Source organism: Kitasatospora sp. NPDC032121 (assembly GCF_055580145.1).
On sequence record NZ_JBVILX010000008.1, the window covers coordinates 130918 to 187202 of the forward strand.

At 72.6% G+C, this 56285-nt stretch carries 51 protein-coding genes and 2 pseudogenes (1 of these 53 running past the window's edge); 31 read left to right on the plus strand and 22 right to left on the minus strand.

The window, feature by feature from the left end; genetic code table 11:
* Nucleotides 1-132: 132 nt before the first annotated feature.
* Together ACZ5OX_RS21580 and ACZ5OX_RS21585 are read right to left on the minus strand one after the other, a co-directional pair.
* Nucleotides 133-858, minus strand: a complete 726-nt coding sequence (locus ACZ5OX_RS21580; protein WP_465632070.1) for a LuxR C-terminal-related transcriptional regulator — start codon at nt 856-858, stop codon at nt 133-135.
* Between the two features lie 320 nt (nt 859-1178).
* Nucleotides 1179-1841: a DUF3000 domain-containing protein gene (locus ACZ5OX_RS21585; RefSeq protein WP_465632072.1), complete on the minus strand. Its 663-nt coding sequence runs from the start codon at nt 1839-1841 to the stop codon at nt 1179-1181.
* 236 nt (nt 1842-2077) lie between these two features.
* On the opposite strand from ACZ5OX_RS21585, the gene hemE reads away from it, so the two are divergent.
* Nucleotides 2078-3091 carry a uroporphyrinogen decarboxylase gene (gene hemE, locus ACZ5OX_RS21590; protein WP_465632349.1) on the plus strand — a complete coding sequence of 338 codons (1014 nt, stop codon included), beginning with the start codon at nt 2078-2080 and terminating at the stop codon, nt 3089-3091.
* 35 nt (nt 3092-3126) lie between these two features.
* On the opposite strand, the gene ACZ5OX_RS21595 is transcribed toward hemE, so the two are convergent.
* Nucleotides 3127-3567: a 2-thiouracil desulfurase family protein gene (locus ACZ5OX_RS21595; RefSeq protein ID WP_402405508.1), complete on the minus strand. Its 441-nt coding sequence runs from the start codon at nt 3565-3567 to the stop codon at nt 3127-3129.
* 92 nt (nt 3568-3659) lie between these two features.
* Between ACZ5OX_RS21595 and ACZ5OX_RS21600 the strand changes: the two are divergent.
* The 3 genes and pseudogenes from ACZ5OX_RS21600 to hemQ all read left to right on the plus strand — a co-directional run.
* Nucleotides 3660-3845 (plus strand): annotated as a pseudogene (locus ACZ5OX_RS21600) (Uma2 family endonuclease); the annotation flags it as partial.
* 34 nt (nt 3846-3879) lie between these two features.
* Nucleotides 3880-5310 (plus strand): protoporphyrinogen oxidase, encoded by a 1431-nt coding sequence (hemG, locus tag ACZ5OX_RS21605; protein ID WP_465632074.1) that lies wholly within the window; start codon nt 3880-3882, stop codon nt 5308-5310.
* Nucleotides 5307-6032, plus strand: a complete 726-nt coding sequence (gene hemQ, locus ACZ5OX_RS21610) for a hydrogen peroxide-dependent heme synthase (protein ID WP_402405512.1) — start codon at nt 5307-5309, stop codon at nt 6030-6032. Before hemG ends, hemQ begins: the two co-directional genes overlap by 4 nt.
* On the opposite strand, the gene ACZ5OX_RS21615 is transcribed toward hemQ, so the two are convergent.
* From ACZ5OX_RS21615 to ACZ5OX_RS21630, 4 genes and pseudogenes are all read right to left on the minus strand, one after another.
* The gene (locus ACZ5OX_RS21615; RefSeq protein WP_465632076.1) at nt 5983-6645 is read right to left on the minus strand and encodes a hypothetical protein; all 663 of its coding nucleotides are present in this window, start codon (nt 6643-6645) and stop codon (nt 5983-5985) included. The genes hemQ and ACZ5OX_RS21615 overlap by 50 nt on opposite strands.
* 61 nt (nt 6646-6706) lie before the next feature.
* Nucleotides 6707-7489 (minus strand): TIGR04222 domain-containing membrane protein, encoded by a 783-nt coding sequence (locus ACZ5OX_RS21620; RefSeq protein ID WP_465632078.1) that lies wholly within the window; start codon nt 7487-7489, stop codon nt 6707-6709.
* Between the two features lie 113 nt (nt 7490-7602).
* Nucleotides 7603-8670: a TIGR04222 domain-containing membrane protein gene (locus ACZ5OX_RS21625; RefSeq protein WP_465632080.1), complete on the minus strand. Its 1068-nt coding sequence runs from the start codon at nt 8668-8670 to the stop codon at nt 7603-7605.
* 30 nt (nt 8671-8700) lie between these two features.
* Nucleotides 8701-10007 (minus strand): annotated as a pseudogene (locus tag ACZ5OX_RS21630) (MbnB/TglH/ChrH family RiPP precursor modification enzyme).
* Between the two features lie 372 nt (nt 10008-10379).
* Between ACZ5OX_RS21630 and ACZ5OX_RS21635 the strand changes: the two are divergent.
* The 7 genes from ACZ5OX_RS21635 (at nt 10380) to ACZ5OX_RS21665 (ending at nt 17137) form a co-directional block, all read left to right on the plus strand.
* Nucleotides 10380-11345 (plus strand): GNAT family N-acetyltransferase, encoded by a 966-nt coding sequence (locus ACZ5OX_RS21635; protein ID WP_465632081.1) that lies wholly within the window; start codon nt 10380-10382, stop codon nt 11343-11345.
* A 151-nt stretch (nt 11346-11496) separates the two neighbouring features.
* Nucleotides 11497-12507, plus strand: a complete 1011-nt coding sequence (locus tag ACZ5OX_RS21640) for an MBL fold metallo-hydrolase (RefSeq protein ID WP_465632083.1) — start codon at nt 11497-11499, stop codon at nt 12505-12507.
* A gap of 72 nt (nt 12508-12579) precedes the next feature.
* The gene (locus ACZ5OX_RS21645; RefSeq protein ID WP_465632085.1) at nt 12580-14532 is read left to right on the plus strand and encodes an ATP-binding protein; all 1953 of its coding nucleotides are present in this window, start codon (nt 12580-12582) and stop codon (nt 14530-14532) included.
* On the plus strand, nt 14529-14960 hold the full coding sequence (locus ACZ5OX_RS21650) for a roadblock/LC7 domain-containing protein (protein WP_392878565.1): 432 nt from the start codon (nt 14529-14531) through the stop codon (nt 14958-14960). Before ACZ5OX_RS21645 ends, ACZ5OX_RS21650 begins: the two co-directional genes overlap by 4 nt.
* Nucleotides 14957-15310, plus strand: a complete 354-nt coding sequence (locus ACZ5OX_RS21655) for a DUF742 domain-containing protein (protein ID WP_465632087.1) — start codon at nt 14957-14959, stop codon at nt 15308-15310. The genes ACZ5OX_RS21650 and ACZ5OX_RS21655 overlap by 4 nt, the downstream gene beginning before the upstream one ends.
* Before the next feature lie 70 nt (nt 15311-15380).
* Nucleotides 15381-15947, plus strand: a complete 567-nt coding sequence (locus ACZ5OX_RS21660; protein ID WP_449789418.1) for a GTP-binding protein — start codon at nt 15381-15383, stop codon at nt 15945-15947.
* Nucleotides 15944-17137: a cytochrome P450 gene (locus ACZ5OX_RS21665; protein WP_465632089.1), complete on the plus strand. Its 1194-nt coding sequence runs from the start codon at nt 15944-15946 to the stop codon at nt 17135-17137. The genes ACZ5OX_RS21660 and ACZ5OX_RS21665 overlap by 4 nt, the downstream gene beginning before the upstream one ends.
* A gap of 48 nt (nt 17138-17185) precedes the next feature.
* Here ACZ5OX_RS21665 and msrB read toward each other — a convergent pair whose 3' ends face one another.
* The 4 genes from msrB to ACZ5OX_RS21685 all read right to left on the minus strand — a co-directional run bounded on the left by msrB (nt 17186) and on the right by ACZ5OX_RS21685 (nt 20478).
* Nucleotides 17186-17590, minus strand: coding sequence for a peptide-methionine (R)-S-oxide reductase MsrB (gene msrB / locus ACZ5OX_RS21670; protein WP_392878559.1), 405 nt, complete (start codon nt 17588-17590; stop codon nt 17186-17188).
* Between the two features lie 41 nt (nt 17591-17631).
* A complete protein-coding gene (murC, locus tag ACZ5OX_RS21675) occupies nt 17632-19062 on the minus strand; it encodes a UDP-N-acetylmuramate--L-alanine ligase (protein ID WP_449789318.1) in 1431 nt (476 codons plus the stop codon).
* Between the two features lie 111 nt (nt 19063-19173).
* Nucleotides 19174-19635: an indole-3-glycerol phosphate synthase gene (locus ACZ5OX_RS21680; protein WP_449789319.1), complete on the minus strand. Its 462-nt coding sequence runs from the start codon at nt 19633-19635 to the stop codon at nt 19174-19176.
* A 57-nt stretch (nt 19636-19692) separates the two neighbouring features.
* The gene (locus ACZ5OX_RS21685) at nt 19693-20478 is read right to left on the minus strand and encodes a pyrimidine reductase family protein (RefSeq protein WP_465632091.1); all 786 of its coding nucleotides are present in this window, start codon (nt 20476-20478) and stop codon (nt 19693-19695) included.
* A 148-nt stretch (nt 20479-20626) separates the two neighbouring features.
* Between ACZ5OX_RS21685 and zapE the strand changes: the two genes are divergently transcribed.
* From zapE to ACZ5OX_RS21705, 4 genes are all read left to right on the plus strand, one after another.
* On the plus strand, nt 20627-21670 hold the full coding sequence (gene zapE, locus ACZ5OX_RS21690) for a cell division protein ZapE (protein ID WP_465632351.1): 1044 nt from the start codon (nt 20627-20629) through the stop codon (nt 21668-21670).
* Nucleotides 21671-21707: 37 nt separating this feature from the next.
* Nucleotides 21708-23798 carry an excinuclease ABC subunit UvrB gene (gene uvrB / locus ACZ5OX_RS21695; protein WP_465632093.1) on the plus strand — a complete coding sequence of 697 codons (2091 nt, stop codon included), beginning with the start codon at nt 21708-21710 and terminating at the stop codon, nt 23796-23798.
* 266 nt (nt 23799-24064) lie between these two features.
* Complete coding sequence (locus ACZ5OX_RS21700; RefSeq protein WP_392878548.1) at nt 24065-24643, plus strand: TerD family protein; 579 nt, start codon at nt 24065-24067, stop codon at nt 24641-24643.
* 200 nt (nt 24644-24843) lie between these two features.
* On the plus strand, nt 24844-25824 hold the full coding sequence (locus tag ACZ5OX_RS21705) for a TerC family protein (RefSeq protein ID WP_465632095.1): 981 nt from the start codon (nt 24844-24846) through the stop codon (nt 25822-25824).
* Between the two features lie 84 nt (nt 25825-25908).
* On the opposite strand, the gene ACZ5OX_RS21710 is transcribed toward ACZ5OX_RS21705, so the two are convergent.
* Nucleotides 25909-26562, minus strand: a complete 654-nt coding sequence (locus ACZ5OX_RS21710) for an MBL fold metallo-hydrolase (protein WP_465632097.1) — start codon at nt 26560-26562, stop codon at nt 25909-25911.
* A 45-nt stretch (nt 26563-26607) separates the two neighbouring features.
* The gene (locus tag ACZ5OX_RS21715; RefSeq protein WP_465632099.1) at nt 26608-27360 is read right to left on the minus strand and encodes a maleylpyruvate isomerase family mycothiol-dependent enzyme; all 753 of its coding nucleotides are present in this window, start codon (nt 27358-27360) and stop codon (nt 26608-26610) included.
* A gap of 269 nt (nt 27361-27629) precedes the next feature.
* On the opposite strand from ACZ5OX_RS21715, the gene uvrA reads away from it, so the two are divergent.
* The 11 genes from uvrA to ACZ5OX_RS21770 all read left to right on the plus strand — a co-directional run bounded on the left by uvrA (nt 27630) and on the right by ACZ5OX_RS21770 (nt 40718).
* Complete coding sequence (gene uvrA, locus ACZ5OX_RS21720) at nt 27630-30542, plus strand: excinuclease ABC subunit UvrA (RefSeq protein WP_465632101.1); 2913 nt, start codon at nt 27630-27632, stop codon at nt 30540-30542.
* Between the two features lie 126 nt (nt 30543-30668).
* Entirely contained in the window at nt 30669-31106 is a 438-nt protein-coding gene (locus ACZ5OX_RS21725) for a Rieske (2Fe-2S) protein (RefSeq protein WP_402405544.1), read from the plus strand.
* Nucleotides 31107-31190: 84 nt separating this feature from the next.
* Nucleotides 31191-33242, plus strand: a complete 2052-nt coding sequence (uvrC, locus tag ACZ5OX_RS21730) for an excinuclease ABC subunit UvrC (protein WP_449807618.1) — start codon at nt 31191-31193, stop codon at nt 33240-33242.
* A gap of 118 nt (nt 33243-33360) precedes the next feature.
* Nucleotides 33361-34245: an RNase adapter RapZ gene (gene rapZ, locus ACZ5OX_RS21735; RefSeq protein ID WP_380455137.1), complete on the plus strand. Its 885-nt coding sequence runs from the start codon at nt 33361-33363 to the stop codon at nt 34243-34245.
* A gap of 63 nt (nt 34246-34308) precedes the next feature.
* Nucleotides 34309-35406 (plus strand): gluconeogenesis factor YvcK family protein, encoded by a 1098-nt coding sequence (locus tag ACZ5OX_RS21740; protein WP_449789420.1) that lies wholly within the window; start codon nt 34309-34311, stop codon nt 35404-35406.
* Nucleotides 35397-36377, plus strand: coding sequence for a DNA-binding protein WhiA (whiA, locus tag ACZ5OX_RS21745; protein WP_360340925.1), 981 nt, complete (start codon nt 35397-35399; stop codon nt 36375-36377). The genes ACZ5OX_RS21740 and whiA overlap by 10 nt, the downstream gene beginning before the upstream one ends.
* 359 nt (nt 36378-36736) lie before the next feature.
* Nucleotides 36737-37744 (plus strand): type I glyceraldehyde-3-phosphate dehydrogenase, encoded by a 1008-nt coding sequence (gene gap, locus ACZ5OX_RS21750; RefSeq protein ID WP_449789328.1) that lies wholly within the window; start codon nt 36737-36739, stop codon nt 37742-37744.
* 154 nt (nt 37745-37898) lie between these two features.
* Complete coding sequence (locus ACZ5OX_RS21755; protein WP_465632104.1) at nt 37899-39110, plus strand: phosphoglycerate kinase; 1212 nt, start codon at nt 37899-37901, stop codon at nt 39108-39110.
* A 5-nt stretch (nt 39111-39115) separates the two neighbouring features.
* Nucleotides 39116-39901 carry a triose-phosphate isomerase gene (gene tpiA / locus ACZ5OX_RS21760; protein WP_449789330.1) on the plus strand — a complete coding sequence of 262 codons (786 nt, stop codon included), beginning with the start codon at nt 39116-39118 and terminating at the stop codon, nt 39899-39901.
* Nucleotides 39902-39988: 87 nt separating this feature from the next.
* Nucleotides 39989-40225 carry a preprotein translocase subunit SecG gene (secG, locus tag ACZ5OX_RS21765; protein WP_449789331.1) on the plus strand — a complete coding sequence of 79 codons (237 nt, stop codon included), beginning with the start codon at nt 39989-39991 and terminating at the stop codon, nt 40223-40225.
* A 205-nt stretch (nt 40226-40430) separates the two neighbouring features.
* Nucleotides 40431-40718 carry an RNA polymerase-binding protein RbpA gene (locus ACZ5OX_RS21770; RefSeq protein ID WP_223245297.1) on the plus strand — a complete coding sequence of 96 codons (288 nt, stop codon included), beginning with the start codon at nt 40431-40433 and terminating at the stop codon, nt 40716-40718.
* 88 nt (nt 40719-40806) lie between these two features.
* Here the strand turns inward: ACZ5OX_RS21770 and pgl are convergent, their stop codons facing one another.
* The 5 genes from pgl to tkt all read right to left on the minus strand — a co-directional run bounded on the left by pgl (nt 40807) and on the right by tkt (nt 47647).
* Nucleotides 40807-41595 (minus strand): 6-phosphogluconolactonase, encoded by a 789-nt coding sequence (gene pgl / locus ACZ5OX_RS21775; RefSeq protein WP_402405552.1) that lies wholly within the window; start codon nt 41593-41595, stop codon nt 40807-40809.
* The gene (opcA, locus tag ACZ5OX_RS21780) at nt 41592-42701 is read right to left on the minus strand and encodes a glucose-6-phosphate dehydrogenase assembly protein OpcA (RefSeq protein WP_465632107.1); all 1110 of its coding nucleotides are present in this window, start codon (nt 42699-42701) and stop codon (nt 41592-41594) included. Before opcA ends, pgl begins: the two co-directional genes overlap by 4 nt.
* Entirely contained in the window at nt 42698-44254 is a 1557-nt protein-coding gene (zwf, locus tag ACZ5OX_RS21785) for a glucose-6-phosphate dehydrogenase (protein ID WP_449789421.1), read from the minus strand. Before zwf ends, opcA begins: the two co-directional genes overlap by 4 nt.
* A gap of 61 nt (nt 44255-44315) precedes the next feature.
* Nucleotides 44316-45458: a transaldolase gene (gene tal, locus ACZ5OX_RS21790; protein ID WP_465632109.1), complete on the minus strand. Its 1143-nt coding sequence runs from the start codon at nt 45456-45458 to the stop codon at nt 44316-44318.
* 89 nt (nt 45459-45547) lie between these two features.
* Entirely contained in the window at nt 45548-47647 is a 2100-nt protein-coding gene (gene tkt / locus ACZ5OX_RS21795; RefSeq protein WP_465632111.1) for a transketolase, read from the minus strand.
* Between the two features lie 474 nt (nt 47648-48121).
* Here tkt and ACZ5OX_RS21800 point away from each other — a divergent pair, with 474 nt between their 5' ends.
* Entirely contained in the window at nt 48122-49069 is a 948-nt protein-coding gene (locus ACZ5OX_RS21800; RefSeq protein ID WP_465632113.1) for a heme o synthase, read from the plus strand.
* Between the two features lie 50 nt (nt 49070-49119).
* On the opposite strand, the gene ACZ5OX_RS21805 is transcribed toward ACZ5OX_RS21800, so the two are convergent.
* Entirely contained in the window at nt 49120-49761 is a 642-nt protein-coding gene (locus tag ACZ5OX_RS21805) for a DUF2461 domain-containing protein (protein WP_465632115.1), read from the minus strand.
* A gap of 72 nt (nt 49762-49833) precedes the next feature.
* Here ACZ5OX_RS21805 and ACZ5OX_RS21810 point away from each other — a divergent pair, with 72 nt between their 5' ends.
* A complete protein-coding gene (locus tag ACZ5OX_RS21810; protein ID WP_465632117.1) occupies nt 49834-50160 on the plus strand; it encodes a hypothetical protein in 327 nt (108 codons plus the stop codon).
* A gap of 69 nt (nt 50161-50229) precedes the next feature.
* Here the strand turns inward: ACZ5OX_RS21810 and ACZ5OX_RS21815 are convergent, their stop codons facing one another.
* Complete coding sequence (locus ACZ5OX_RS21815; protein ID WP_465632119.1) at nt 50230-51210, minus strand: COX15/CtaA family protein; 981 nt, start codon at nt 51208-51210, stop codon at nt 50230-50232.
* 233 nt (nt 51211-51443) lie between these two features.
* Between ACZ5OX_RS21815 and ACZ5OX_RS21820 the strand changes: the two genes are divergently transcribed.
* Both ACZ5OX_RS21820 and ACZ5OX_RS21825 read left to right on the plus strand, forming a co-directional pair.
* On the plus strand, nt 51444-52769 hold the full coding sequence (locus ACZ5OX_RS21820; RefSeq protein WP_465632121.1) for a choice-of-anchor A family protein: 1326 nt from the start codon (nt 51444-51446) through the stop codon (nt 52767-52769).
* Between the two features lie 321 nt (nt 52770-53090).
* On the plus strand, nt 53091-53768 hold the full coding sequence (locus tag ACZ5OX_RS21825; RefSeq protein ID WP_465632123.1) for an LAETG motif-containing sortase-dependent surface protein: 678 nt from the start codon (nt 53091-53093) through the stop codon (nt 53766-53768).
* A gap of 76 nt (nt 53769-53844) precedes the next feature.
* On the opposite strand, the gene ACZ5OX_RS21830 is transcribed toward ACZ5OX_RS21825, so the two are convergent.
* Both ACZ5OX_RS21830 and ACZ5OX_RS21835 read right to left on the minus strand, forming a co-directional pair.
* Nucleotides 53845-54621, minus strand: coding sequence for an ABC transporter permease (locus ACZ5OX_RS21830; RefSeq protein ID WP_392878851.1), 777 nt, complete (start codon nt 54619-54621; stop codon nt 53845-53847).
* Nucleotides 54622-54641: 20 nt separating this feature from the next.
* Nucleotides 54642-55568: an ABC transporter ATP-binding protein gene (locus ACZ5OX_RS21835; protein WP_465632125.1), complete on the minus strand. Its 927-nt coding sequence runs from the start codon at nt 55566-55568 to the stop codon at nt 54642-54644.
* Nucleotides 55569-55731: 163 nt separating this feature from the next.
* Between ACZ5OX_RS21835 and ACZ5OX_RS21840 the strand changes: the two genes are divergently transcribed.
* On the plus strand, nt 55732-56285 hold the 5' portion of the coding sequence (locus tag ACZ5OX_RS21840) for a helix-turn-helix transcriptional regulator (RefSeq protein WP_465632127.1). It continues 289 nt past the right edge of the window; the window shows 554 of its 843 coding nt (coding positions 1-554); it begins with the start codon at nt 55732-55734; its stop codon lies off the right edge, out of view.

The following is a 56285-nucleotide window of genomic DNA, read 5'->3' on the forward strand; positions in this document are numbered from 1 at the left end:
GGGGGGGTGTGGTCCACCCACCCTGGGGGAAGGGGGAAGGAGAAACAACAGGAGAAGGGGGGAAAACCCCGGCGGAGGAACGGGAAAGCCCCCCCCCCCCCCCCCCCCCCGCAGCGGTCCGGAGCGCTCGGCTCAGTGGATGATGCCGGTGCGCAGCGCGACCGCGACCATGCCGGCGCGGTCGCCGGTGCCCAGCTTCCGGGCGATCCGGGCGAGGTGGCTCTTGACGGTGAGCGCCGACAGGCCCATCGCCACGCCGATCGCCTTGTTGGACTGCCCCTCGGCGACCAGCCGCAGCACCTCGACCTCGCGGCCGGAGAGCTCGCGGTAGGCGGCCTGCTGTGCGCCCGGCGCGCCCGGCGCACCCGGTGCTCCGGGGGCGCCCGGAGCACCGCCCGAGCCAGGCATGCCCGGCATCCCGGGGCGGCGCATCCGGCCGGCCAGCCCGGCGGCACCGAGCGGCAGGCCCGGGCGGCCGGGCATCGCGACGTTCGTCCGGGTACCGGTCACCACGTAGCCCTTGACGCCGCCGGCCAGCGCGCTGCGGACCGCGCCGATGTCGTCGGCGGCGGACAGCGCCAGGCCGTTGGGCCAGCCCGCGGCGCGGGTCTCGGCGAGGATGGTCAGTCCGGAGCCGTCGGGAAGGTGCACGTCGGCGACGCAGATGTCGCGTGGTGTGGAGACCCTGGGGCGGGCCTCGGCGATCGACGACACCTCGATCACGTCCCGGACGCCGAGTGCCCACAGGTGGCGGGTGACGGTGTTACGGACGCGGGGATCGGCGATGACCACCATGGCGGTGGGCTTGGTCGGCCGGTAGGCGACCACGTTTGCGGGGTGCTCAAGAAGGACCGACACCAGGCCTCCTGCGGGGAGTGGCGGACGGAACCCCGATGGGGGCGGTCGGAGTGTTCCGCGTTCGGAAAGGGTCACAGTCTGCTTCGGCAGCAACCGCGCCCGGCTTTAGCGAAAGATCACGATCTAGTGAGTAACAATACGGACAAATCGCGCAAACGATTGATGCGACATGCCCGCGATTCGCACAAAATCGATCAGATTCGATGCCGATCGGTCGGTATCGACCGGTGAATTGACGCAGAGCGGGTCCGAAGTCACACTCCGTCAGCCCTGGGGGTGGCGTCCGGCCCCGGAGCGGCGTCGGAGCCCCGCACCACCCGTCAGTGCGACCGGGGGCGTCGCCGGGCGGGCATCGGGACCACCCCACCGAGTGAAGGAACCTCGGCGGGCCCCTGCGGGGAGGGGGCGGCCGGCGGCAGGCCGGCGCTGATGCACAGCAGGTCGCCCCAGGCCGCCAGGTGCCGCTCGAAGCGGCCGTCGGCCGGCGTCCAGGAGGCCCGGATCTCGACCTCGGTCGAGGAGGGGCGGTCCGCCAGAGCGCCGAAGTACTGGGAGGACGCCAGGGTCACCGTGCCGGACGGCTCCGCGTAACCGGCTCCGTGCGCCTGCAGGGCGTCCAGCAGCCAGGCCCAGCCGACCTCGGAGAGCATCGGGTCGCCGGCCATCTCCGGCTCCAGCTCGGCCCGGGTCATCGTGACCACCCGGAACTCCCCGTTCCAGGCCTCCTGCCCGGCCGGGTCGTACAGCAGCACCAGTCGGCCGTCCGCCAGCTCCTCGCCGTCAACCTCGACCGAGGCGGTCACCGCGAAGGAGTACGGGGCCAGCCGGCGCGGCGCCGGCGCGGGGGAGAGCTGCACCTCGGGTCGCAGCCGGGCCCCGTCCAGGGCCGCCACCGCCGCCCTGAACTCGCTCGGCGCCCCCTCGCGACCCGCTCCGCCACCTGCTCCGCCACCCTGCGCGGGGTGCCCTCCGACCGCTGCCATGTCCCGAAGACTAGGTCGAAGAACAGGGTTATCGCCGCAACTTCTCTCCCAGCGGCGTGCCGGAACGGCAAACCCGGACAGATCTTGGAGGAACCGACGAGACCGACCGGGGAACCGGGCGCCGCACGCGTGCGAAGATTTGACGCGTGAGCGAGACTACGGCAGACACCACGGCGGCCACCCACGACGGCCCGAGCACCCCCGGGCGCCGCGGCGCCGCGTACGACTCCGCGTTCCTGCGCGCCTGCCGGCACGAGCCCGTGCCGCACACCCCGGTGTGGTTCATGCGCCAGGCCGGCCGCTCGCTGCCCGAGTACCTGAAGGTCCGCGAGGGCATCCCCATGCTGGAGTCCTGCATGCGGCCCGAGCTGGTCAAGGAGATCACCCTCCAGCCGGTGCGCCGGCACAAGGTGGACGCGGCGATCTTCTTCAGCGACATCGTGGTGCCGCTCAAGGCCGTCGGCATCGACGTCGACATCAAGCCCGGCATCGGCCCGGTCATCGCCGACCCGATCCGCACCTTCGAGGACCTGAAGCGGCTGCGCCCGCTGGAGCCGGACGACGTCCCCTACATCACCGAGGCCGTCGGCCTGCTGGTGGACGAACTCGGCGGGACCCCGCTGATCGGCTTCGCCGGAGCGCCGTACACGCTGGCCAGCTACCTGATCGAGGGCGGCCCGTCCAAGAACCACGAGAACACCAAGGCCATGATGTACGGGCAGCCCGAGCTGTGGGCCGCCCTGGTGGACCGGCTCGCCGACATCACCTCGGCCTTCCTCAAGGTGCAGATCGAGGCCGGCGCCTCGGCGGTCCAGCTGTTCGACTCCTGGGTCGGCGCGCTCGCGCCGGACGACTACCGCCGCTCGGTGATGCCGTCCAGCGCCAAGGTCTTCGACGCCGTCGCCGAGTACGGCGTGCCGCGGATCCACTTCGGCGTCGGCACCGGCGAACTGCTCGGCCTGATGGGCCAGGCCGGCGCCGACATCGTGGGCGTCGACTGGCGGGTGCCGCTGAACGTCGCCGCCGAGCGAGTCGGCCAGGGCAAGGGCCTCCAGGGCAACCTCGACCCGGCCGTGCTGTTCGCGCCCACCAAGGTCGTGGAGACCAAGGCCCGCGAGGTGCTGCACGCCGCCCAGGCGCTCGGCACCAGCGGCCACATCTTCAACCTCGGCCACGGCGTGCTGCCGTCCATGGACCCGGACGCGCTCAGCCGCCTCGTCGCCTTCGTCCACGAGGCCAGCGCCCGCTGACCTCCCGGTGGCGGGCCTCCGGGGCCGGAGGCCCGCTACCCGGCCGTGACCTCGATCCCGGCCCGGCGCAGCAGCGCCGCCGTCACGCCGTCACCGGGGCGCAGCTCCCCGGTGAACGTCCCGTCGTACACCTGCCCGCAGCCGCAGGACGGGCTGCGCGCCATCAGCACCGCCCGCCGGGCCCCCGCCTCCTCGGCGGCGGCCAGCGCCGCCCGGGCTCCGGCCAGGAACTCCGCGGTGCAGTCCGCCCCGGTCGCGTCCACCACCCGGGCCCGCCCGTCCAGCACGTCCGCGCCGTCCCCGCCCACGATCTCCGCCGGCGGCCGCGGCGTCGGCAACCCGCCCGCCCCCTCCGGGCACACCACCACGGCCCGCCCCTCCTCGACCAGGCGCACGGCGCCCTCGGAGGTCTTCGCCCGCCCGTCGTACCGGCAGGGAATCCCGGCCAGACACGCACTCACCATGATCGGTTCCATGCGAATCAGCCTACGGGACACGGCATTTCCGATGCTTTGACCCCATGGGCGAGCTTCCGGAACGGATGTACCCGCCGCGCGCCGAGGACTGGTACGCCGAGGCGGGCATCCCGCACTACCGGATCGTCGAGGAGGAAGGCGACGGTCGGTCGGCCGTGCACGTCCACGAACCGGACCAGGCGACCGCTTCGTACGCGCCCGCCGGGATCTTCCGCGGCAGACTCGAACGCCCGGTGCCGTTCCCGATCGCGATCGACCTCGGGCGGGCAGCGGATTGAGGCATCCGCGTAAAGACCTGCGAGACTGCGGAGCATGTCGCAAGCACGGGTCGTCGTCGTCGGTGGTGGGATCGCGGGGCTGGCCGCGGCCGCGTTCCTGAGCGGGGCCGCCGGGGGGCCGGCGAGGGCGCGGGTGACGCTGCTGGAGGCGTCCGGGCGGGTCGGCGGGAAGCTGTGGGGCGGGGAGGTCGGCGGGGTCCGGGTGGACCTCGGGGCCGAATCGGTGCTGGCCCGGCGGCCGGAGGCGGTGGAGCTGGCGCGGGCGGTCGGGCTCGGCGGGGAACTGGAGCCGCCGACCACCGCGAAGGCCGCGATCTGGACCCGCGGCGCGCTGCGTCCGCTGCCCGGTGGGCAGGTGATGGGCGTCCCCGGTGACCTGGAGGCGCTGGCCGCCTCCGGGGTGCTGACCGACGAGGGGCTGGAGCGGGCCCGGCACGAGCGGCCCGGCGAGGTCGGCGAGGACGTCGCGATCGGCCGCTACGTCGCCGACCGGCTGGGCCAGGAGGTGGTGGACCGGCTGGTCGAGCCGCTGCTCGGCGGCGTCTACGCCGGCCGCGCCGACGAGATCTCGCTGCGCGCCGCCGTACCGCAGCTGCTGTCGATCGCCCGCGGTGGCGGCTCGCTGGTCGACGGGGTGCACGAGCTGGCCTCCCGGCCGAAGGTGGTCGGCACCCCGGTGTTCCAGGGCCTGCGCGGCGGCCTCGGCACGCTGCCCGGCGCGGTCGCCGCGGCCTGCGTCGAGGCGGGCGTGGACCTGCGCACCGACGCCCCGGTGGACGAGCTGCGCCGCACCCCCGACGGCTGGCGGGTGGTGACCGGCGGCGAGGTGCTGCACGCGGACGCCGTGGTGCTGGCCGTCCCGGCCCCCGCCGCGGCCCGGCTGCTGCGCGAGGACGCCCCGGCGGCCGCCACCGAGCTGGACGCCGTCGAGTACGCGGGCATGGCCCTGGTGACCCTGGCCTTCCGCCGCGCCGACCTGGCCGAACCGCCGAGCGGCAGCGGCTTCCTGGTGCCGCCGGTGGACGGGCGCCGGATCAAGGCGTCGACCTTCTCCTCCAACAAGTGGGGGTGGCTGGAGCGCTCCGCGCCGGACGCGTTCCTGCTGCGCACCTCGCTGGGCCGGTACCGCGAGGACGAGGCGCTGGGGCTGCCGGACGAGGAGCTGGTGGCGCGGTCGCTGGCGGACCTGGAGGAGGCGATCGGGCTGACCGCCCGGCCGTACGACACCTTCGTGTCCCGCTTCTCGGCCGGGCTGCCGCAGTACCCGGTGGGGCATCTGGACCGGGTGGCCCGGATGCGGGCCGCGGCGGGGCGGGTGGGCGCGCTGGCGCTGTGCGGCGCCGCGTACGACGGGGTGGGCATTCCGGCGTGCATCGGATCGGCGGCCGCCGCCGCGGCGCTCGTCGACAGACTGTTGACCCCGGAGACCGGGGCAGGTTCCACGGAGAGGACAATGGACGCATGACTGAGAGTGTTGAGCGGGAGCCGGAGCAGCAGCCCGAGAAGAAGAAGGCGCGCGACCTGAACCAGGTCATCCGCTACACCATGTGGTCGGTGTTCAAGCTCAAGGGCGCCCTGCCCGAGGACCGCACCGCGCTGGCCGCCGAGGTGGACGAGCTGTTCGCCCAGCTGGCCGCCAAGGACGTGACCGTGCGCGGCACGTACGACGTCTCCGGTCTGCGCGCGGACGCCGACATCCTGGTCTGGTGGCACGCCGCCGACTCGGACGACCTCCAGGAGGCGTACAACCGCTTCCGCCGCACCGGCCTCGGCCGGCTGCTGGAGCCGGTCTGGTCGAACATGGCGCTGCACCGCCCCGCCGAGTTCAACAAGTCGCACATCCCGGCGTTCCTGGCCGACGAGCGCCCGCGCGACTACGTCTGCGTGTACCCGTTCGTCCGCTCCTACGAGTGGTACCTGCTGCCGGACGCCGAGCGGCGCGCGATGCTCGCCGAGCACGGCCAGATGGCCCGCGGCTACCCCGACGTGCGGGCCAACACGGTGGCCTCGTTCGCGCTCGGCGACTACGAGTGGCTGCTCGCCTTCGAGGCGGACGAGCTGCACCGGATCGTCGACCTGATGCGCGACCTGCGCCCCTCCCGGGCCCGGCTGCACGTCCGCGAGGAGGTGCCGTTCTTCACCGGCCGCCGCAAGCCGGTGAGCGAGCTGCTGAACGGCCTGGTCTGAGCGGTCCGACGCGCTTCCCGGAGGCCGGTTCCCTGCGGGGGGCCGGCCTTCGGCCTGTCACGGGCGTGGCCCGGCGAACTCGCGCAGCACGTCCACGTAGTGGGTGCCGAGGTCGACCCCGGGTGACGTCGCGGACACGGTACTCGACCGGCTTCGGGTACCAGCGGGCCTCCGGATCGACCTCGTGCAGCCGGAGCGAGCGGGGGCGCAGCTCGGTGACCGTACCGACCCGGCAGACGTCCGGATCGAGGACCTCGGCGTGCAGGGCGATCAGGTCGTACTCCGCCGAGGCGGTGGCGATCAGGCCGGACAGGTCGTCCAGCGGCAGTTCGGTGCCGGGCACGGGGACCGGCCACAGGCCGCGGCCGCGCAGCGCGCGCACGGTCAGGGACTCCGGGCCGCCCCGGTCGCGGACCTTGCGCAGCGTGCGGGTGGGGACGGCGGTCCAGCCGTCGAGGCGGTGGTCGACGCAGTTGGCGAGCAGGGTCCAGACCGGGCCGGTGCCGAGGACGAAGCCCTCCAGCCGGTCGGCGCCGGGGAGCGTGCGGCGCAGCCGGACCGGCCGCCCCTCGGCCCGGGCGCGGTCGAGTACGGCGCGGTCCCGGTTGTCCATGGGCGGAAGTCTGCCCTGGTCACAGGGGTTGGCGCAGCCGCTTTTCCGCCGGGGTGCGGGTTCAGGTCCGGTGCGGGCGCAGGGCGGCGCGGAGCCGGGCGTCGGGCAGGACGGCCGGGCCGTTCATGGCGACGGCGGTGAGCAGCTCGCGCTCCTCGTCGTCGGCCAGGCCGCGCTGGCGGGCCGGACGGACCTCGCGCAGAACCTCCTGGCCGATCGGGGAGGCCCATCGGGTGTACGGGTAGACGTCGACCCGCGCCATCAGCAGGGTGCCGGAGGTGAGCACCAGCGGCAGCGAGAACCAGGCGAGCGGGGCGAGGGTGTCGCCGCCGGTGAAGCCGCCGAGGGCCAGCGAGGCGGCCAGCAGCATCAGGGTGAGCAGCATCGCGTGCCGGACCTGCCGGATCACCGCCACGGTGTCGCGCTGCACCGGAGCCGGGGTGGCCAGGCCCGCCAGGGCGAGCCGGGCGCCGATCTCCAGCACGGTGGGGTGCTCGGCCATCGCCCGGCGCAGCTCGTCGGTCCGGCACTGGCCCTCGCGGCCGACGGTGGCGATCACCGCCCGCTCCAGGCGGCTGCGGCCCTTGGGGTCGACCACCGTGGTCCAGCCGGTGTGCGCCAGGTGCAGCCGTCCGCGGCCGGCCATCAGGACGAGGGCGAGTTCGACGACCCGGTCCGGGCCGCCGGCCAGGTAGGCGGTCTCGTACAGGCCGATGCCGACGGCTTCGGGGGGCCGCAGGCCGTTCCGGTCGGCGAGGGCGTCGGCGGTGGCGGTCATCCGGACCAGTCGGAGGCAGGACAGGACCGCCGCGACACAGGCCGGAATGAGGAACAGCAACCACATGGGCTTGTTCTATGCCTGTGTCGACGGCGGGCGGAACGCTTCCCGGCCCGCGATACCGAACTGTGACGTCCGGCAGTGCCCCGGGGCCTGCCCGCGCACCCGCGTCCGGGGCGTCATGAGCCGCAGCCGCCGCCGCAGCTGGACCCGCAGCTGGACGAGGACGACGAGCCGCAGCCGGACGAACCGGAGCTGCAGCTGGACGAGGACGAGGAGCCGCAGCTGGACGAACCGCAGCTGGAACCGGAGGAGCCGGAGTCGGAGGAGCCGGAGTCGGAGGACCCGCACCAGGAGGCGGAGCCGCCGTCGGACCCCGAGGAGCACGAGGAGGTCGACGTCGAGGACGAGGACGAGGACGCCCCGGAGGCGTTCGCGGAGACCGCCTGCCGCACGGCCTCCTCCTCGGCCGCCGCGGCCAGCATCGCGGCCTCCAGCTCCTGGTCGTCCAGCCCGGCGGCGGCCAGTCCGCCGAGTGCCAGTGCGCCCAGCAGCGCGCCGCCGGCCAGCCGTGCCGGCATCCCGGAGTGGGGCGTCCACGGCGTGCCCCCCATCAGGGAGAGCTGGCGCTGTCCGGCCGGGGTGATCCGGCCCTTGACCGGCCGGGTGGCGAGCAGGGTGGTGAAGCCGCCGAGCAGCAGGAGGCCCGGAGTCCAGAGGTTCGGGCGCTGGTGCCCGGCGGCGCCGTCGTCGAGCAGCAGGGAGGCCACCGCGGAGGCGGCCACGACGAGCAGCGCGAGCCAGAGCAGCCGGCGGGCGGTGCGGGCGCGCCGCAGCCGCTCGGGGTGGCGCAGCAGGCCGCAGTCGGCGAGCCGGTCGCCGATCTCCTGGACGGCGGCGGAGCGCATCACGGTGTGGCGCAGCTCGCCGAGTCCGCGGCTCCCGGTCGGGCCGACGGCGTCGTGGACGGCCTTGTCCACGGCGTCGTACGGCTTGGCGCCGGTGAGCGTGACCAGGCCGGAGCGGCTGATCACGGCCTGCTCGCTCATGTGCATCCGGACCACGGCGGTGTCGACCACCCGCCCCGGTCCGCCGGACAGGAACGCGGCGTCGAGCAGCGGCAGGCCGCGGCCGGGCAGGCCCTTGGCGTACCGGACCCGGCCGATCCGCTGGCGGGTCCGGGCGGCGTACAGGGCGGCGGCCGCCAGCAGGAGGGCTGGGACGATGAAGTAGCTGTTGTGCCACATGGATGGTTCCCCCGGGATGATGATGGTTCGTCAGGGAGTCGCGGAGGCCGTCGGCCGCCGTCGGTGCAGTGCCCGGCGCAGGCGCGCGAGCGGGCCCGGCGGCCGTACGGGGGCCGGGTGGAGCCACTGCTCCAGGGCCCGGCGCCGTTCGGCGGCGAGCGGGCCGCCGTCGGTGAGCACCCACTGGGCGAAGGCCCGGGCGTCGGCGCGGTAGCCGCCGGTCTGCGGGTGGGAGCGGGCGTAGTCGAGGAAGCGCGGTCCGTACTGCTCCCCGAGCGCACGGGGCAGCTCCGGGGCCACCTTGGCGGTGGTGGACCGCCGCTTGGCGGCCAGGCCGGCCGACTGGGCGCGGACCTGCTGCCGGTCGAAGCCGGGCGGGACGGGGCCGCCGGCCACCAGGGCGGCCAGCAGCTCCTCCTGGCGCCGGGCCAGGCGCCGCCGGGCGGCGGCGAGGTCCTGGTCGGCGGCGGTCCGGTCGGTGTCCTCCCGCGCCGGGGCGGTCCGGCCTTCGTGCTCCGGTGTCGTGGTGTCGGTCATCGCCGGGCGCTCCCCTCCAGCACCCGGCGGATGGCGTCCAGCTCACCGGAGAGTTCGCTGGGCGGCGGGAAGTCGGCGTCCCGCTCCAGCAGGACCCCGGGCGGGGCGACCCGGGCGCAGAGTTCGGCCAGCACCTCCAGCACCGGTGCGGTGACGGGGTGGGCGTGGGTGTCGTGCCAGACGCCGTCGACCAGGGTGCCGCCCGCGACGTGGACGTAGGCGAGCGCCTCCAGCGGCAGGCGGTCGAGTTCGGCGGCCGGGTCGATGCCGAGGTTGACCCGGTTGGTGTGCAGGTTGGCGACGTCCACCAGCAGTCGGACGCCGGTGCGCTCGACCAGCTCGGCGAGGAACTGGCCCTCGGTGAACTCGTCGTCCGGCCAGGCGAGCTGGGCGGCGACGTTCTCCAGGGCGAGCGGCACCGGAAGCCGGTCCTGGGCGATCCGGACGTTCTCGGCGATCACCCGCAGCGAGTCCCGGGTGCGGGGGACGGGCAGCAGGTGGCCGGCCTCCAGGCCGCCGGCCCGGACGAACGCGAGGTGCTCGGTGACCAGCGGGGAGCCGAGCGCCAGCGCGACCCCGGCGAGCCGGTCGAGGCGGCCGGGGTCGGGCAGGTCGGCGCCGCCGAGACCGAGGCCGACGCCGTGCGGGACGACGGTGACGCCGCGTCCGCGCAGGACGGTCAGGGATTCGGGCAGGTGGTCGGGGCAGACGTTCTCGGCGACCACCTCGACCCAGTCCAGGCCGGGTTGGCGTTCGACCACGGTGTCGATCTCGCTGCGCCAGCCGAGGCCGATGCCCAGGCGGGGCGGGGTTTCCGGGCCCGCGGTCGCTCGGGGCGCGGTTGCCGGGGTCGAGGTGGGGGAGGCGGGCAGGTCCAGGGCAGGGGAGGTCATCGTTCGCCCCCTTCGGAGGGCCGGGTGGGAGGCCGGGTCGGAAGGGCCGTCGACCGGTGCGGGCGTCGTCGCCGGAACCGCGCGGCCGTGCTGCTGAGAATGTCCCCGGGCGGGGTGGCTGCCAAGCCTCACCCGGTCTTCTCAGAGCATTATTTGAGCATGCCGCCCCGGGGGGTCGGGACTCCGGTCCCGGGTCCGGGCCGGCCCCTCGGTCGAGGTGCCCGGCCGGCGGGAAAATCGCGGGCGCCGGACGGCAGGGCGCGGCTAGCGTGGGAATCCATGACTTCTTCGAACGCACACATGACGATCCGTGACTTCCGCCCCGAGGACGCCGAGGCCGTGGCCGCGGCCCACCGGGCCGGGCGCGAGCACCTGGTGCTCTCCGCCGAGACCCTGATCTGGCTGAACGCCCAGCCGAGCCCCGAGGAGCACTTCCGCACCTTCGTCGCCGAGCTGGACGGCCGGGTGGTCGGCGCGGTGCGCTGCGGGGTGGTGCTCGGGACGACGGTCCAGGGTGTCGGCTACGCCAACGGCAGTGTGCTGCCCGAGTTCCGGCGGCACGGCGCGGCCACCGGGCTGCTGGCCGCGGCCGAACGGCACCTGACCGGGCACGGGGTGACGGAGCTGCACACCTGGCTGGACGACGAGCCCGCCTCGCTGGCCTTCGCCACCGCCCGGGGCTACCGGCTCGGACGCACCATGCAGTTCGCCGGACGGGACCTGGCGCTGCCGCTGCCGGCGGCGCCCGTCCGGCCCGCCGGTGTCGAGCTGCGCCCGGCCGCCGACTGGGCGGCCGACCCGCACCCTGTGTTCCTGGTCGAGGCGGACGCCATCCTGGACGAGCCCGGCAGCGAAGTGCCGATGGACGCCTACGAGTACGAGGACTGGCTGCGCAACGACTGGACCCGGCCGGACCGGGACCTCGCCCTGAGCGTGGTCGCCGTGGTGGACGGCCGCCCGGCCGCGTTCAGCATGGCGCAGACCGACGGGCTGGGCCGCTACTGGTCCGCGTTCACCGCCTGCCGCCGGGAGTTCCGCGGCCGGGGGCTGACCAAGCTGGCCAAGCTGGAGTCCCTGCGGCTCGCCGCCGCGGCCGGCCTGCGGCACGCGTACACCAGCAACGACACGACCAACGCGCCGATGCTGGCGATCAACGCGTGGCTGGGCTACGAGCGCTGCGCGGGGGAGCGCAAGGGGACCAAGCAGCTGGAGCAGCCGAAGCAGCCCTCGGAGCAGGGGATCTGACGCTCCGGAACCGGAGCGGGGGCACTTCGGCCAGATATGGTCCAGACCACGTGAGGCGAAACGGGACAGACCATTCCTCTTCGGGCGTGAAGTGGCTTGAACTGTAATAGTTTTGCTCCATTCCTGTCACTGCATGGGCATAATCGCGCACATGACGATCAGCCGTGCGAACGTGAGCGCGATTGCCGAGGACCTGTACGTGTGGCTCCCGCCGAAGCGGGGCTGGGGCCTGGCCAACTGCGGGCTGCTGGCCTCGGAGACCACCGCGCTCTGGATCGACACGCCGTACGACCCTTCGATGGCCGGGGAGTTCCTCGCCGCGAGCCGACGGCTGCTGCCGGACGGGGTCGGGATCGACCGGGTGGTCGTCACCCACGCCAACGGAGACCACCTGTGGGGCGCCGGGGTACTGCCGGACGCCGAGGTGATCGCCACCCGCGAGGCGCTGGAGCACATCCACTGGGAACCCACCCCGAAGCAGCAGCACGCCCTGGTCGCCAACAGCGACCCGGACTCGCCGCTCGGCGGCTACCTGAAGGAGCACTTCGGGCGGTTCGACTGGTCCGACACCGAGCCGGTGCGCCCCGACACCGTCTTCACCGGCGAGCTGGAACTGACCGTCGGCCGCTACCCGGTGCGGATCACCAGCCTGCCCGCCGCCCACACCGGCGGCGACCTGCTGGTCCACCTCCCGCACCAGCGCGCGGTGTTCACCGGCGACGTGATCTTCTCCTCGACCCCCGAGCAGCCCGGCGACCACCCCTCGCACTGGGCCGGACCGCTGGAGAACGTCATCGCCGCCTGCGAGCAGGCCCTCGCCACCGGCGCGGAGATCTTCGTGCCCGGCCACGGCCCGGTGCTCGACCGCGACGGCGTCCGGGAGCACATCGGCTACCTCGCCTACGTCCGCGAGCGCGCCCACGCCCTGCACGCCGCCGGGATACCCGCCCTCGACGCCGCCCGGCGGGTGATCGCCGAGCAGCGCTACCCCGAACTCGGCCTGCCCGAGCGGCTGGTGCTCACCATGGCGGCCGAGTACCGGCACCTGGACGGCTCGGCGGCCCCCGGCGCCCTGGAGGCCCTGGGCCAGGTCGCCATGGTGGCCCGGGAACTGGCCGAGGACTCCGCCCGCGCCCCGCGCCCGCGCACCGTCCGGAACTGACCCCGCCCGGCCCCGCCTCCCCGGCCCTGCCGCACCACCCGGTCCACCCCGCAAGCACTCCCGAGGACTTCGATGACGCTGATCGCGCTGATCGTCCTGGCGCTGGTCGCCGCCGTGGCCGCGGCCGTGCTCGCCCGCGGCCGGGCCCGGGCCCTCGCCAGGGCGACGGCCGCCGAGGCCGCGCTCGGCCGGGGCGAGGAGCGCACCCGGGCCGCCGAGGGCAGGCTTGCCCGCGCCGAGCAGCAGCAGCGCGACGCGCAGGAGGCCGCCCGGCACTCCGCCGAGGAGGCCCGGCGGGAGCGGGAGCGCACCCGGGCCGCCGAGGACAGCGTCCGCGAGGCGCAGGAGACGGCCCGGCAGGCACAGGCCGACGTCCGGGAGGCCGTGCAGCAGGGCGACGCCGCGACCGCCCGCGCAGAGCGGGCCGAGCAAGCGCTCGCCGCCGCCGAGGCGCGGGGCGCCGCGCTGCTCGCCGAGATCGGCCACCTCGCCCAGGAGCGGGTCGCCGCCACCGCCGTACGGCTCACCCACGCCAACGCCCCGCTGGTCGGCCCGCTGGACCCGCAGGCCGTCGGCCCCGAGGCGGTCCGGGCGCTGCAGGCCGTCCTGGACGCAGCCCTCGCCGCCCTCGCCGACGAGCGCGAACGGGTGGACGCCGCCGCCCGTGCCGCCATGCGCGGCGCCACCTCCCGGATCCAGACCCTGCTGTACCAGATCCAGAGCCTGGTCCAGCAGCTCCAGCACGAGAACGACGACCCCCGGCTGCTGGAGGTCGACTTCCGCAACGAGGTCGCGCTGCGCCGGATCCAGACCGTCGCGGTGCTCTGCGAGGCCTGGCCGGGCCTGGCCCGCACCGACTCGCCGCTCGCCGAGGTGGTCGTCGGCGCACTCTCCCGGGTGCCCGGGTACGCCCGGATCAAGGTCGCCAACCACCTGCGCGAGCAGCACCTCGCCGTGGTCGCCCGGGCCGCCGAGCCGATCGCCGTCAGCATCGCCGAACTGCTCGCCAACGCCACCGCCTACTCCCACCCGGAGACCGACGTCCCGGTCACCGTCCAGCAGGGCGGCCGCGGCGCGCTGGTGATCATCGACGACAGCGGCATCGGCATGGACGAGGACCAGCTGCGCCGCGCCCGCCGACTGCTGGCCGGCCCGCCCGACATGCTGCTCACCGAGCTCGGCAACCCGCCCAAGACCGGCTTCGCGGTGATCGGCAAGCTGGCCCGCCAGTACGGCTTCTCCTGCCACATCGAGCCCTCGCCCTACGGCGGCATGCGGACCATCCTGCGCATCCCGGCCGCGCTGGTGACCGTCGTGGACGACGAGCGGCAGCTGTCGGTGCTCACCCCGCTGCCGCTGCGGCCCGGCCCGGCGCCGGCGCCCACCGTCGCGGCCGTGCCGCCGATGCGCGACGCGGACGAGCAGGACGGCCCGCGGCTCGCCGACCGCCACAACCGGCCGGGCCCGCACCCGGTCCCCGCGATCCGGGTGGTGCCCGACCCGGTCGCGGACGGCCCGGAAGGCGACGAGCCGACGGCCGGTGCGCCCGCGGTGGACGCCCCCGTGGCCGTGGTCGAGGCCCCCGTGGCCGAGGCACCCGCGGTCGACGACGGCACCGGCCTGCCGACCCGGCGCCGCCGCCGTCCGCTGGCCGCGGAGCGCCCGGCCGCCGCAGCCGGGCCCGCCCCCGCCCCCCTGGCCGACCGCACCCCCGAGCGGGCCGCCGCCCACTGGCAGGCGCTGCAGCGGGGCACCGACTCCGGCCGGGCCGCCGTGGCCCGGGCCGCACGCGAGGAGGCCGCCGGCGCCGCACCCCGCCCGGCCGCTCCCGGACACAGCGACAGCACCACCGGCACGACGAACACCGGCAGCACCACCGGCGCGACCGGCACGCGTACGGGCGCCACCGGCAGCACCGGCAGCACCGGCAGCACCGGCAGCACCGGCACTTCCGGCGACACCGCCGCCGACCACGACCCCGGCGCCCGGAGCGCCGGTCCGACCTTAGAAGGAGCAGAGCAGTGAGCAGCACGCCCAGCCCGACCACCACCGACGAGATCTCGTGGGTGCTGACCCCGCTGCTGGAGCTGCCGGGGGTGCTGCACGCGGTCATCGCCACCGGGGACGGCCTGGTCGAGGGCGCCTCGGACGGCCTGGAGCGGGCCTCGGCCGAGCGGGTCGCCGCAATGACCGCCACCGTGCACGCCGCCGCCCGTGCCTTCACCGCCGCGTTCACCGACGTCGAGCGGCCCAGGCTGGCCCAGACCGTGGTGGAGTCCGACCTCGGCTACGCCGTCGTGGTGCCCGCCGGGGAGAACACCTCGCTCGCCGTCTTCACCTCGCCGGAAGCCCAACTCGGCAACGTGGCCTACCAGATGCAGCTGCAGGTCGCCGCCCTCGGTCGCGCGCTCGCGAGCCCGACCCGGCGGCAGGACGACGACGAGCGGTCATGACCGCCACCCCCCGCAGGCGGATGGTGCCCGCCTACCTGGCCACCGGCGGCCGCAGCCGCCCCGGCACCAAGGGCTTCGAGCGGCTGACCGTGCTGTTCGCCGACCGCGCCGACCCGCCGAACGCGCTCGACCCCGAACACCGCCGGCTGTGGGAACTGCTGCGCCCCGGCGCGCTCACCGTGGTGGAGGCCGCCGCACACCTGAGGCTGCCGGTCAGCGCCACCGTCTTCCTCGCGGCCGACCTGGTCGAGGCGGGCTGCCTGCGCGCCCGCGCGCCGATCCCGCGCGCCCAGCAGACCGACCGCTCCATCGTCGAGAGGCTCCTCGTTGGACTCCGTGCGCTCCGGTGACCCGGCCGGCCGGCCGGGCCCGGAAGACCAGAGCCGGGTGGGCTACCTGCCCGACCAGGACCAGACACTGATGAAACTGGTGGTGGCCGGCCCGTTCGGGGTCGGCAAGACCACCCTCATCCGCACCCTCTCCGAGATCGCCACCCTGCACACCGAGGAGGCGATGACCGAGACCGGCCGTCCGGTGGACGACCTGGCCGGCGTGCCCGAGAAGGTCACCACCACCGTCGCCGTCGACTTCGGCCGGCTCACCCTGCCCGGCAACGTCGTGCTCTACATGTTCGGCACCCCCGGCCAGCGCCGCTTCTTCCCGCTCTGGCGGGACATCGCCCGCGGCGCCCTGGGCGCCCTGGTGCTCGCCGACACCCGACGGCTGGCCGACTCCTTCGAGATCATGGACATGGTCGAGGAGCAGGGCCTGCCGTACGCCGTCGCCGTCAACCGCTTCCCGGACGCGCCGGACCACCCGGTCGACGTGCTGCGCACCCACCTGGACCTGCACGCCGCCACCCCGCTGCTGCTCTGCGACGCCCGGGACCGCGACAGCAGCCTGGACGCGCTGATCGCGCTGGCCGAGCACGTCCTGGACTCCCTGCCCGCGGCGCCCGCCGCCCCCGTCACACCGGAGCAGCCGTGACCGCCGAGTCCCGCCCGACCCCGATCCACGGCCCGGACTTCGCCGCCGATCCCCAGCCGGTCTACGAGCGGCTGCGGCGGCACGGTGCGGTCGCCCCGGTGGAGATCGCCCCCGGCGTGGAGGCCCTGCTGGTCACCGACTACCAGGCCGCGCTGGACCTGCTGCGCGACACCGACACCTTCTCCAAGGACTCCCGGGTCTGGCAGCACAACCTGCCGCCGGACTCCCCGCTGATGCCGATGCTCGGCTACCGCCCGACCGCGCTGTTCAGCGACGGCGAGACGCACGCGCGCTACCGGACGGTGATCACCGACGCCCTCGCGCTGTTCGAACCGCACCGGCTCCAGCGCCAGGTCGCCGAGACCGCGCACCGGCTGATCGACCGCTTCGCCGCCGTCGGGCGGGCCGACCTGATCGCCGAGTACGCCCGTCAGTTGCCCGCCTTCGCGCTGACCACCTGGTTCGGCGTGCCCGAGGCGCAGCACGCCGAGATGGTGGCCGCGATCACCGGGCTGATCGAGTCCACCGAACAGGCGGGCGCCGCGTACGGGAAGCTCCTCGCGGTGGTCACCGCGATGGTCGCCGAGCGCCGAGAGCGCCCCCGGCACGACCTCACCTCCTGGTACGTCACCCACCCGGTCGGGCTGGACGACGACGAGGTGATCCGGCAGATCACCCTGACCCTGATCGCCGGACACGAGCCGACCACCAACCTGATCGGCAACGCCCTGCTGCGCCTGCTCACCGACGCCCGCTACGCCGGCTCGCTGTTCGGCGGCGCGATGACCGCCCACCAGGCGATCGACGAGGTGCTCTGGCACGCGCCGCCGATGGCCAACTTCTCGGCCCACTACCCGCGGTACGACATCACCTTCCACGGCCGCGAGATCGAGGCGGGCTCCCTGGTGCTGGTCTCGTACGCGGCCGCCAACTCCCAGGCCGCGCCGCCCGCCGAGGACAGCGGGCCGCGCAGCGGCGGGAGCGCCCACCTGGCCTGGGCGGCCGGCCCGCACGCCTGTCCGGCCCGGGACCCGGCCCTGCTGATCGCGATCACCGCGATCGAGCAGCTGGGCAGCCGCCTCAGCGACCTCGAACTGGCCACGCCCGCCGAGGACCTGCTCTGGCGCCCGGGCCCGTTCCACCGGGCGCTGACGCACCTGCCGGTCCGCTTCCAGCCGGTCGAGGGGTAGCGCGAGGGCCCGGACACCCTCGGGGTGCCCGGGCCCTCGCGTACGCCGCTACTCGGCCGGCTTCAGCGTCAGCGAGACGCTGTTGATGCAGTAGCGCTGGTCGGTCGGCGTGCCGTAGCCCTCGCCCTCGAAGACGTGCCCGAGGTGCCCGCCGCACTTGGCGCAGCGCACCTCGACCCGGCGCATGCCGAGCGAGGTGTCCTCGATGTACTGGACCCGGTCCCCGGCCAGCGGCGCGTAGTAGGACGGCCAGCCGCAGTGGCTGTCGAACTTGGTCTCGGAGCTGAACAGCTCGGACCCGCAGGCCCGGCAGCTGTAGACACCGACCGTCTTGGTGTCGGTGTACTCACCGGTGAACGGGCGCTCGGTGCCCGCCTCGCGGAGCACGTGGTACTCCTCGGGGCTGAGCTGGGCGCGCCACTCGGCCTCGGTCTTCTCGATCTCGTAGCTCATCTCACGGCTCCCGGTCGCGGCGTACGTCGGACGGACGTGGGTCAGACGTTGGATGCAACGTTCGCGAGGTGCGTCAGGCCTCCCTCGATATGGTCAAGGATGGCCGGGCCGAGGTTGGTGACGTCCCCCGCGCCCATGGTGAGCAGCAGGTCGCCCGGGCGGGCGAGGCCGGCCAGCAGGGCGGGGGCGGCGGCGAAGGAGTGCTCGGCGGTGACCTCGGCGCCAGCCCGGCGGGCCGCGTCGATGATCAGCTCGCTGGTCACGCCGGGGATCGGGTCCTCGCGGGCCGGGTAGATGTCCAGCACCACCGAGGCGTCGGCCAGCGCCAGGGCCCGGCCCATCTCCTCGGAGAGCTGCTGGGTGCGGCTGAACAGGTGCGGCTGGAAGACCACCAGCACCCGGCCGCCACCGGTCAGGCCCTCCCGGATCGCCTCCAGGTCGGCGGTCATCTCGGTGGGGTGGTGGGCGTAGGAGTCGATCACCTGGACCCCGCCGGCCTCGCCCTTGAGCTGGAGGCGGCGGCGCACGCCGGTGTAGGCGCCGAGCGCCTTGGCCAGGTCGGCGGCCGGGACGCCCAGCGCGACGCCGGCGGCCAGCGCGGCCACCGCGTTGTGGGCGTAGTGCCGGCCGGGCACCGAGACGGTGAAGGACAGCTCGGCGCCGTCCAGCAGCACGGTGACCTCGCTGGTCATGCCGTGGGCGACCACCGAGAGCACCCGCAGGTCGGCGTCCTCGGCGGAGCCGACCGTCACCACGTTCAGGCCCTCGCGGCCGGCCACCCGGGAGGTGAGCTCGCGGGCGCCGTCGTGGTCGGCCGAGACCACCAGGGTGCCGCCGGGGACGATCCGGCCGACGAAGGTCTCGAAGGACTCGTAGATCTCCTCGATCGAGGCGTAGTTGGCGTGGTGGTCCAGCTCCACGTTGAGCACGATCGCCACCTCGGGCGCGTACTTGTGGAAGCTGCGGTCGCTCTCGTCCGCCTCGGCGACGAAGATCTCGCCGGTGCCGTGGTGGGCGTTGGAGCCGGGGGCGTCGAGGTCGCCGCCGATCGCGTAGGACGGGTCCAGGCCCAGCTCTCCGAGGGCGACGGCGAGCATGCTGGTGGTGGTGGTCTTGCCGTGGGTGCCGGCCACCGCCAGCGCCCGGCGGCCGCCCATCAGCGCGGCCAGCGCGTCGGAGCGGTGCACCACCGGGATGCCGCGCTCGTGGGCGGCGACCAGCTCGGGGTTGTCGGCGCGGATCGCGCTGGAGACGACCACGCTGCTGGTGCCGTCCGGGACGTGCTCGGCGGCGTGGCCGACGTGCACGGTGGCGCCGAGGGCGCGCAGCGCGAGGACGGTCTCGGACTCCTTGGAGTCGCTGCCGGAGACGCCGGCCCCGCGCACGGCGAGGATCTTCGCCAGGCCGGACATCCCGGCGCCGCCGATGCCGATGAAGTGCGGGGCGTGCAGGTCGTGGGCGGCGTCGTTCAAAGCGTGGCTCCGTACGGGCGGGGGCAGACAGGTCGGGCGGACGGGACGGGAAGACGGAATCGTCCTCGCGGGCGGACCGCAAGGACGATTCTGCACCACCACCGGGCGGGGCTAGGAGTCGCTGGCGAACAGCCTGAGCACCGGGACCCCCACCTTGTGCCGGGCCTGGGAGGCCCAGTCGCGGTGGAAGAACTCCTCGACGAAGTGCGGCGAGGTGAGCACCACCACCTCGTCCGCCCGCTGCTCCTCGACGACCGCGCGCAGCCGCGCCAGCGGCTTCTCCTCCACCAGCTCGCCCACCGCCGCGGCCCCGGCCGTGCGCAGGTGGCGCAGGCTGTGCTCCAGCGACTCGGTGGCCACCGTCGGGCCGCTCTCGGACTCGTCGTGCTCGTGCACCACCTTGTCGAGGTGGCCGAGGGCGACGTCGTCGAGCGCCCGCAGCAGTTCGTCCTGCTTGCCGCGCGGCTGCATCAGGACGACGAAGGACACCTCCTCCTCGCCGTGGAGCGTGGTGACGAGTTCCACGTCCGCGTCCGAGAGAGCCTTTTCGATCATCAGTACCGTCTTGAACACGTGAGTCCCTTCCAGTGGCCGGCCCCCGGGCCCCGGCATCGCATAACGGGCTCACGATCAGGGGGTCACGGGGTCATCCGAACCCGGGCGACGCAGGTAGCGGGTGAAGAGGAAACCTTTCTGCTCGATCAATGAGACCAGCCGCATCCGCTGCACGTCCGGCATTTGCGCATCGTGGAGGATGCGCGGCGCGTCGCCGCCGGTGAGCAGCGGGGCCAGCGACAGGCACAGCTCGTCCAGCAGGCCGTCCGCCGCGAGCTGCCCCAGCAGGCGCGGGCCGCCCTCGGTCAGCAGGCGGGTCCAGCCCCGCGCGGCCAGGGCCGCCACGCCCGCCCGCAGGTCCACCGCGCCGGTGCCGGCGAGCACCAGGTCGGCCACCTCGGCGACCGCCCGGCGGCGCTCCTCGGAGGCGTCCTCGGTGGTGATCACCACCGTCCTGACCAGCGGTTCGGTGAACAGCGGAGCCGTCAGGTCCAGCTGCAGCGAGCGGCTCACCACGGCGATCACCGGGGCGGGCGCCTGCCCGGCCGCCGCCCGGGCCGCCGCGAACTCCTTGCGCGCCCTGGCCGGCCGGTAGCCCTCGGCGCGGACCGTCTCCGCGCCCACCAGTACCACGTCCGACAGCGCCCGCAGCACCCCGAAGATCCGCTTGTCGGCGTCGCCGGAGAGGCCCTCGGAGAGCCCGTCCAGCCTGGCCCCGCCGTCCAGGCCGGACACCATGTTGGCGCGCAGCCAGGGGCGCCCCTGATTCACCTGTTCGGGGTACGCGTACACGGCGGCGAGCGATTCCAGTGCGGCCGGATCCTCGAGCCGCCCGTCCAGCGGGCTGATCAACTGTTGCATGTCCTCAGTCTTCCACCGCGGCCCCGGCGCCGGCCGGGGGCCGCGGGCCCCGCGTCCGGACCCGTGCGTCGTTCGGACGGCTCACCCGGCAGGCGTACCCTCTACTGATGTGCCCGCAGCCTCCCACTCCGCAACCGCGCCCGAGCCGATAACCGCCGCACCCGTGTCCGGCTCCCCGATCGCGCTCACCGACCGCCGTCCCGTGGTGCCCGCCGAGCGGCTGGTCGCCGAGATGGTCCCGCCGCCCCGGTTCGCCGACGTGAGCTTCGGGACGTACATCCCGGACCCGACCCAGCCGAGCCAGTACGAGGCCGTCCAGGTCCTGGAGCAGTTCGCGGCCACCCTCGGTGGAGGAAACGGTTCCGCGCCCAAGCGCAGCTGGTTCCGCCGCTCCGCCCCCGCGCCCACCGGCCCGGCCGGGGTCTACCTCGACGGCGGCTACGGTGTCGGCAAGACCCACCTGCTCGCCTCGCTCTGGCACGCCGCCCCCGGCCCCAAGGCCTTCGGCACCTTCGTCGAGCTGACCAACCTGGTCGGCGCGCTCGGTTTCCAGCAGGCCGTGCGGACCCTCTCCGGCCACACCCTGCTCTGCATCGACGAGTTCGAGCTGGACGACCCGGGCGACACCGTGCTGGTCTCCACCCTGCTCGGCCGGCTGGTCGACAACGGCGTGAAGCTGTGCGCCACCTCGAACACCCTGCCGGAGAAGCTCGGCGAGGGCCGCTTCGCCGCCGCCGACTTCCTGCGCGAGATCCAGGGCCTGTCCGCGCACTTCCGCCCGATGCGGATCGACGGCCAGGACTACCGCCACCGCGGCCTGCCGGACGCCCCGCCGCCGTACACCGACGAGGCCGTCGCGGCCGCCGCGGCCCGCACCCCCGGCGCCTCGCTGGACGACTTCGACACCCTGCTCGCCCACCTCTCCGCCGTCCACCCCAGCCGCTACGGCGCGCTGCTGGACGACGTCACCGCGGTCTGCCTGCGCGGCGTCAAGCAGGTCGACGACCAGTCCACCGCGCTGCGCCTGGTCGTGCTGGCCGACCGGATGTACGACCGCGAGCTGCCGATCACCGCCTCCGGCCTGCCCTTCGACCAGGTCTTCCCGGAGGAGATGCTGCGCGGCGGCTACCGCAAGAAGTACCTGCGCGCCATCTCCCGCCTGGTCGCCCTCGCCCGGGACAGCGCCGGGTAGGACCCCGCTTGTCGGTGGTGGGTCGTACCGTTGAGTGGTGCGTCCCATCACGAGTATTGAGCGGTCCGTGGCGCCCTTCGAGGTCGTCAGCCCCTTCCAGCCGAACGGCGACCAGCCGGCGGCGATCGCCGAGCTGGAGCGGCGGATCAGGGGAGGGGAGAAGGACGTCGTGCTGCTCGGTGCCACCGGCACCGGCAAGTCGGCCACCACGGCCTGGATGATCGAGAAGCTCCAGCGGCCCACCCTGGTGATGGCGCCGAACAAGACGCTGGCCGCCCAGCTGGCCAACGAGTTCCGCGAGTTGCTGCCGAACAACGCGGTCGAGTACTTCGTCTCGTACTACGACTACTACCAGCCCGAGGCGTACGTCCCGCAGACGGACACCTACATCGAGAAGGACTCCTCGATCAACGAGGAGGTCGAGCGGCTGCGCCACTCGGCGACCAACTCGCTGCTCACCCGCCGGGACGTCGTCGTGGTCGCCTCGGTCTCCTGCATCTACGGCCTCGGCACCCCGCAGGAGTACGTGGACCGCATGGTGCGGCTGAAGGTCGGCCAGGAGATCGACCGGGACGACCTGCTGCGCCGCTTCGTCGACATCCAGTACGCCCGCAACGACGTGGCCTTCACCCGCGGCACCTTCCGGGTCCGCGGGGACACCATCGAGATCTTCCCGGTCTACGAGGAGCTGGCCGTCCGGATCGAGATGTTCGGCGACGAGATCGAGGCGCTGTACACCCTGCACCCGCTCACCGGCGAGATCATCAGCCAGGACGACTCGGTCTACGTCTTCCCCGCCTCGCACTACGTGGCCGGCCCCGAGCGGATGGAGCGGGCGGTCAACGGCATCGAGGCGGAGCTGACGCGGACCCTCGCCAAGCTGGAGAAGCAGGGCAAGCTGTTGGAGGCCCAGCGGCTGCGGATGCGCACCACCTACGACATCGAGATGCTGCGCCAGATCGGCACCTGCTCGGGCGTCGAGAACTACTCGATGCACTTCGACGGCCGCGAGCCCGGCTCCCCGCCGAACACCCTGCTCGACTACTTCCCGGAGGACTTCCTCCTGGTCATCGACGAGTCGCACGTCACCGTCCCGCAGATCGGCGCGATGTACGAGGGCGACGCCTCGCGCAAGCGCACCCTGGTCGAGCACGGCTTCCGGCTGCCCTCCGCGATGGACAACCGCCCGCTGAAGTGGGAGGAGTTCCTGGAGCGGATCGGCCAGACCGTCTACCTCTCGGCGACGCCGGGCCCGTACGAGCTGTCGCGCGGCGACGGCCAGGTCGAGCAGATCATCCGCCCGACCGGCCTGATCGACCCCGAGGTGATCGTCAAGCCGACCGAGGGCCAGATCGACGACCTGGTGCACGAGGTCCGCAAGCGGGTCGAGCGGGACGAGCGCGTCCTGGTCACCACGCTGACCAAGAAGATGGCCGAGGACCTCACCGACTACATGCTCGGCCTGGACATCCGGGTCCGGTACCTGCACAGCGACGTGGACACCCTGCGCCGGGTGGAGCTGCTGCGCGAACTGCGGGCGGGCCGGTTCGACGTGCTGGTCGGCATCAACCTGCTGCGCGAGGGCCTGGACCTGCCCGAGGTGTCGCTGGTGGCGATCCTGGACGCGGACAAGGAGGGCTTCCTGCGCTCCGGCACCTCGCTGATCCAGACGATCGGCCGCGCGGCCCGCAACGTCTCCGGCCAGGTCCACATGTACGCGGACAAGATCACCCCCGCGATGGAGAAGGCCATCGACGAGACCAACCGCCGCCGGGCCGTGCAGCAGGCCTACAACAAGAAGCACGGGATCGACCCGCAGCCGCTGCGCAAGAAGATCGGCGACATCCTGGACACCCTCGCCCGCGAGGACGTCGACACCGACGAGCTGCTCTCCACCGGCTACCGCAACCAGGGCAAGGGCAAGGCCCCGGTGCCGGCGCTGGGCGCGGAGCGCAAGCCGGGCAAGTCCCTGCCGGCCGCCGAGCTGGCGGACCTGATCCAGGAGATGACCGACCGGATGCACACGGCCGCCGCCGACCTCCAGTTCGAGGTCGCGGCCCGGCTGCGCGACGAGGTCAAGGAGCTGAAGAGGGAACTGCGGCAGATGCGCGAGGCCGGTGTGGCGTAGGTACGTCGGAGGGGAGCCTCCGCGCGGCGAACGGTCTTGGCCGGAATGGCACCGGTCAAGACCACAGGTGTCTCAGCCTTGCCACAAACGGGGAAACCCGGGGAAGGGCGGGGTGCCGCAGGCCCTAGGCTGGCCTGCGGCACCGTGCCCGCGGGACGGGATCGCGGGCCGTACGCAGAGGGGGCCTCAGCCGGGGGACGGCGACGGGGTGTTCCACCGTGGAGCCGCGTGGGTGTGACCGCGCGGCCGGCAGAGAGGACAACGTCGTGTCGGTGAACCTGGCCAAGGGCCAGAAGGTCAGCCTCCAGAAGGGGCAGGGCGGCACCCTGACCGTGGTGCGGATGGCCCTGGGCTGGCAGGCGGCCCCCAAGCGCGGGCTGTTCGGCAGCCGCACCCGGAAGATCGACCTGGACGCCTCGGCGCTGCTGTACGCCGAGAAGACCCCGTCCGACGTGGTGTTCTTCTCGCACCTGGAGAGCAACGACGGCTCCGTCCGGCACACCGGCGACAACCTGGAGGGCGGCTCGGGGGCCGAGGACGACGAGGCGATCCTGGTCGACCTGGTGCACGTGCCGGTCAACATCACCCAGGTGGTGTTCACGGTGAGCTCGTACACCGGGCAGACCTTCGCCGAGGTGCAGCGGGCGCACTGCCGGCTGGTGGACGAGACCACCGGGCTGGAGCTGGCCCGCTACGAGCTGGCGGGCGGCGGGCCGCACACCGGGCAGATCATGGCCAAGGTGGTCCGGGACGGCAACGGCGGCTGGGAGATGCAGGCGATCGGCGCGCCGGCCAAGGGGCGCACCTTCCAGGACCTGCTGCCGGCGATCGAGCCGTTCCTGTAGCCGGGCTGCGCGTTCTTTACCTTCTTTACCTTTCCTTGGCTGTCCTGTTACTCTCGTTGGCAGCGGAGGGGAGTATTCCTCGACAGCCGACCCCGTCATCACGGGTGCCCGTCGCGGCACCCCGGGGCGCTGGCCCGATGGGCGGAAGAGACCTCCGGCAGTGACGATGACTGTCTCGCCTACCTGCCGGAGGAGCAGTAGTGGACGTTTCCGTAACCATGTGGGTTTCCACGATCCTGGTGCTGATCGCACTGGTCGTGGCCGACTTCTTCATCGGAGGGCGCAAGCCGCACGAGGTCTCGATCAAGGAGGCCGGGATCTGGACGGCCGTCTGGGTCGCCCTGGCGGTGCTCTTCGGTGGCTTCCTCTGGTGGCACTCCGGCGGGGAGCCCGCCGGTGAGTTCTTCGCCGGCTACATCACCGAGAAGTCGCTCAGTGTCGACAACCTCTTCGTGTTCATCCTGATCATGGGCAAGTTCGCGGTGCCCAGGATCTACCAGCAGCGCGTACTGATGTTCGGTGTGATCATCGCGCTGGTGCTCCGGGCGGTGTTCATCGCCGGCGGCGCCGCGCTGGTCTCCGAGTTCTCCTGGGTGTTCTTCATCTTCGGCGGCTTCCTGATCTGGACGGCCTGGAAGCTGATCAAGGAGGCCCGCGCCGAGGAGGAGGGCGAGGAGGAGTTCGAGGAGAACCGCGTCCTCAAGTCGATCACGCGGCGCTTCCCGGCCACCGACGACTACCGCGGCACCAAGCTGTTCGTCCTGGAGAACGGCCGCCGGCTGATCACCCCGATGCTGATCGTCATGCTGGCGATCGGCACCACCGACGTGCTGTTCGCGCTGGACTCGATCCCGGCGATCTTCGGCCTGACCCAGGACCCGTACATCGTCTTCACCGCCAACGCCTTCGCCCTGATGGGGCTGCGCCAGCTGTACTTCCTGATCGGCGGCCTGCTGAAGAAGCTGGTCCACCTGTCGTACGGCCTGTCGGTGATCCTCGGTTTCATCGGCGTGAAGCTGGTGCTGCACGCCGCCCACGAGGCCGGCGCGACGTGGGCCCCGGAGATCGGCATCCCGTTCGCCCTGGGCTTCATCGTGCTGGTCCTGGCGGTCACCACCTTCACCAGCCTCCGGGCCACGAGGAAGGCCGAGCGCGAGGAGCACGAGAAGCTCGACGCCTGATCCGCCAGGTGCACACCGGGGCCCCCGCGACCGCTTCCGGTCGCGGGGGCCCCGGTCGTCCGGCGGGGCGTTCGGCGGGGCGGGCTACCAGCCGCGCTCGCGCCACTCCTCCAGGTGCGGGCGCTCGGCGCCGAGGGTGGTGTCGTTGCCGTGGCCGGGGTAGACCCAGGCCTCGTCCGGCAGGACGTCGAAGATCTTCTCGGTGACGTCCCGGTAGAGGGTCCGGAAGGCCTCCGGATCCCCCCAGGTGTTGCCCACGCCGCCAGGGAAGAGGCAGTCGCCGGTGAAGACGTGCGGGTGGCCCTGGGGGTCGTCGTAGATCAGCACGATGGCGCCCGGGGTGTGGCCGACCAGGTGCCGGACGGTCAGTCCGACCTCGCCGACCCGCAGCGTGTCGCCGTCGGCGAGCAGCAGCTCGGTGGGGACGTCGATGCCCTCGGCGTCGTGCTCGCCGGCGGCGGTGCGGGCGCCGGTGGTGGCGACGACCTCGGCCAGTGCGCCCCAGTGGTCGTGGTGCCGGTGGGTGGTGACCACCGTCTCGAGGTCGTCCCCGACGGTCTCCAGCAGCACCGGCGCGTCGGCGGCCGCGTCGATCAGGAGCTGCTCGTCGGTGGCCCGGCAGCGCAGCAGGTAGGCGTTGTTGTCGTACGGGCCGACGGCCACCTTGGTGATGATCAGGTGGGCCAGTTCCCGCACGTCCGGCGCTCCGCCGACCTTGACCGCTCCGTGGTACGTCATCCGTTCGCTCCCTCTGCAGTGGCTCCTGGGATCATCCTCGCGCCGTCAGCCCATCGGGGGAAGCTGGGGGAGGGCGGTGTCGGGGGTGCGGTGCAGGCCGTCCCCGGCGGAGCGGCCGGAGAGCCAGGCGGTCAGCGCGCGGACCGGGCCCTCGACGGTCAGGGACACCTCGCCGGTGCCGATCACGGCGCGGTCCCCGGTGTCGTCCGAGACCAGCTCGACGGCCGGCAGGCCGGCCTCCTCGGCCAGCCCCTCGGCGAGCTTGCGGAACTGGGCGACGGCGAACGGCTCCGGCCAGTGCGCGGGGGTGTACCCGGCGTCCAGGTCGACGTGGTGGTACTCCAGCTCCACCACGCGCTTGGCCGGGATGTCGCAGGCCGGGAAGACGTAGCCGAAGCGGTGCCTGACCTCGGCGGCCCAGGCCTCGGGGCCCAGCAGCGCGGCGGCCTCGGCGAAGCCGGCGTGGGAGTCGCGCAGGTCGGCGAGCTGGACCTCCAGCGGCCGCGGCGCGTCGCGCTCGATGCCCTCGTCGCGGGCCTGGTGGCTGGCGTACTGGGGGATGTCGGTGCCGGTGCGGGCGCCGTTCAGCAGGTTGACCAGGGAGTCGGCGTTGCGGGCGAGGTGGGCCAGCACGTGGCCGCGGGTCCAGCCGGGCAGCGCGGAGGGCTCGGCGAGGGCCTCGGGCTTCAGTTCGGCCGCGGTGTGCAGCAGGTGCCGGGTGCTCTCCTCGACCTGGGCCAGGTGCCGGGTGGCGGAGGCGGCGGCGGACTGCGGGTCGGTCGACTGCGGGTCGGTCATCGAATCTGCCTTCTGTGACGAGACGGCGCGTTGCCCCTGCGGGGCTTCGCTCGTTGACCAGGTGACGCTACCGCCGAACCGGGGCCCTGAGCAGGGGGTATTTCGGTCCGGGTGCGGACCGTCCCGAGGCGGCCCTCACTCGTTCGGGTGGTCCCCGCTGGACAGAGTCGAGATTCGAACGTCTGAGCTATAGGCTGGCTGCCGCATCCTGGAAGAAGTACCGATACTCACCGCAAGCCGTCTCGCCCCGGAGAAAGGCGCCAGAAGCAGTGGCCGACCGCCTCATCGTCCGCGGTGCTCGCGAGCACAACCTCAAGAACGTCTCGCTCGACCTGCCCCGCGACTCCCTCATCGTCTTCACGGGCCTCTCCGGCTCCGGCAAGTCCTCGCTCGCCTTCGACACGATCTTCGCCGAGGGCCAGCGCCGCTACGTCGAGTCGCTGTCCTCCTACGCACGTCAGTTCCTCGGGCAGATGGACAAGCCCGACGTGGACTTCATCGAGGGCCTCTCCCCGGCCGTCTCGATCGACCAGAAGTCCACCAACCGCAACCCCCGTTCGACCGTCGGCACCATCACCGAGGTCTACGACTACCTGCGCCTGCTGTTCGCCCGGATCGGCAAGCCGCACTGTCCGCACTGCGGCCGCCCCATCGCCAAGCAGTCGCCGCAGGCGATCGTCGACAAGGTGCTGGAGCTCGCCGAGGGCACCCGCTTCCAGGTGCTGAGCCCGGTGGTGCGCGAGCGCAAGGGCGAGTTCGTCGACCTCTTCGCCGACCTCCAGTCCAAGGGCTACTCCCGCGCCCGCGTCGACGGCGAGACGATCCAGCTCGCCGAGCCGCCGAAGCTCAAGAAGCAGGAGAAGCACACCATCGAGGTGGTGATCGACCGCCTGACCGTCAAGGACAGCGCCAAGCGGCGGCTCACCGACTCGGTGGAGACGGCCCTGCGGCTGTCCGGCGGCATGGTCGTCCTCGACTTCGTCGACCTCCCCGAGGACGACCCGGAGCGCGAGCGGATGTACTCCGAGCACCTCTACTGCCCGTACGACGACGTGTCGTTCGAGGAGCTGGAGCCGCGCTCGTTCTCCTTCAACTCGCCCTTCGGCGCCTGCCCGGACTGCTCGGGCCTGGGCAACCGGATGGAGGTCGACCCGGAGCTGGTCGTGCCGGACGTCGAGCGCTCGCTCGACGAGGGCGCGATCCACCCGTGGTCGGCCGGGCACGCCAAGGAGTACTTCCAGCGACTGATCGACGCGCTGGCCGAGGAGCTCGGCTTCCGCACCGACATCCCCTGGGCCGGGCTGCCCGCCCGGGCCAAGAAGGCGCTGCTGCACGGGCACAAGCACCAGGTGCAGGTCCGCTACCGCAACCGCTTCGGCCGGGAGCGCTCGTACAGCACCGGCTTCGAGGGCGCGATCCCCTTCATCCAGCGCCGGCACACCGAGGCGGAGAGCGACAGCAGCCGCGAGCGCTTCGAGGGCTACATGCGCGAGGTGCCCTGCCCGACGTGCCGGGGCACCAGGCTCAAGCCGGTGGTGCTCGCGGTCACCGTCCAGGACAAGTCGATCGCCGACGTCTCCTCGATGTCGATCAGCGACTGCTCCGAGTTCCTGGGCGCGATGAAGCTGAACGCCCGGGACAAGCAGATCGCCGAGCGGGTCCTCAAGGAGGTCAACGAGCGGCTGCGCTTCCTGGTCGACGTCGGCCTGGACTACCTCTCGCTGGACCGCGCGGCCGGCACCCTGTCCGGCGGCGAGGCCCAGCGCATCCGGCTGGCCACCCAGATCGGCTCCGGCCTGGTCGGCGTGCTGTACGTGCTGGACGAGCCGTCCATCGGCCTGCACCAGCGGGACAACCACCGACTGATCGAGACGCTGGTGCGGCTGCGCGACATCGGCAACACCCTGATCGTCGTGGAGCACGACGAGGACACCATCAAGACCGCGGACTGGGTGGTCGACATCGGCCCGGGCGCCGGCGAGCACGGCGGCAAGGTGGTGCACTCCGGCTCGCTGAAGCAGCTGCTCACCAACAAGGAGTCGCTGACCGGCCAGTACCTCTCCGGCAAGCGGTCCATCCCGATCCCGGGCTCCCGCCGCGAGCGGGACAAGAAGCGCCAGCTGACCGTCCACGGCGCCCGCGAGCACAACCTCAAGGACGTCACGGTCGGCTTCCCGCTCGGCACCTTCACGGCGATCACCGGTGTCTCCGGCTCCGGCAAGTCGACGCTGGTCAACGACATCCTGTACACCCACCTCGCCCGGGAGCTGAACGGCGCCCGCAGCGTGCCCGGCCGGCACACCCGGATCACCGGCACCGACCAGGTGGACAAGGTGGTGCACGTCGACCAGTCGCCGATCGGCCGCACCCCGCGCTCCAACCCGGCCACCTACACCGGGGTGTTCGACCACGTCCGCCGGCTCTTCGCGGAGACGCAGGAGGCCAAGGTCCGCGGCTACCTGCCCGGCCGGTTCTCCTTCAACGTCAAGGGCGGCCGCTGCGAGAACTGCTCGGGCGACGGCACCATCAAGATCGAGATGAACTTCCTGCCGGACGTCTACGTGCCGTGCGAGGTCTGCCACGGCGCCCGGTACAACCGGGAGACGCTGGAGGTCCACTACAAGGGCAGGTCCATCGCCGAGGTGCTGGACATGCCGATCGAGGAGGCGCTGGACTTCTTCGAGGCCGTCCCGGCGATCGCCCGGCACCTGCGGACGCTCAACGACGTCGGCCTCGGCTACGTCCGGCTCGGCCAGTCCGCGCCCACCCTGTCCGGCGGTGAGGCGCAGCGCGTCAAGCTCGCCTCGGAGCTCCAGAAGCGCTCCACCGGGCGGACGGTCTACGTGCTGGACGAGCCCACCACCGGCCTGCACTTCGAGGACATCAGCAAGCTGATCAAGGTGCTCAGCGGGCTGGTCGACAAGGGGAACACGGTGATCGTCATCGAGCACAACCTCGATGTGATCAAGACCGCCGACTGGGTCGTCGACATGGGCCCCGAGGGCGGCTCCGGCGGTGGCACGGTGGTCGCCGAGGGCACCCCGGAGCAGATCGCCGCCGTCCCCGAGAGCCACACCGGCAAGTTCCTGCGGGACATCCTGCCGGCCGGGTTCACGGACGCCCCGGCCGCCGCCCCGGCGAAGAAGGCGCCGCGCAAGCGCGCGGCCGCCGCGAAGAAGTAGCTCCGCCCGCCCGCCCCGCCCGTCCCGGGCCACCCTGACAGCCAGGGGCACCCCGGGAACGGCGGGGCGGGCGCCGCATAGACTTCCGTGGTCCCTCGCAGCAGCAGCAACCGTAGGAGCACACCGATGTCCGAGGCCCCCGAGACCAGCCCCGCCGCCTCCCGCCGCACCCTGCTCTGCGGGGCCGCGGCCGTCCTGGCGGCCGGCGGCACCGTGGCGGTCAGCGGATGCTCGTCCTCGTCCTCCTCCGACAAGGGCGCCCTCAAGGGCCCCGTCGACCTCGGCCCGGCCTCGGCCGTGCCGGAGGGCGGCGGCAAGGTCTACCGCGAGCAGAAGATCGTGGTGACCCAGCCCACCGCCGGCCAGTACAAGGCGTTCAACGCCCGGTGCACCCACGCCGGCTGCCTCGTGGACCAGGTGAAGAACGCCCAGATCCAGTGCCCCTGCCACGGCAGCCGCTTCGCCATCGCCGACGGCGCCGTGCAGGACGGACCGGCCTCCACCCCGCTGCCCGCCTACACCGTCACGGTCGAGGGCGGCAACCTCAAGGTGACCCCGAGCTGACCGAGTTGACCGCCTCACGACCGCCACGGTTCCCCTTGACGATCTCCGCCCCGTGGCCCCGGCCGCAGTCGGTACGGTGGACCCATGGCTGACCCGAGCACCTACCGCCCCGCGCCCGGTGCGATCCCGACGTCCCCCGGCGTCTACCGGTTCCGTGACGCCCACGGCCGGGTCATCTACGTCGGCAAGGCCAAGAGCCTGCGGCCGCGCCTGTCCTCCTACTTCCAGGACCTGGCCGGCCTCCACCCGCGCACCGCGACCATGGTCACCACCGCCGCCTCGGTGGAGTGGACCGTGGTCGGCACCGAGGTCGAGGCGCTCCAGCTGGAGTACTCCTGGATCAAGGAGTTCGACCCGCGGTTCAACGTCAAGTACCGCGACGACAAGAGCTATCCGGAACTCGCCGTCACCCTCAACGAGGAGTACCCGCGGGTCCAGGTGATGCGCGGGGCGCACAAGAAGGGCGTGCGCTACTTCGGCCCGTACGGCCACGCCTGGGCGATCCGCGAGACGGTCGACCTGCTGCTGCGCGTCTTCCCCGTCCGCACCTGCTCCAACGGCGTCTTCAAGCGCGCCCGCCAGGTCGGCCGGCCCTGCCTGCTCGGCTACATCGGCAAGTGCGCCGCGCCCTGCGTCGGCAAGGTCTCGGCGGACGAACACCGGGCGCTGGCCGAGGACTTCTGCGACTTCATGGCCGGGCGCACCGGCAACTACCTGCGCCGGCTGGAAGAGCAGATGCGCGAGGCCGCCGCCGACCTGGAGTACGAGAAGGCGGCCCGGCTGCGGGACGACATCGGCGCCCTCAAGCGCGCGATGGAGAAGAACGCCGTCGTGCTCGCCGACGCCACCGACGCCGACCTGCTGGCCGTCGCCGAGGACGAACTCGAAGCCGCCGTGCAGATCTTCCACGTCCGCGGTGGCCGGGTGCGCGGCCAGCGCGGCTGGGTCACCGACAAGGTCGAGGACGTCGACACCGCCGGCCTGGTCGAGCACGCCCTCCAGCAGCTCTACGGCGGCGGCGAGTCCGTCCCGCGCGAGGTGCTCGTCCCCGCCCTGCCCGACCCGGTGGAGCCGGTCCGCGAGTGGCTCGGCGGCCTGCGCGGCAGCCAGGTCGACCTGCGCGTCCCCCAGCGCGGCGACAAGAAGGACCTGATGGCCACCGTGCAGCGCAACGCCCAGCAGGCGCTCGCGCTGCACAAGACCAAGCGCGCCTCCGACCTCACCACCCGCAGCCGCGCCCTCCAGGAGATCGCCGACGCGCTGGAGCTGGACTCCGTCCCGCTGCGCATCGAGTGCTACGACATCTCCCACCTCCAGGGCGAGGACGTGGTCGCCTCCATGGTCGTCTTCGAGGACGGCCTGGCCCGCAAGAGCGAGTACCGGCGCTTCCAGATCAAGGGCTTCGAGGGCCAGGACGACGTCCGCTCGATGCACGAGGTGATCAGCCGGCGCTTCCGCCGCTACCTCCAGGAGCGCGAGCAGACCGGCGAGTGGGCCGTCCCCGAGCCCGAGGAGGGCCCCTTCGAGGACGGCCGGCCCGAGGACGGCCCGCGCACCGAGGACGGCCGCCCCAAGCGCTTCGCCTACCCGCCCCAGCTGCTGGTCGTCGACGGCGGACAGCCGCAGGTCGCCGCCGCCAGGCGCGCCCTGGACGAACTCGGCATCGACGACGTCGCGCTGTGCGGCCTGGCCAAGCGCCTGGAGGAGGTCTGGCTGCCCGGCGAAGACGACCCGGTGGTGCTGCCCCGCTCCAGCGAGGGCCTCTACCTGCTCCAGCGGGTCCGCGACGAGGCGCACCGCTTCGCGATCAGCTATCAGCGCAACAAGCGTTCCAAGCGACTCACCGCCGGGGAACTGGACTCCGTCCCGGGCCTCGGCGAGACTCGCCGCCGGGCGCTGCTCAAGCACTTCGGTTCGCTGAAGAAGCTCAGGGCCGCCACCGTGGACGAGCTCTGCGAGGTACCCGGCATCGGACGCCGCACCGCGCAGACTGTTGCGGAGGCGTTGTCGTCCCGTACACCCGCCGCACCCGCGGTCAACACCGCGACCGGCGAGATCATCGAGGACGGGGTCGACGAGACTACCGAGCCGGTGGCAGCAGCACCCCAGACCGCACCATCCCAGGAGACGCCATGACGGCCGACGCCGCCCGTCAGCCGGTGTGCCCCGGCCCCGCCCGCCTGCCCGGGCCGGGGAAGGGCGGCCGAGCCGTACGCGTTCTCCCCAGCAGAAAGACCGAGAGCGGGGAACCGAAGTGACCGTGTCAGACGTGGCCGAGAACGCGCCGGAGCTGGTGATCATCTCCGGCATGTCCGGAGCCGGCCGCTCCACCGCCGCCAAGTGCCTGGAGGACCTCGGCTGGTTCGTGGTGGACAACCTGCCGCCGGCCCTGATCCCGACCATGGTCGACCTGGGCGCCCGTTCCCAGGGCAACGTCGCCCGGATCGGCGTGGTCGTGGACGTCCGCGGCCGGCAGTTCTTCGACGACCTGCTCACCTCGCTGGACGAGCTGGAGAAGCGCGGCGTCCGGCTCCGGGTCGTCTTCCTGGACTCCTCCGACGAGGCGCTGGTGCGCCGCTTCGAGAGCGTCCGCCGCCCGCACCCGCTGCAGGCCGACGGCCGGATCGTGGACGGCATCGCCCAGGAGCGCGACCTGCTGCGCGACCTGCGGGGCGAGGCCGACCTGGTGATCGACACCTCCAACCTCAACGTGCACCAGCTGCGCGCCAAGCTGGACGCCCAGTTCGCCGACCACGACGAGCCCGAGCTGCGCGCCACCGTGATGTCCTTCGGCTTCAAGTACGGCCTGCCCGTCGACGCCGACCTCGTGGTGGACTGCCGCTTCCTGCCCAACCCGCACTGGGTGCCCGAACTGCGGGCCCGCACCGGCACCGACGCGGACGTCGCCGACTACGTCTTCCAGCAGCCCGGAGCCAACGAGTTCCTGGACGGTTACGCCCAGCTGCTGCGCGTCATCACCGAGGGATACCGCCGCGAGGGGAAGCGCTACATGACGCTTGCCGTAGGCTGCACCGGTGGCAAGCACCGCAGCGTCGCCATGTCCGAGCGTCTGACCAAGCGTCTCATCGCCGACGGAGTCGAGACGGTGCTCGTCCACCGTGACATGGGACGGGAGTAACCGCCGCCTCCCTGCCGGGCCCGCCGGCGGAGCGGTCGGCGGGCCGAGGAACGCGAGGTGATTGTGGCGGGATACGTGCCCGGGCGGCAGCCGCAGAGCAGGACCGGTGACCGGGCGGGCAGCCCGGCCCGGCCCACGGCGCCGGGCCGCCCGCGCAGCAGTCCCGCCCGCACCAATCCGGCGCCCAGGATCGCCGCGCTCGGCGGCGGGCAGGGCCTGTCCGCCTCGCTGTCCGCGCTGCGCCGGCTCACCACCGACCTCACCGCCGTGGTCACGGTCGCCGACGACGGCGGCTCCAGCGGTCGGCTGCGCGAGGAGCTCGGCGTGCTGCCCCCCGGCGACCTGCGCAAGGCGCTGGCCGCGCTGTGCGGGGACGACGACTGGGGCCGCACCTGGTCCGAGGTGATCCAGCAGCGCTTCACCGGCAACGGCGAGCTCGGCGGCCACGCCGTCGGCAACCTGCTGATCGTCGCGCTCTGGGAGAAGCTCGGCGACCCGGTGGCGGCACTGGACTGGGTCGGTCGGCTGCTCAACGTGCAGGGCCGGGTGCTGCCGATGTCGGCGGTGCCGCTGGACATCGAGGCGACCGTCCGCGGCCACGACCCGCGGCACCCCACCGAGGTCACGGCCGTCCGCGGCCAGGCCGACGTCGCGGTGACCCCGGGCACCGTGCAGTCGATCCGGCTGCTGCCGGACGGGCCGCCCGCCGTCCCGGAGGCGGTCACCGCCGTCCGGGAGGCGGACTGGGTGGTGCTCGGCCCCGGCTCCTGGTTCACCAGCGTGCTGCCGCACCTGCTGGTGCCCGACCTGGCCAAGGCGCTCACCGAGACCCGCGCCCGCCGCCTGCTCACCCTGAACCTGGCCCCCCAGCCCGGCGAGACCGAGGGCTTCACCCCCCAGCGTCACCTGGAGGTCATCGCCGACCACGCTCCGGACCTCGCGGTGGATGCGATCCTGGTGGACGAGCGCGCCGTCACCGGCGGGGCCTTCGGCCAGGCCGACCTGGACGGCCTGGAGAAGGCCGCCGAGCGGATGGGCGCGGCTCTGGTACTCGGCTCGGTGGCCCGCACCGACGGGACGCCGCGACACGACCCCGAGCTGTTGGCGGCAGCGTACGACCGGATTTTCCGGACACATGGAAGGATCGGGCCATGGCGATGACTCCAGCGGTGAAGGACGAGATCAGCCGGCTCCCGGTCACCCGGGCCTGCTGTCGCAAGGCGGAGGTGTCGGCGATCCTGCGGTTCGCGGGCGGGCTGCACATCGTGAGCGGCCGCATCGTGATCGAGGCGGAGCTGGACACCGGAGCGGCGGCACGGCGGCTGCGCAAGGACCTGCTGGAGATCTTCGGGCACTCCTCGGACCTCGTGGTGATGGCTCCCGGCGGGCTGCGCCGCGGCAGCCGTTTCGTGGTCCGGGTGGTCAAGGACGGCGAGCTGCTCGCGCGCCAGACCGGGCTCGTGGACGGCCGCGGCCGCCCGATCCGGGGCCTGCCCCCGGCGGTCGTCTCGGGGGCCACCTGCGACGCCGAGGCGGCCTGGCGCGGGGCCTTCCTGGCGCACGGCTCCCTCACCGAGCCGGGCCGCTCCTCCTCGCTGGAGATCACCTGCCCCGGCTCCGAGGCCGCCCTCGCCCTGGTCGGCGCCGCCCGCCGGCTCGGCATCCCGGCCAAGGCCCGCGAGGTGCGCGGTGTGGACCGGGTGGTGATCCGCGACGGCGACGCGATCGGCGCCCTGCTGACCCGGCTCGGCGCGCACGAGTCGGTGCTCGCCTGGGAGGAGCGCCGGATGCGGCGCGAGGTGCGGGCCACCGCCAACCGGCTGGCCAACTTCGACGACGCCAACCTGCGCCGCTCGGCCCGCGCCGCGGTGGCGGCCGGCGCCCGGGTGGCCCGCGCGCTGGAGATCCTCGGCGACGAGGTGCCGGAGCACCTGGCCGCGGCCGGCCAGCTGCGGATGCAGCACAAGCAGGCCTCGCTGGAGGAGCTGGGCGCGCTCGCCGACCCGCCGCTGACCAAGGACGCGGTGGCCGGCCGGATCCGCCGGCTGCTGGCGATGGCGGACAAGCGGGCCTCCGAGCTCGGCCTGCCGAGCACCGAGGCGAGCCTCACCGACGAGATGGCGCTGAACTGACGCTCACGCTCCGTGACGAACACACGGCCGGCGCCCCGATCCGGGGCGCCGGCCGTCGGCGTTCCGGGACCGCCGTCCGGCCGCTTCCCGGACGGGGTCGCGGACGGCGTCCCGAACGGGTTTCCGGACCCGCCGGCACACCCGAATTGGTAGAGACCACTGGCCCGGGACCAACTGCCCGGCGGAGCAAGGCCGGACGGCCTGAAATCGGGTTTCGGCCGCGCCACGCCCGGTCTCGGCAGGCGGTGCGATGTGCCGTGCGAGGCCCCGGAGGGGTAGGGTCGTAGGCGGTCGGGGACTTCCCAAATCTCACCCCCGTCGGGCCTCGCGCCCGGCGTACCTAACGAGGAGATCGGTTCGTGACGATCCGGGTAGGCATCAACGGCTTCGGCCGCATCGGCCGCAACTTCTTCCGCGCGGTCAAGGCCCAGGGCGCGGACATCGAGATCGTCGGTGTCAACGACCTCACCGACACGAAGACCCTGGCTCACCTGCTCAAGTACGACACCACCCTGGGTACCTTCCCGGGCGAGGTCTCGCACACCGCGGACAGCATCACCGTCGACGGCCACACCTTCAAGGTGACCGCCGAGCGTGACCCCGCGAACCTCCCGTGGGCCGCCCTGGGCGCCGACATCGTCGTCGAGTCCACCGGCATCTTCACCAAGGCCGAGGCCGCGAAGAAGCACCTCGCCGCCGGCGCGAAGAAGGTCATCATCTCGGCGCCCGCCACCGACGAGGACGTCACCATCGTCCTGGGTGTCAACGACGACAAGTACGACGCGGCCAACCACCACGTCATCTCCAACGCCTCCTGCACCACCAACTGCGTGGCGCCGATGGCGAAGGTGCTGAACGAGAGCTTCGGCATCGTCAAGGGTCTGATGACCACCGTCCACGCGTTCACCAACGACCAGGTCACCCTGGACTTCCCGCACAAGGACCTGCGCCGTGCTCGTGCGGCCTCGCAGAACATCATCCCGACGTCGACCGGTGCCGCCAAGGCGACCGCCCTGGTCTTGCCGGAGCTGAAGGGCAAGCTGGACGGCACCTCGCTGCGCGTCCCGGTCCCGACCGGCTCCATCACGGACCTGGTCGTCACCCTGGAGCGCGAGGTCACCAAGGACGAGGTCAACGCGGCCTTCCAGAAGGCCGCGCAGGAGGGCCCGCTCAAGGGCATCCTGGCCTACACCGAGGACCCGATCGTCTCCTCGGACATCGTGAACGACCCGGCCTCCTGCATCTTCGACTCCAGCCTCACCATGGTCCAGGGCAACCAGGTCAAGGTGCTCGGCTGGTACGACAACGAGTGGGGCTACTCGAACCGCGTCGTCGACCTGGTCGCCCTCGTCGGCGGGCAGCTCTGACCTTGCGGGAGCTGACGTGATGTAGGGGCGAGGGCCCGGACGGCGTACGGTGCCGACCGGGCCCTCGTTCCGCGCTCAAGGACTTCTCAGGCGGCCCCTGCGCCGTGCCGCCTCACTGCGCATCAACCATCTCCCCAGGAGAAACCGAATCCCCGTGAAGACCATCGAAGAGCTCATCGAAGCCGGTATCGAAGGCAAGCGCGTCTTCGTGCGCGCCGACCTGAACGTGCCGCTGGAGGGTGACACGATCACCGACGACGGCCGGATCCGCGCCGTCGCGCCGACCATCGCCAAGCTGGCCGCGGCCGGCGCGAAGGTCGTCGTCGCCTCGCACCTCGGCCGCCCCAAGGGCGCGCCGGACCCGGCGTTCTCGCTCGCCCCGGCGGCCAAGCGCCTCGGCGAGATCCTCGGCAAGGACGTCGCCTTCGCCACCGACACCGTCGGCGACAGCGCGAAGGCCGTCGTGGCCGCGCTGGCTGGCGGCGAGGTCGCGCTGCTGGAGAACCTGCGCTTCAACGCCGGCGAGACCAGCAAGGACGACGCCGAGCGCAAGGCCTTCGCCGAGCAGCTGGCCGCGCTGGCCGACCTGTACGTCGGCGACGGCTTCGGCGCCGTGCACCGCAAGCACGCCTCGGTGTACGACCTGCCGGCCCTGCTGCCGCACGCCGCGGGCGACCTGATCGCCACCGAGGTCGGCGTGCTGAAGAAGCTCACCGAGGACGTCGCCCGCCCGTACGTGGTGGTGCTCGGCGGTGCCAAGGTCTCCGACAAGCTCGGCGTGATCGACAACCTGCTGAAGAAGGCCGACCGGATCCTGATCGGCGGCGGCATGGCGTACACCTTCCTCAAGGCCAAGGGCCACGAGGTCGGCATCTCGCTGCTGCAGGAGGACCAGATCCCGACCGTCCTCGGCTACCTGGCCGAGGCCGAGCAGCGCGGCGTCGAGTTCGTGCTGCCGGCGGACGTCCTGGTCTCCGCCGACTTCCCGGACCTCAAGACCAAGGCCCCGGCGAACCCCTCGACCGTCGACTCGGACAGGATCCCGGCCGACGAGGAGGGCCTGGACATCGGCCCGAAGACCCGCGAGCTGTACGCGGCCAAGCTGGCCGACGCGGGCACGGTGTTCTGGAACGGTCCGATGGGCGTCTTCGAGCACCCGGACTACGCGAACGGCACCCGGGCCGTCGCCCAGGCCCTGATCGACAGCAACGCGTTCACCGTGGTCGGCGGCGGCGACTCCGCCGCGGCCGTCCGCATCCTGGGCTTCGACGAGAACGCCTTCGGACACATCTCGACCGGCGGTGGCGCCAGCCTCGAGTACCTGGAGGGCAAGACCCTCCCCGGTCTCGCCGCTCTGGAGGACTGAAACACATGACCGACCGTCTCCCGCTGATGGCGGGCAACTGGAAGATGAACCTCAACCACCTCGAGGCCATCCAGCACACCCAGAAGCTGGCCTTCGCGCTGGCCGACAAGGACTACGAGGCCGTCGAGGTCGCCGTCCTGGTGCCGTTCACCGACCTGCGCTCGGTGCAGACCCTGGTCGACGGCGACAAGCTGAAGATCAAGTACGGCTCGCAGGACATCTCGCAGCACGACGGCGGGGCCTACACCGGCGAGGTCTCCGGCCCGATGCTGGCCAAGCTCAAGTGCACCTACGCGGTGATCGGCCACTCCGAGCGCCGCCAGTACCACGGCGAGAACGAGGAGATCGTCAACGCCAAGGTGAAGGCCGCCTACCGCGCCGGGATCACCCCGATCCTGTGCGTCGGCGAGCCGCTGGAGATCCGCAAGGCCGGCACCCACGTCGAGTACACCCTGGCGCAGCTGGACGGCGGCCTGGCCGACGTCCCGGCCCACCAGGCCGAGTCGATCGTGGTCGCCTACGAGCCGGTCTGGGCGATCGGCACCGGCGAGGTGGCCACCCCGGAGGACGCGCAGGAGGTCTGCGCCGCCATCCGCAAGCGGATCGCCGAGCTGTACGACGCCGAGCTGGCCGGCAAGGTCCGGGTGCTGTACGGCGGTTCGGTGAAGTCGTCGAGCGCGGCCGGTCTGATGGCCAAGCCCGACATCGACGGCGGCCTGGTCGGCGGTGCCTCGCTGGACGCCGACGAGTTCGTCAAGATCGTGCGCTACCGTGAGCAGGCAGTAGGCTAACGCCGCCGCAGCAACGTAGGCTTTGGGGCCGGACCGCCGTACGCGGCCCGGCCCCTTCGCCGAAGATACGAGAGAGTTGGTCCCGTCGTGGTTCTCGGGTTCTCGATTGCCCTGATCATCTTCAGTCTGCTGATGATCCTGCTCGTGCTGCTGCACAAGGGGAAGGGCGGCGGCCTGTCCGACATGTTCGGCGGTGGCGCGATGTCCACCGGCGGCGGCTCGGCGGTGGCCGAGCGCAACCTGGACCGCATCACCATCGTGGTCGGCGCGGGGTGGTTCGCGTGCATCATCGTCCTGGGCCTGGTGCTGAAGTACCAGAGCTGACGTATCCCTGACGCCCCGTCGCCCGAGCGCCTATCCTGGGACGGTCGGGTGCGGAGGCGATGGTGGCGGATGCTTAACTCCTGCTTACACTAGGACGACTTTCGCCACCGACGCGCACCGCGGCGGGTCGGCGCACCAGTACGCAGGGAGTCAGACCGTGGCAAGTGGCAATGCCATCCGTGGCAGCAGGGTCGGGGCCGGCCCGATGGGCGAGGCGGAGCGCGGCGAGTCCGCCCCGCGCAACCGGATCTCCTTCTGGTGCGCGAACAAGCACGAGACCCGTCCCAGCTTCGCCGCCGAAGCGGCGATCCCGGAGACCTGGGACTGCCCGCGCTGCGGCTTCCCCGCGGGGCAGGACCAGCACAACCCGCCGGCGCCCTCGCGCAACGAGCCGTACAAGACCCACCTCGCCTACGTCCGTGAGCGGCGCACCGACGCCGACGGCGAGGCGATCCTGGCGGAGGCGCTGGCGAAGCTCCGCGGCGAGATCTGAGCGAACGGCTCCGGCCCGGACAGCGGCAACAGCACGAAGGGCGCCACCGTCGAACGACGGTGGCGCCCTTCGGCGTTGCCGGATCCGGTTACGCGGAGGCCGGCGGGTAGAGCTGCGGCGGGATCCGCTCCGCGGCGGCACGGTCCAGCAGCCACAGGGTGCGGCTGCGGCCGTACGCGCCGGAGGCGGGCGCCTGGAGCTCGCCGGGGCCGGACAGGGCCAGCGCGACCGCGCCCGCCTTGTCCTCGCCGGCGGCCAGCAGCCAGACCTCGCGGGCGGTGCGGATCGCCGGGAGGGTGAGCGAGATGCGCACCGGCGGGGGCTTGGGGGCCCCGCGGACGCCGACCACGGTCAGCTCGGTCTCCCGCACGCCCGGGTGCTCGGGGAAGAGCGAGGCGACGTGGGTGTCCGGGCCGACGCCGAGCAGCAGCACGTCGAAGGCCGGGACGCCGAGCCGGTCGCCCGGCCCGGCCGCCTTCGCCAGCTCCTCGGCGTAGCGGGCGGCGGCGGCCTCCACGTCCGAGCCGTCCACCCCGTCCGAGGCGGGCATCTCGTGCACCCGCGCCGGGTCGAGCGGGACGGCGTCCAGCAGCTCGGCGCGGGCCTGGACGGCGTTGCGCTCCGGGTCGGCGGCGGGCAGGAAGCGCTCGTCGCCCCACCAGAGGTCCAGCCGGCCCCAGTCGACCGCGTCGCGCGCCGGGGAGGCGGCGATCGCGGCCAGCAGGGCGTTGCCGTTGCGACCGCCGGTGAGCACCACCGAGGCGCTGCCGCGGGCGGCCTGGGCGTCCACGATCCGGGTGATCAGCCGGGCCGCGGCCGCCTGGGCCATCAGCTCCTTGTCCCTGTGGACGACCAGCTGCGGGGTCGCGTTGGTCATGCGCCTTCCTTGGTGGTGCGCTTGCCGGCGGCCTTGCGCGCGGGCTTGCGCTCCGCGGCCTCGGCGGTCACCCGGTCCGGGTTGGCCACGGCGGCCTCGGCGGCCTCCTCGACGGCGACCTCGGCCTCCTCGGCGACCTCGCGGGCGACCTTCTCGGCCGCCTCGGTCTCGGCGTTGACCGGTTCCTGCAGCCGCTCGACGGGCGTGCGCACGGCCGTCGCGTAGATGTCGTCCGGGTCCAGGCGGCGCAGCTCCTCGGCGATCAGCTCCGAGGTCTCGCGCCGCTTGAGCGCCACCTGGCGGTCCGGCGAGCCGGGCATGGACAGCGTGCCCAGCAGGCCGTCCGGGCGGTCCAGGGTGATGTCCCCGTCCTTGGTGCGCAGGTGCACCGCGGTGATGCCGGGGCCGTTGGTGACGACCCGCTCGACCGGCACGCGCAGCCGGTTGGTCAGCCAGAGGCCGAGCAGCTCGACGCTGGGGTTGTAGGACTCGCCCTCGACGACCGCGGAGACGATCGTGGACGGCCGCTGGTCCAGCGCGGCGGCCAGCATCGAGCGCCAGCCGGTGATCCGGGTCCAGGCCAGGTCGGTGTCGCCCGGGGTGTAGCTCTGGGCGCGCTGGGCGAGCTGGCCGACCGGGGACTCCGCGGTGACGGCGTCGGTGATCCGGCGCTGGGCGATCGAGCCCAGCGGGTCCTGCGCCGGGTGGTGCGGCGCGTTGTCCGGCCACCAGACGACGGTCGGGGCGTCCGGCAGCAGCAGCGGCAGGACCACCGACTGGGCGTGCGAGGCGAGTTCGCCGTGCATCCGCAGGACGACCGTCTCGCCGGAGCCGGCGTCCGAGCCGACCAGGATCTCGGCGTCCAGCCGGGTCTCGGCCCGCGCCCGGGGCGAGCGCCCGGCGCGCTTGATCACCGCGAGGGTGCGCATCGGGTGCTCGCGGGAGGCGTCGTTGGCGGCCTTGAGGGCGTCGTAGGCGCTGCCCTCGTCGGTCACTATCACCAGGGTGAGCACCATGCCGGCGGCGCCGGAGCCGCGGGCCCGGCGCGCCTCCATCAGCGCGGCGTTGATCTTGCTGGACGTCGTGTTGGTGAGGTCGATCTTCATGGCCGGCGCCAGCTCCTGCCGTCTCGTGCGAGCATCTCGTCCGCCTCGACGGGGCCCCAGGTCCCCGCCGCGTACTGGGCGGGCTTGCCGTGGCTGTCCCAGTACTTCTCGATCGGGTCGAGGATCTGCCAGGAGAGCTCGACCTCCTGGTGGCGCGGGAACAGGTTGGCGTCGCCGAGCAGCACGTCGAGGATGAGCCGCTCGTACGCCTCCGGGCTGGACTCCGTGAAGGACTCACCGTAGGCGAAGTCCATCGTGACGTCCCGGACCTCGAAGGAGGTGCCCGGCACCTTGGAGCCGAACCGCACCGTCACGCCCTCGTCCGGCTGGACCCGGATGACCAGGGCGTTCTGCCCCAGCTCCTCGGTCGCGTAGGAGTCGAAGGGCAGGTACGGGGCGCGCTGGAAGACGACCGCGATCTCGGTGACCCGGCGGCCCAGGCGCTTGCCGGTCCGCAGGTAGAACGGGACGCCCGCCCAGCGCCGGTTGTTGATCTCCAGCTTGATGGCCGCGTAGGTGTCGGTCTTGGACTCGGGGTCGATCCCGTCCTCGTCCAGGTAGCCGACGACCTCCTCGCCGCCCTGCCAGCCCGAGGCGTACTGGCCGCGCACGGTGTGCCGGCCGAGGTCGGCCGGGAGCTTGACGGCGCTGAGCACCTTGAGCTTCTCGGCCACCAGCGCCTTCGGGTGGAAGGAGGCGGGCTCCTCGATGGCGGTGAGCGCCATCAGCTGCAGCAGGTGGTTCTGGATGACGTCACGGGCGGAGCCGATGCCGTCGTAGTAGCCGGCCCGGCCGCCGATGCCGATGTCCTCGGCCATGGTGATCTGCACGTGGTCGACGTACGACCGGTTCCAGATCGGCTCGAACATCTGGTTGGCGAAGCGCAGCGCCAGGATGTTCTGGACCGTCTCCTTGCCCAGGTAGTGGTCGATCCGGAAGACCTCGTCCCGGGGGAAGACCTCGTGGACGACCTTGTTGAGCTCCTGGGCGCTCTCCAGGTCGTGGCCGAAGGGCTTCTCGATGACCGCGCGGCGCCAGGAGCCCTGCGGCGGATCGGCCAGGCCGTGCTTCTTGAGCTGCTGGACGACGGTCGGGAAGAACTTCGGCGGGACGGACAGGTAGAAGGCGAAGTTGCCGCCGGTGCCCTGGGCCTTGTCCAGCTCCTCGATGGTCTCGCGCAGCTTGTCGAAGGCGTCGTCGTCGTCGAACGTCCCGTGGACGAAGCGCATGCCCTTGGCGAGCTGCTGCCAGACCTCCTCCCGGAACGGGGTGCGGGCGTGGTCCCGGACGGCGTCGTGGACCTCCTTGGCGAAGTCCTCGTCGTCCCACTCGCGGCGGGCGAAGCCGACGAGGGAGAAGCCCGGCGGAAGCAGACCGCGGTTGGCCAGGTCGTAGATGGCCGGCATCAGCTTCTTGCGGGACAGGTCGCCGGTGACCCCGAAGATGACCAGACCGGACGGCCCCGCGATGCGCGGGAGCCGTCGGTCGGAGGGGTCACGAAGCGGGTTGACGGCCGCGGGCGGGAGATCGTCCGCGTCCGATTCCGACGTCAACTCGGGGAAATCAGTGCTCACTTGATGGGCTCCGCTTTCGTGCGCTGGCTGTGAGCAGGGGTCACTTCTCGTCGGCGAAGGAGGCGAGCGAGGCGGTGACGGTGTCGAGCAGTTCATTCCAGGACTGCTCGAACTTCTCGACGCCCTCGTCCTCCAGGAGCTGCACGACGTCGTCGTAGTCCACGCCGGCGGCGGCGATCGCGTCCAGCACGGCCTTGGCGTCGGCGTAGTTGGGGACGATGGTGTTGCCGGTGACCACGCCGTGGTCGGCGGTGGCGTCCAGGGTGGCCTCGGGCATCGTGTTGACGGTGCCGGGGGCGACCAGCTCGGTGACGTACAGGGTGTCCGGCAGGGCCGGGTCCTTGACACCGGTGGAGGCCCACAACGGACGCTGCGGCTTGGCGCCGACGGCCTCCAGGGCGGCCCAGCGGGCGTTGCCGGCGGTCTTGCCGTCGACGCTGCCGAAGACCTCCTCGTACGCCTGGTACGCGAGGCGGGCGTTCGCCAGCGCGGCCTTGGAACGCAGGTTCCTGGCCTCGCCGCCGATCTTGTCCAGGCGCTTGTCGATCTCGGTGTCCACGCGGGAGACGAAGAAGGAGGCGACCGACTCGATCTGGGAGAGGTCCAGGCCCTTGGCCTTGGCGGCCTCCAGACCGGTCAGGTAGGCGTCGATGACGGCCTTGTAGCGCTCCAGCGAGAAGATCAGCGTGACGTTGACGCTGATGCCCTTGCCGATGACCTCGCTGATCGCGGGCAGGCCGGCCTTGGTCGCGGGGATCTTGATGAAGACGTTCGGGCGGTCGACCAGCCACCACAGCTGCTTGGCCTCGGCCACGGTGGTGACGGTCTCGTGCGCCAGGCGGGGGTCGACCTCGATGGAGACCCGGCCGTCGCGACCGTTGGAGGCGTCGTAGACGGGGCGCAGCACGTCGGCCGCGTCGCGCACGTCCGAGGTGGTGATCATGCGGATCGCCTCGTCGGTGGTGACCTTGCGGACGGCGAGGTCGCGCAGCTGGCCGTCGTAGGAGTCGTCGCCGGCGCCGGCGATGGCCTTCTGGAAGATGGTCGGGTTGGTGGTCACGCCCACCACGTGCTTGTTCTGCACCAGTTCGGCCAGGTTGCCGGAGTTCAGCCGCTTGCGGCTGAGGTCGTCCAGCCAGATCGCAACGCCTTCGTCGCTGAGGCGCTTCAGTGCGTCAGTCATGGTGCTTCAGTCCCTTGTTCTTCTTGCTTCGTGGGGTGGTCGGAGGGGGCCGCGTGCCCGCGTGCGGGCGGGCACGCGGCCCGGAGCCGCTAGCGGTTGACGGCCTCGAGGGAGCGCAGGGCGTTGTGGGCCTCGGCCACCACGCGCTCGGCGGTGATGCCGAACTCCTCGAACAGCACCTTGTAGTCGGCGGAGGCGCCGAAGTGCTCCAGCGACACGATCCGGCCGTGGTCGCCGACCAGCTCGCGCCAGCCCTGGGCGATGCCGGCCTCGACCGACACCCGGGCCTTGACCGACGGCGGCAGCACGCTGTCGCGGTAGGCCTGGTCCTGCTCCTGGAACCACTCGAAGGACGGCAGCGAGACCACCCGGGTGGCGATGCCCTCGGCCTCCAGCACCTCGCGGGCCTGGACGGCCAGCTGGACCTCGGAGCCGGTGCCGAGCAGGATCACCTGCGGGGCCCCGGTGGAGGCCTCGGCCAGGATGTAGCCGCCCTTCGCGGTGCCCTCGGCGGAGCCGAAGACCTCGCGGTCGAAGGTCGGCACGCCCTGGCGGGTCAGCGCCAGGCCGACCGGGCCGGGGTGGCTGGTCTGGCGCTCGATGACGGTGCGCCACGCGACGGCGGTCTCGTTGGCGTCGGCCGGGCGGACCATGGCCAGGCCCGGGATGGCGCGCAGCGCGGCCAGGTGCTCGACCGGCTGGTGGGTCGGGCCGTCCTCGCCGAGGCCGATCGAGTCGTGCGTCCAGACGTAGGTGACCGGCAGCTTCATCAGCGCGGCCAGGCGGACGGCCGGGCGCATGTAGTCGGCGAAGACCAGGAAGGTGCCGCCGTACACGCGGGTGTTCCCGTGCAGGGCGATGCCGTTCATGGTCGAGCCCATGGCGTGCTCGCGGATGCCGAAGTGGATCGTCCGGCCGTAGGAGCTGGCCGACTTCAGCGGGTTGCCCTCGGGGAGGAAGGAGCTGTCCTCGTCGATGGTGGTGAGGTTGGACTCGGCGAGGTCGGCCGAGCCGCCCCACAGCTCCGGGATCACCGCGCCGAGGGCCTTGAGGGTGTCGCCGGAGGCCTTGCGGGTCGCGACGTCCTTGCCGGCCGGGAAGGACGGGACGGCCTTCTTCCAGCCCTCGGGCAGCTCGCCGGCCTGGATCCGGTCGAACTCGGCGGCGGCCTGCGGGTGGGCGGCGCGCCAGGCGTCGAAGCCCTGCTGCCACTGGTCGCGGGCGGCCTTGCCGCGCTTGATGACCTGGCGGGCGTGCTCGATGACCTGGTCGCTGACCTCGAAGGTCTTCTCCGGGTCGAAGCCCAGGACCTTCTTGGTGGCGGCGATCTCGGCGGCGCCGAGCGCGGAGCCGTGCGCCTTGGCGGTGTTCTGGGCGTCCGGGGCCGGCCAGGCGATGATGGTGCGCATCGCGATCATCGAGGGCCGGGAGGTCTCGGCCTTGGCCGCGGCCAGCGCCTCGGCGAGGGCGGCCACGTCGATGTCGCCGTTGGCCTTCGGGGCGACCCGCTGGACGTGCCAGCCGTACGCCTCGTAGCGCTTGAGGACGTCCTCGGAGAAGGCGGTGTCGGTGTCGCCCTCGATCGAGATGTGGTTGTCGTCGTAGAGGGCGACCAGGTTGCCCAGCTTCTGGTGGCCGGCCAGCGACGAGGCCTCGGCGGAGATGCCCTCCTCCAGGTCGCCGTCGGAGACGATGGCCCAGATGGTGTGGTCGAACGGGGACTCGCCGGCCGGGGCCTCGGGGTCGAACAGGCCGCGCTCGTAGCGGGCGGCCATCGCCATGCCGACCGCGTTGGCGATGCCCTGGCCGAGCGGGCCGGTGGTGGTCTCTACGCCGGCCGTGTGGCCGTGCTCGGGGTGGCCGGGGGTGCGGCTGCCCGCGACACGGAAGGCCTTGAGGTCGTCCAGCTCCAGGCCGTAGCCGGAGAAGTAGAGCTGGGTGTAGAGAGTCAGGCTGGTGTGCCCGGGGGAGAGGACGAAGCGGTCGCGCCCGACCCAGGACGGGTCGGTCGGGTCGTGGCGCAGGAACCGCTGGAAGATCAGGTACGCCGCCGGGGCCAGCGACATGGCCGTCCCGGGGTGTCCGTTGCCGACCTTCTGGACGGCGTCCATGGCCAGGACCCGCGCGGTGTCGACCGTGCGCTCGTCCAGATCGGTCCACTCGAATGCGTTCGTCGGCGCAGTGCTCACCCTGTCTCAGGGCTCCTTCCGTTGTGAAGAGTGACCCCGTGAATGGGGACCGGGTCGGCCACGGCGCTGTGGTCCCGACGTTGGGTGGTGCCGGTCACGGAGGGTAGATCCCGCTTCTGCGTGCGAGCCTACCGTCCGGGTCACGGCTCACCCTCCGTGCTGGGACAACCGGCAATTCCGCACGCAGATTCCCACTGGGACGGTCGGACTGGATTTGTCCCAGACTCTCCCGATTCGCGGCCCCGCGCCGCTCCGGTGGTCAGGACGGGCGAGCGGGCCCCGGCAGAGGCCCCCCGGAGGGCCCCGACGGCCCCGCCCGGGCGGTTCACCCGGGGGTGTGCGTTACGCCTCGCCGGGGGACCCCGGAGCCGGATGCGATATATGGAGCGTCTATGGTGTCGTGGTACGCGCAGAGCGGACGATTCGGGACCCTTCGTTCCTGTGGACGCCTGCGAAGATTCATCTTCAGTTGGGGTGTTAGTGACCGCCGTCGAAACCCGTCCCGCCGGGGTCACCGGGGCGACTCCTGCGCGCCGGCCCTTCGGGGCCCGTGTCGGCGCGTTCGTCGCACTGACCAAGCCGCGGATCATCGAGCTGCTGCTGATGAGCACCGTGCCGGTGATGTTCCTGGCCCAGCAGGGCGTGCCGAACATGCTGCTGGTGCTGAAGGTCGTCGTCGGCGGCTACCTCTCGGCGGGCGGCGCCAACGCCCTCAACATGTACATCGACCGGGACATCGACGCGGTCATGTCGCGCACCGAGCGGCGCCCGATCGTCACCGGGATGGTCTCGCCGCGCGAGGCGCTGGTCTTCGGCGTCGTGCTCGCGGTGGTCTCGACCCTGCTGCTGGGCTACGGGGTCAACTGGCTGTCCGCCTGGCTGGCGCTGGGCGCGCTGCTGTTCTACGTGTTCGTCTACACGCTCGGGCTCAAGCGGCGCACCTCGCAGAACATCGTCTGGGGCGGCATCGCCGGCTGCATGCCGGTGCTGGTCGGCTGGTCCTCGGTGACCAACTCGGTCTCCTGGGCCGCGGTGGTGCTCTTCCTGGTGGTGTTCTTCTGGACGCCGCCGCACACCTGGGTGCTGTCGATGAAGGTCCGCGAGGACTACGAGCGGGCCGGCGTTCCGATGCTGCCGGTCATCAAGGGCAACGTGGCGGTCGGCAAGCAGGTCGTCGTCTACTCCTGGGTGATGGTGGCGGTCTCGCTGGCGCTCTGGCCGCTGGGGCACATGAGCTGGCTGTACCCGGTCGCCGCGGTGCTGCTGGGCGGGGCCTGGCTGCGCGAGGCGCACGCGCTGTACGGGCGGGCCAAGGCCGGGATCGTGGGCGCGAAGCTCAAGGAGATGCGGCTGTTCCACTGGTCGATCACCTACCTGTCGCTGCTGATGGTGGTCTGCGCGATCGACCCGTTCGTCAAGTAGAGACTCATGAGGAGAGCCCCGGTCCAGGCGGACCGGGGCTCTTCGCGTTCTCAGCGGGCGGGGAGCTCGGAGGGGCCGACGTGGCCGTCCAGCCAGTCCCGCAGCGGTTGGGAGGCGTGCAGGAAGCCCGTGATCCGGGTGTACGCGGCGCGGGTGCCCAGCCACTTCGCGGGCTCCCAGTCCTGCCAGGCCACCAGGCCCTTGTGGCGCAGCAGCTCGATCCTGGGGTGGTCCCTGGGGTAGCCGCGCGGGGCCGACTTGAGGCTGTCCCGGCCGTGCACCCGCGGGCCGGCCCGCTCCACCCGGGCGATCACCCGTTCCAGCTCGGCGCCGCTCACGTCCTCGGCGACGGCGGCCCGGTAGCGCTCCAGCTGGTCCGGGGCGAGGTGGTAGAAGCCGTTGCCGCAGGCCAGGCCGTCGGCGGAGAGCTGGATGTAGCCGCCGCTCTCCAGATGGGCGCCGATGTGGGTCTTGTACGGGGACTTGTCGGCGCTGAAGCGGATGTCGCGGTTGGGCCGGAAGATCTTCCCTGGCCCGAACTCCGGCTCCAGTTCGGCGAGCAGGCGCTCCATCGGGGCCCGTACGGCGTCCTCGTACTGCCCCTTGTGGGCCTGCCAGAAGGCCTTGGAATTGTCGGCTTCCAGGTGCTCGTAGAAGTCGAGCGCCTCGGCCGGCCAGCCGGAGAAGGTCACTTCTCCAGTATGTGGCCCGGTGCACAGGGCGCTCCCGTCGCCAGCGCCGCTACCGGTGGGTAGCATGCGGGCATGAGCAGCGTTGAGACCGCCACCGCGCCGGACGCCCGTACCGAGCGCCGTGCCAAGCGCATCGCCAAGAACCTGACCAGCTTCGCCCGGCAGCACGGGGGCAGCGCCGACGCGGTCGTCGAGTACGTCGGCGCCGTGGCCACCCGGATCGTCGTGGTGGGCGCGGACGGCGCCTGGGGCGACCAGGTGGCCCCCAGCTACGCCGTGGGCAAGCGCGCCGCCGAGCTGGCCGGGCTGACCCTGCACGACGACTTCGAGGGCGAGCTGGGCCTCAAGGTGAAGACCGGCGAGTACGAGTGGAAGCGGATGGCCGGCATCCAGATCTGAGCCCGCACATCGCGAACGGCCCGGTTCCCCCGCGCGGGGGAACCGGACCGTTGTACGTCGGGGTTGCGGTCAGACCGAGGCGGGCTGCGGGGTCTGGGCGGGGAGCTGGTCGGCCGCCGCCACGTCCGCGCGGGTGCGCAGGGCGAGGGGGACGCGCAGGGCGGCGATCCACGTCAGCGCTGCGAGCAGCATGTGGAGGCCGACCATCAGCTCGGGGGCGTCGGTGAAGTACTGGATGAAGCCGAGCACGCCCTGCAGCAGCAGGACGGCGAGCAGCTCCTTGGCCCGGGCGCGGGCGGGCTGCGGCGCCTTGACGGCGGCGAAGACGAAGATCACCGCGATGGCCAGGCCGACCGAGACGAACGCGAAGTCGGCGTGGAACTGGGCGAGGCGGTCGTAGTCGATCGGGATGCGCGGGACGATCTTGTTGTCCTTCGGCGTGCCCGGGTGGTGGCCGGCGCCGGTCACCAGGGTGCCGGCCGCGACGAGCAGGCCGATCACGGTGACCAGGACGTACGAGAGCTGGTGGATCGGCCGGGCCACGGACAGCTGCGCCGGGCCGTCGCCCTCCTTGGACCGCTCCCACATCAGCAGCGCGACCCAGACCAGGGCCATCGCGGCGATCATGTGCAGCGCCACGGTGTACGGGTTGAGGCCGGTCAGCACGGTGATGCCGCCGAGCACGGCGTTGCTCATCACCAGCCAGAACTGCGCCCAGCCGAGCTTGGTCATGCTGCGTCGCCAGGGGCGGTGGCAGCGGGCGGCCAGGATCGCCCAGCCGACGGCGGCGCTCAGCACGTAGGTGAGCATCCGGTTGGTGAACTCGACGACGCCGTGGAAGCCCATCTCGGCGGTGGGCGTCAGGCTCTCGTCGGTGCAGCGGGGCCAGGTCGTACAGCCGAGGCCGGAGGCGGTGAGGCGGACGGCGCCGCCGGTGACGACGATCACCACGCTCATCACCAGCGCGGCGAACGCGGCGCGCCGGACCATCTCGGCGGATGGCTGCCAGCGCTCGGCGAGCAGGGAGAAGGGGTTAGGCACGGGGTCCATCGTAGGCGGCCTTACAGGCGATCTTGGGGCGGGGCGCGGGCGGCGGGAGGGGAGGGCGAGGAGCCGGCGGGCGGCGACACGCGGGGGAGGGACACGCGGACAAAACAGGGTGGTTCGGACAGTGAACGCATTGGTCTTGACCAATTACCCGTTTGGCCGCAAGAGTGCGGATTGGTCCATACCTCTTGTGGGCCATTCCCCACTCCTCCCGCACGTAAGCGGAGATCCTGCACATGCGCATATCCACTTCCGCCGCCGCGCTCGCGGTCGGCGGCTCGCTCGCACTGGCCGGCCTCGTCGCGCCGGCCGCCCAGGCCGTCGGCGTCGACCAGGAGTGCCGCAGCCTCGGGGTCGCCAACCTCTACGGCGAGTTCATCGAGGGCGACGACACCCACACCCCCGACGCCGAGGGCGCGGTCGCGGTCGGCGGCAACGCCGACTTCACCGGCGGCTTCTCGGTCGGCCAGGAACTCACCCCGGCCGAGGTCGACGCCCTGCCGGGCAAGAACGCCCTGGTCGTGGCGGGCAAGATCACCGGCCACAACACCCAGGTCATGAAGGGCAACGGTGTCTACGGCTCCAAGGCCGACGGCGCTGTCGTCCAGGCCCACCAGGGCAGCGTCGCCCAGGGTGCCTCGCCGATCGACTTCAAGGCCGAGTTCGCCAAGCTGCGCGCCGCCGCCACCTCGCTGGCCGCCGCGCCGCAGACCGCCGGCGCCACCGTCCAGGCCGAGGGCGCCAAGCTGACGTTCACCGGCGGGGACGCGAAGTACAACAGCTTCACCGTCGACGCGGCGAAGCTCCAGGGCGCCAAGGACGTCTACCTCAAGGTGCCGGCCGGCTCGGTGACGGTGGTCAACGTGACCGGTGGCTCGTACGACATGGCAGCGGCCGGGACCACCGGCTTCCACCTGTGGGACGAGGGCAGGAAGGCCTTCGTGCTGGACGACAAGCTGCAGAGCGCTGCGGGCGGGGCGATCCGGGCCAAGCTGCTCTGGAACTTCCCGACCGCCACCAAGGTGGTCAAGAACAGCCAGGCCGCCTGGGCCGGTACCGTGCTCGCGCCGAACGCCGCCTTCGACCTCGGCAGCGGCGGTCCGGTCAACGGTTCGGTGATCGCCGCCTCGCTGACCGGCAAGGGCGGCGCCGAGACGCACCACTACCCCTTCACCGGCTGCCTGCCGGGCACCACCGTCCCGACGCCGTCCGGCACGCCGACGGTGCCGCCGACCGTGCCGCCGACCGTGCCGAGCGGCTCGCCGTCGGCCACGCCGAGCGCGTCGGCCTCCCCGAGCGGTTCGGCGAGCCCCTCGGGCGGCCCGTCCGCCCCGGTGACCGGCACGCCCGGGGCGAGCGGCTCGGCCAGTGCGTCGGCCGGCGGTTCGACGGCCGTTCCGGCGGCCTCGGGCAGTCCGTCCGCCCGGCCGGACGCGGGCGGCGACCTGGCGCACACCGGCTCCGGTCCGGTGCTGCCGCTGGCCGTCGGCGGTGCGGTCGTGCTCGCGGCCGGCGGGGCGATCGTGGTGGCCGTCCGGCGCAAGGCGGCCCGGAAGGCCTGAAACCGGCCGAGCCGGTCGACGTGAATTCGTCAACTGACCGAAACGGCGCCCTCGGTGACTCGACTCGATCACCGGGGGCGCCGTTCTGTCTTGAAAGTGACCAAGTTCATTCGGCTTTGCCGAATCCGTGTTCCGCGAGGTGGCGGCTGTGATGGGCTGGTCGTGCACATCGGAAGGCGGACGGACAGTCGAAATCCGGTCGTACGGCGGGGTGTGGCAGGGTGCGGAAGTGCCGGTAGAGTCCCCCGGACAGTCGTAGCGGGCCACCGCGAAACACTCAACACGCCTGCTGCACAGGACCGTTCGGAGGGGAACAAGGTAATGGTGCGACAGCAGCGGCACTTCGCGATCGGCGCCACGGCACTCGCCGGGACGGCTGCGGCCGGCTTTCTACTGCCACTGGCGCTGGCGTCCAACGCCTCGGCACACGTGCCGACGTGGACGGTGACCTGCGACAAGGTCGTGGTCGATCTGATCAACTACAGCGGCAACGAGACCGTGAAGAACACCGTCAGCCTCACCATCGACGGTGAGAAGGTCCTGGACGGCAAGATCTTCCCGAAGGAGTTCCACGGCACCTTCCCGGTGAAGGACCACAATGCCCCGATCAAGGCGAACCTGGTGGTCACCACCACGGAGAACCCGAACGAGAAGGGCTGGAACATCAACGAGACCAAGACCATCGAGCCGTGCCACACGCCGACTCCGACCCCCACGCCCACCCCGACTCCCACGCCCACCCCCACACCGACGCCGACCCCCACGCCGACCGTGACCCCGACCCCGCCGGTCACGCCCCCGGCCAGCCCGAGCCCGTCGGCCACGCCCACCCCGAGCAGGACCCCCGTCCCGGCGCCCACCACCAGCGCGCCGGCGCTCGCCCAGACCGGTAGCAGCGACGCCACCCCGATGATCGCGGCGGCCGGCGGCGGCGTGCTGCTGCTCGGCGGCGCGCTCGTCCTGCTGGCCCGCAAGCGCCGTGGCGGCAACGAGAGCTGACGCTCCGTAGGCTGAAAAACCGCGACGCCCCCGGCCTGGTGAGGCCGGGGGCGTCGCGCGTCGGTCGGGCGCCGGCTCACTCCCAGCGGAAGAAGCGGGCGGCGGCGGCCAGGCCGAGCACCGACCAGCCGGCCAGGATGCCGAGGTCCGACCAGGGCACCCCGGCACCGTCCTGGAGCACCGACCGCAGGCCGTCCGAGAGCGCCGAGATCGGCAGCAGCTCCAGCACCGATCGCACGGCGTCGGGGAACCTGCTCAACGGCACGATCACCCCGCCGGCGAGCAGCAGCAGGATGAACACCAGGTTGGCGCCGGCCAGGGTGGCCTCGGCCTTCAGGGTGCCGGCCATCAGCAGGCCGAGGCCGGAGAAGGCGGCGGTACCGAGCACCAGCAGTGCGGCGACCGTCAGCGGATCGCCGTGCGGGGACCAGCCGAGGGCCAGCGCGATCACCGACAGCAGCGCCACCTGCAGCGCCTCCGTCACCAGGACGCAGCCGGTCTTGGCGGTCAGCAGCGCCCAGCGCGGCAGCGGGCTCGCGCCGAGCCGCTTCAGCACGCCGTAGCGGCGCTCGAAGCCGGTGGCGATGGCCTGGCCGGTGAAGGCGGTGGACATCACGGCCAGTGCGAGCAGGCCGGGGGCCAGGAAGTCGACCCGCTTGCCGGGGCCCTCGACCGCGACGATGTCCACGGCGGAGAACAGCACCAGCAGCACGGTCGGGATGACCACGGTGAGCAGCAGCTGCTCACCGTTGCGCAGCAGCATCCTGGTCTCGAACGCCGTCTGGGCGAGCAGCATCCGGCCGACGGGCGCGGGGCCCGGCTGGGGGGAGTAGTCCGTCGTGACGGCGCCCATGGTTCCCTCGCTTCGTTCGCTCACGAGCGCAGCTCCCGTCCGGTCAGGTCGAGGAAGACGTCCTCCAGGCTGCGGCGCTGGACGGACAGCCGTTCGGGCAGGATCCCGGAGGCCGCGCACCAGCCGGTGACGGTGGCCACCAGCCGGGGGTCGACGGGCGCCTCGATCCGGTAGCTGCCGGGGGCGGTCTCGGTGGCGGTGGCGCCCTCGGGCAGCTCCTTGAGCAGCGGGCCGAGGTCGAGGCCGGGCGGGCCGTCGAAGCGCAGCGCGTTCTCGGCGCCGCCGCGGCACAGCTCCTCGGTGGTGCCGTCGGCGATGACCCTGCCGCGGTCGACGACGGCGACCCGGTCGGCGAGCTGCTCGGCCTCGTCCATGTGGTGCGTGGTGACGACCACGGTGACGCCGTCCCGGCGCAGGTCGCGCACCAGGTCCCAGGTGGCCCGGCGGGCCTGCGGGTCCAGGCCGGCGGTGGGCTCGTCCAGGAAGACCAGCTCGGGGCGGCCGACCACGGCCATCGCCAGGGCGAGCCGCTGCTGCTGGCCGCCGGACAGCCGCCGGTAGGTGGTGCGGCCGCAGGAGCCGAGGCCGAGGCGCTCGACCAGGGCGTCCACGTCCAGCGGGTGGGCGTGCAGCTTGGCGGTGTGCCGCAGCATCTCGACGGCGCGCGCGCCCGCGTACACGCCGCCGGACTGCAGCATGACGCCGATCCGGGGCCGCAGCGCGGCGTTCTGGGTGACCGGGTCGAGGCCGAGGACGCGGACGGTGCCGGCGTCGGGGCGGCGGTAGCCCTCGCAGGTCTCGATGGTGGTGGTCTTGCCGGCGCCGTTGGGGCCGAGGACGGCGGTGATCGCGCCGGCCGGGATGGTGAGGTCGAGGCCGTCCACCGCGAGCTTGTCGTCGTAGCGTTTGACCAGCCCGGCGATCTGGACCGCGGGTTCGGAGTGCATACCGGCGAGTGTAAGAGGGCCTGACGCGCGGGCCGCCCGGCGGCTCGGTGATCGTTTTCCCAGGCCAGGTAAGGCTTGCCTGCGTGATCGATGACACCGGTGAGGCATGGATCACGGCTTGTCCCGACGGAAGGAATTACGCAACACTGGTGTTGTGAAAAACATGCGCGAGCACGCCCAGCAGCAGGAGGCCGAGTCGGCCTCCTCCTGTGACGTGCCCGTGACGGCGGCCGAGGTGCTGCTGGAGGGCCACCGGGCCACCCGGGACCGGGTCGCGCGGTCGATCCTGGACCACGGCCCCTCCTCCGCCGCCGACCTGGCGAACCGGCTCGGCCTCACCGCCGCCGCCGTCCGCCGTCACCTCGACGGGCTGGCCGCCACCGGCCTGGTCGAGTCCCGTGAACAGCGGGTCTACGGAAGCCGCGGCCGGGGCCGCCCGGCCAAGGTCTTCGCCCTCACCGACGCCGGCCGGGACGCCTTCTACCAGGCGTACGACCAGCTCGCCGCCGACGCGCTGCGCTGGATCGCGGACTCGGTGGGCGGCGGCAAGGCGGGCGAGGAGGCGGTCGCCGCCTTCGCCCGCGCCCGCTTCGGCAAGCAGGCCGAGAAGTACCTGGAGGCCCTGCGCCTGGCCGCCGCCGGGGAGCGCACCGAGGCGCTGGCCCAGGCGCTGAGCGCGGACGGGTACGCTGCCACGGTGCGGCGTGTCCCGTCGGC

What these genes read in the sequence shown, in the direction of transcription:
- msrB (WP_392878559.1), bottom strand. Translation starts at nt 17,590, where the DNA reads ATGAGCTACGAGATCGAGAAGACCGAGGCCGAGTGGCGCGCCCAGCTC.
- ACZ5OX_RS21725 (WP_402405544.1), top strand. Translation starts at nt 30,669, where the DNA reads ATGTCCGAGGCCCCCGAGACCAGCCCCGCCGCCTCCCGCCGCACCCTG.
- ACZ5OX_RS21660 (WP_449789418.1), top strand. Translation starts at nt 15,381, where the DNA reads ATGAAACTGGTGGTGGCCGGCCCGTTCGGGGTCGGCAAGACCACCCTC.
- pgl (WP_402405552.1), bottom strand. Translation starts at nt 41,595, where the DNA reads ATGACCAACGCGACCCCGCAGCTGGTCGTCCACAGGGACAAGGAGCTG.
- ACZ5OX_RS21595 (WP_402405508.1), bottom strand. Translation starts at nt 3,567, where the DNA reads ATGGAACCGATCATGGTGAGTGCGTGTCTGGCCGGGATTCCCTGCCGG.
- ACZ5OX_RS21710 (WP_465632097.1), bottom strand. Translation starts at nt 26,562, where the DNA reads ATGACGTACCACGGAGCGGTCAAGGTCGGCGGAGCGCCGGACGTGCGG.
- hemQ (WP_402405512.1), top strand. Translation starts at nt 5,307, where the DNA reads ATGACTGAGAGTGTTGAGCGGGAGCCGGAGCAGCAGCCCGAGAAGAAG.
- ACZ5OX_RS21635 (WP_465632081.1), top strand. Translation starts at nt 10,380, where the DNA reads ATGACTTCTTCGAACGCACACATGACGATCCGTGACTTCCGCCCCGAG.
- ACZ5OX_RS21615 (WP_465632076.1), bottom strand. Translation starts at nt 6,645, where the DNA reads ATGGACAACCGGGACCGCGCCGTACTCGACCGCGCCCGGGCCGAGGGG.
- ACZ5OX_RS21655 (WP_465632087.1), top strand. Translation starts at nt 14,957, where the DNA reads ATGACCGCCACCCCCCGCAGGCGGATGGTGCCCGCCTACCTGGCCACC.
- ACZ5OX_RS21645 (WP_465632085.1), top strand. Translation starts at nt 12,580, where the DNA reads ATGACGCTGATCGCGCTGATCGTCCTGGCGCTGGTCGCCGCCGTGGCC.
- ACZ5OX_RS21620 (WP_465632078.1), bottom strand. Translation starts at nt 7,489, where the DNA reads ATGTGGTTGCTGTTCCTCATTCCGGCCTGTGTCGCGGCGGTCCTGTCC.
- ACZ5OX_RS21640 (WP_465632083.1), top strand. Translation starts at nt 11,497, where the DNA reads ATGACGATCAGCCGTGCGAACGTGAGCGCGATTGCCGAGGACCTGTAC.
- hemG (WP_465632074.1), top strand. Translation starts at nt 3,880, where the DNA reads ATGTCGCAAGCACGGGTCGTCGTCGTCGGTGGTGGGATCGCGGGGCTG.
- ACZ5OX_RS21625 (WP_465632080.1), bottom strand. Translation starts at nt 8,670, where the DNA reads ATGTGGCACAACAGCTACTTCATCGTCCCAGCCCTCCTGCTGGCGGCC.
- ACZ5OX_RS21815 (WP_465632119.1), bottom strand. Translation starts at nt 51,210, where the DNA reads ATGGACCCCGTGCCTAACCCCTTCTCCCTGCTCGCCGAGCGCTGGCAG.
- ACZ5OX_RS21585 (WP_465632072.1), bottom strand. Translation starts at nt 1,841, where the DNA reads ATGGCAGCGGTCGGAGGGCACCCCGCGCAGGGTGGCGGAGCAGGTGGC.
- ACZ5OX_RS21835 (WP_465632125.1), bottom strand. Translation starts at nt 55,568, where the DNA reads ATGCACTCCGAACCCGCGGTCCAGATCGCCGGGCTGGTCAAACGCTAC.
- ACZ5OX_RS21830 (WP_392878851.1), bottom strand. Translation starts at nt 54,621, where the DNA reads ATGGGCGCCGTCACGACGGACTACTCCCCCCAGCCGGGCCCCGCGCCC.
- ACZ5OX_RS21715 (WP_465632099.1), bottom strand. Translation starts at nt 27,360, where the DNA reads ATGACCGACCCGCAGTCGACCGACCCGCAGTCCGCCGCCGCCTCCGCC.
- uvrC (WP_449807618.1), top strand. Translation starts at nt 31,191, where the DNA reads ATGGCTGACCCGAGCACCTACCGCCCCGCGCCCGGTGCGATCCCGACG.
- whiA (WP_360340925.1), top strand. Translation starts at nt 35,397, where the DNA reads ATGGCGATGACTCCAGCGGTGAAGGACGAGATCAGCCGGCTCCCGGTC.
- ACZ5OX_RS21770 (WP_223245297.1), top strand. Translation starts at nt 40,431, where the DNA reads ATGGGCGAGGCGGAGCGCGGCGAGTCCGCCCCGCGCAACCGGATCTCC.
- opcA (WP_465632107.1), bottom strand. Translation starts at nt 42,701, where the DNA reads ATGAAGATCGACCTCACCAACACGACGTCCAGCAAGATCAACGCCGCG.
- tal (WP_465632109.1), bottom strand. Translation starts at nt 45,458, where the DNA reads ATGACTGACGCACTGAAGCGCCTCAGCGACGAAGGCGTTGCGATCTGG.
- tpiA (WP_449789330.1), top strand. Translation starts at nt 39,116, where the DNA reads ATGACCGACCGTCTCCCGCTGATGGCGGGCAACTGGAAGATGAACCTC.
- ACZ5OX_RS21820 (WP_465632121.1), top strand. Translation starts at nt 51,444, where the DNA reads ATGCGCATATCCACTTCCGCCGCCGCGCTCGCGGTCGGCGGCTCGCTC.
- ACZ5OX_RS21825 (WP_465632123.1), top strand. Translation starts at nt 53,091, where the DNA reads ATGGTGCGACAGCAGCGGCACTTCGCGATCGGCGCCACGGCACTCGCC.
- ACZ5OX_RS21810 (WP_465632117.1), top strand. Translation starts at nt 49,834, where the DNA reads ATGAGCAGCGTTGAGACCGCCACCGCGCCGGACGCCCGTACCGAGCGC.
- ACZ5OX_RS21685 (WP_465632091.1), bottom strand. Translation starts at nt 20,478, where the DNA reads ATGCAACAGTTGATCAGCCCGCTGGACGGGCGGCTCGAGGATCCGGCC.